Raw genomic sequence first — 56,853 nt, 5'->3', positions numbered from 1 at the left:
AATAGTGCAACCATGGTTATTCCTGCCGTGTTTTTTTTAAAGCGTCAACTCATTAACGTATTCCATGCTGCATGCATGGCACAGAATACAAATCGCTGCATGCGCGCAGTGTGGAACAACGCGTATAGCCGCTGAAAAAAGCCATTTTACAGAAGGGGGCAGTATGGCTTGCCCCCTTCTGTGAGGGCTACAACAAAACAGGCAATAGTTTTGTTCCTGGCCTCCAATGGTGTATTTCAACTATTTTCATATTCTATACAATTTCAGCAAATACAATTTTCTTTGCAACCTAAAAACTTTTTGCGGATTGCGCTGGGCAAAATGCCGCGTACGGATTCCAGCGTGGCCATGCGCCGCATGATGCCGAGCTGATCCTGAAGCGGTATCTTCTTGGGGCAGACATCTTCGCAGGCCAGCAGGCCCATGCAACCAAAAACGCCGGAATCGTCTCCAATCAGTTCATAAAAACTATCGCTTGTGCGCTCATCGCGTGGGTCTATATAAAACCGCGCCAGACGGTTGATACTTGTAGCCCCGATGAAGTCGCTGCGCATAAGGGCCGTACCGCATGCCGCCACGCAGCAGCCGCATTCAACGCAGCGGTCAAGCTCAAAGATTTCATTGGCGAGCGTGTTGGTCATGCGATCTTCCGGGGCATAAGGCTCAAAGGGTTTGCTGGTATGAACCCATGACTCGATCTTCTGCCCTACCTTTCTGAACCATGTGCCCGTGTCCACTGAAAGGTCGCCCAGCAATTTGAACACCGGCAGTGGGTGCAGGGTGATATGGTCCGGCAGGTCGGAAGTGCGCGTGTGGCAGGCAAGACCAGGCCGACCGTTAATGACCATGGCGCATGAGCCGCAAATGCCCGCCCGGCAGCAGAAATCAAACTGGAGCGTAGCGTCCATGGTTTCACGGATCTGCGAAAGTACCAGAAAGAGCGTCATGCTCGCGGTTTCTTCCAGCTCAAAGTGCTGCATGCGCGGCTTTGATTCCGGGTCAGAGGGATTATGCCGGAATATCTCCAGATGAAGGGTGCGTGCCATGCCTATGCTCCTTGCTTCTTGATCATGCTGGGAGAAATCTCGGCGGCAATGATTTTGCCACCGCCGTAACCGCGTTCACCCGGGGGAATTTCATACCACGGAGTTGCCGATTCATAGCTGAGTGTCGGCAAGGTATCGCCTTCTTTCCAGTGGGCCAGAGTGCGGTTGAGCCACTGCTGGTCATTACGCTCGGGGAAGTCTTCCCGCGTGTGCGCTCCGCGGCTTTCGGTGCGCATGAGCGCCCCATAGGCAGTGCACAGCGCAAGTTTGATCATGCCGGGCATGCGCAGGGCGGTGGAAATTTCAGGACTGAACGCACTGCCGGATGAACCGTTGAGCCCGATATTTTTACTGCGCTCAAGCAGAGCCTGGAGTTTTTCCACGCCTTCCTCCAGATCCGGGCCGTTACGGAAAATGCCCACATGCTCCATCATGACGTCCTGCATGGCATTGCGCAGCGTAAAGCAGTTTTCACTACCGCCACGGCACAGGGCCTCTATGCGGCTTTTGACCAGATTTTCCGCATCACGCATGGCGGCTGTGGAAAACAGGGAATCGTGTCCCTGAAGAAATTCCACAATTTTTGCGCCCACGACACGGCCCGCAACAATTGTTTCGGACAAGGAGTTGCCCCCCAGGCGGTTAAAGCCGTGCATGTCCCAACAGGCGGCCTCGCCCGCGGCGTAGAGGCCTTTCAGACCATAGGCCGCACCGTCCTTGTTGGTGCGTACGCCGCCCATGCTGTAGTGCTGGGTCGGGCGCACGGGAATGGGCTGGTGTATGGGATCCACGCCAAGGAAGTTGGTCGCGATTTCATACACTTCACGCAGATTGGTGGTGATGTGCTTTTCACCCAGATGACGGATATCCAGCCACAGGTGGTCGCCATACGGGCTTTTTACGCCAAGCCCCTTGCGCATATGCTCGGTCATGCGCCGGGAAACCACATCGCGGGAGGCCAGCTCTGCTTTTTCCGGCTCGTAGTCGGGCATGAAACGATAGCCGTTGACGTCAAGCAGGGTTCCGCCGTCACCCCGGCAGCCTTCGGTAACAAGGATGTCGGTGGGCACTGTGCCCGTGGGATGGAACTGCACGGCCTCCATGTTGCCCATGGGCACCAGTCCGGTTTCCAGAGCGGCTATCTGTCCTCCACCATCACAGATGACGGCATTGGTTGTGGCGCGATAAATGCGTCCATATCCGCCAGTGGCAATAAGCGTTGCGCGCGCCAGGTAGGCAACCAGCTCACCTGTGCGCAGGCAGCGGGCAACGCAACCCTGGCAGGTCTGCCCGTCATGGATGAGCGCTTCGGCCTGCATGCGGTCGTGCACGTCCACACCCAGTTGCAGCAGGCGGTTATCCAGGGTGAAGAGTACGGAATGCCCCGTACCGTCCGCGGTATAGCAGGTGCGCCATTTGGCTGTTCCGCCAAAGGCGCGGGCATGGATGAGGCCCTCGTTTTGGGCTTTTTCCTTGGCCTGAAAGGGCTTGCCCCCCTTAAAGTAGGTATGTTCGCCAGGTTCCACTCGATTCCAGGGCACACCAAGATAGGCCATCTCGCGCATGGCTATGGGCGCGGTGTCCGCAAAAATGCGGGCCACTTCCTGGTCGCAGCCCCAGTCGGAACCTTTTACGGTATCCATAAAATGCACGTCGGGGCTGTCGCCCTCGCCCATGATGGAGTTGCCGAGGGCCGCCTGCATGCCCCCCTGCGCCGCCGATGAATGCGAACGGCGTGGAGGAACAAGGGACAGACAAATAACGTCAAATCCGGCCTGGGCCGCTTCCACGGCAACGCGTTCGCCGGCGAGTCCGGCACCTATGCAGAGCAGATCAGTTTGAAAAACTCGCACGTAAGTCCTCCTATCCGGCCAGCAGCCAGAGGCGCAGCAGGGTCATAAGGCCAATGGCCACAAAACCGCCCATCATCATATACTCGCCGCGTTGCCAGCGGGAGCGCGTGCTTCTGGTTATAAAACCGTACTTCACGCCAAGGCGGTAAAAACCGATGCCCACATGGAGCTCGGCCAGAGGCAGCAGCAGCAGATAAAACGGCAGCCAGCCGCCGCGCACCCGCGCTGCGCTCGTGGCCGCGTCAATGGGCAAATGGGTGAGGATGGTGTACATGTGGATGCTGCCCATAATCAGAATAACCAGAGCCGTCGCAACCTGCACAATCCACATCCAGGTGTCCTTGTGCCGCAGTCGCACGGCATGGTTCCAGAAAAGACTCCATTCCCCGGCGGCGAAAGGCATCTTGCGGGCGGCGATCACAAAATGCGCCACCATGAGCATGAAGATGATTGGGCCGCCGATTTGGGCCATGCAGGTGGCTTCAAGAAACCAGCCAAGAGCATTCATGGCAGAAGGGCTTATGATAACGCTGCCCACCATAAGCAGATGCGCCCAAAGAAAGGCGATGAGCAGCACGCCTGATATCGCCTGAAAAAAATCCAGCCGCGATTCAGATCTGGTGTGCGGCGATTCCCCGGCATTGTACAAAGCCTGACTCATAATTTCTCCTGATATCCCTGTCTTGTACCGTGGTTACAGGAAGGTCATGACCAGGGCGTAGCTTACAAGCGTGCCCACGGTAATGCCTATGGCACCAGGGATAATGAAACTGTGATTGATGATGAACTTGCCGATGCACGTGGTGCCTGATCTGTCAAAATTGATGCAGGCCAGATCGCTGGGATAGGTGGGCAGGATAAAGTAGCCGTAACACATGGGCATGAAGGCCAGCAGCAGCTTGGGTTCAAGGCCGAGGCTGAGGCCAAGGGGAACAACCGCCGCCAGAGCGGCTGCCTGGCTGTTCACAAGCTTGGAGACAAACACAAGCACAAGAGCGTACGTCCAGGGATAGGATGTCACCACGCTTGCCAGTTCCGTCTTGATGAATACAAGGTGGGCATGGAAAAAGCTGTCAGTCATCCAGGCCACGCCAAAAACGGAAAAGATGGCGACCATGCCAGCCTTGAAGACCGCACTGCTCGATATGGCCTGCTGCTTGACCTTGCAGAACATAAGGATGCACGCGCCAGCAATGAGCATGATCATCTGAATGACAATGTTCATGGAAAGAGGCGCGAGCTTGTTCGGCGGGCCGAAAGAGGGGCGCAGGTCAGCAAAAGCGCCAAGTATCACCACGGCGGCTATTGCGGCAAAAAAGAACCACACGGCGCGGTATGCTTCTGGGGGAAATACCTTGTCCAGCAGGGTGCTGCCGCCGCCGTATATGTAGGACTTGGTTTCCGGGTCGGCCAGACGCTTCTGAAATTCCGGATCCTTGTCCAGGTCTTTGCCACGGTGCATGGACCACAAACCAGCGCACAGTACGCCCACGAAGGTGGACGGAATGGAAATGGCCAACAACGTGACAATGCTTATGGCAGTTCCCACACCGTGGGCTTGCCCGAGCATGGAAACCATTGAAACAACAGCAACAGAGACGGGTGATGCGCAGATGCCGATCTGCGCCGAAACAGAAGCGACAGCCATAGGCCTTTCAGGGCGGATGCCCTTGTTGATGGCGATGTCATAGATAATGGGAAACATGGTGTACGCCACGTGGCCGGTACCGCACAGCAGCGTAAGAAACCATGTGGTGATGGGAGCCAGCAGAGTGATGTGTTCCGGGTGTTTGCGAAGCAGGCGTTCAGCCACCCGCATGAGCACATCCAGTCCCCCCGCCGTTTGCAGTGTGGCCGCGCAACCGATAACGGCCAGAATCGTAAGAATGACATCAACGGGCGGTTTGCCCGGCTGCACGTTGAAGACAAAACAGAGAATGAACAAACCAATGCCGCTGATGAGGCCCAGCCCCATGCCGCCATATCGTGTTCCCAACAGCAGACAGGCCAGAATGACACAAAGTTGCAGTGTCAGCATGAAATCTCCCATTTTCGTTATTTTGTTTCATGATATGACTGCTCAGCCATACATGGCTGAACTGCACGATAGTGCTTTGGCACTACCGCCTTACATGCAGCGCGTGACAGATAACGGGAGAGAAAGCAGTTTTGATGCCAGAGTGATTGCCTCTATGTAATAGTTCAATATATAATGTTTTTTTATTTTTATCATCACACAATAAAAAGTCCTCCATAACAAAAGTTATGGAGGACTTGGAACGAATTGGGCTGAGCCCGCGATTTATGGAGATTGTGCCTTTTATAACAAGGCGCATTAAATCATTCTAAAAGTTATAAGTATGTAAAATCGGATAATTATAGTGAATTGACTGGGTAGCTCCTGTGTTCGGCGTTACACCTGTCACAGCCGTCAGTCCGCCTTGCGCGGATTGGCGGACAATCTGTCCAGCAGGCGGTCGTAATAGGGGTCGTCCTGCTCAATCTGCATGGGGCGCTGAAAGCGCATTTTGGCCCGGGTGACCATAAAGCGCACCCTTTGCATCTGGCGCACGCGTTCCTGCTCGTCTTCGCACCGTTCCAGCAGATCAACAAGCCTGTTCAATTCCTTGCGCTCCTCAAGCTCGGGCGGCAGGCAGCCAGCATTGCGCAATATTTTGTAGGCCATGCGCATGTCTTCCGGCACATGGCTCAGGTCTTCAATCTCAAGGGGTTTGCCAGCGCCGGGCAGATTGTCAAAGGCCCCTTGCGACAGGGCTTCCTCAATGCGGCGTTCCGCCACAAGCTGGATGACAGACCAGGGATTGGCGTCACTCATGACTATCCTCGTCCGGCGGCAGGGCGTCTGTTTGCGGGGCAGATTCCGGGCTGTCGCTCCACAGTTTTTTCCATTCCATGAGCAGCCGCAGGGCGTCCAGCGGGCTGAGTTCGTCAGGATTCAGCTCGCGCAGCAGCAGCACAAGCGGGTGTTCCGAGCGCGGCGGCGCAGCGGCAATTTCCGGCAGCTCCGGCTCTTTTTTTGCTGGCTCAGGCAGGCTCAGGCCCGGCAGGGATACCGCAGAAACCACGGTTTTTCTGGCGTTGTCGCGCCCGCGTTCAAGCCCCTGCAAGATGGCTCTGGCCCGCTGCACCACGGGGCTGGGCACACCCGCAAGGCGGGCCACCTCCACGCCGTAGCTGCGGTCTGAAGGGCCGGGGACAAGCTTGTGCAGAAAGAGAATATCGTTGTTGTATTCGCGGATGGCGATGTTCATGGTGAACACACCTGCAATGCGGCCTTCCAGGGCGGTCAGCTCGTGGTAGTGGGTGGCAAAGAGGGTGCGCAGGTCGCCGCCAGCCCGCTTAGCAAGGTCTTCCACCACAGCCCAGGCCAGGGCTACGCCGTCATAGGTGCTGGTGCCCCGGCCAATTTCGTCCAGAATCACAAGGCTGCGGCGGGTGGCCTGACGCAGAATGCGGGCCGTTTCCATCATTTCCACCATAAAGGTGCTCTGACCCTGCGCGAGATTGTCTGATGCGCCCACGCGCGAAAACAGGCGGTCTACCAGCCCGAGGCGGGCGGCGCTGGCAGGAACCATGGAACCCATCTGCGCCAGAAGGCTGATGATGGCAACTTGCCGCAGCACGGTGGATTTACCGGCCATGTTGGGGCCTGTGAGCAGGCATAGGCGGCGTCCGGCATCAAGGCGAAAATCGTTGGGTACAAAGTTGGCGCGGCCAAGCATGGCTTCAACCACAGGGTGCCGCCCCTCGCGGATGTCCAGATTGGCCTCCGCGTCAAGCTCCGGCCTGCACCAGTTGTTGGCGCGGCCCACCTGCGCGAGGCTCTGCCAGTAGTCGAGCTGGGCAACCATATCCGCCGCGTGAATGATGCGTTCGCGCTGGGCGGCCATGTGGGTGCGCAGATCCTGAAACAGCGAGTACTCCAGCGTCTTGCGCTTGTCTGCGGCAGACAGAAGCTCTTCTTCAAGCTCTTTCAGCTCCACAGTGGTGAAGCGCTCGGCATTGGCAAGGCTCTGGCGGCGAATAAAATGGAAGGGCGCAGGGCCGCTGTGAGCCGCGCGCGTGAGCTCGTAATAATAGCCGAACACACGGTTAAAGCCCAGCTTGAGCTTGCTGATGCCCGTTTTTTCCTGTTCCTCGGCCAGCATGTTCTGGAGCTTCTGTTCGCCGTGTTCCGCCAGATCAAGCAGGCGGTCAAGTTCCACATTATAGCCGGTTTTGAACAGGCCGCCCTCGGTAATGACCGCAGGAGGGCTGTCCACCAGGGCGCTTTGCAGCAGGGCCGCGCAGTCCTGCATGTTGTCCCACGACTTGACCACATCGGCAACGCTCTTGGGCATCTGACCCGCAGGAGCGGAAGTTGTGTCAGAATTCGCCCCGAAAGGCGTTCCAGCCCCTTGCAGGGCGGCATACACGTCCGGCAGGGCCGCAAGGCTGTTACGCAGGGCAATAAAATCGCGCGGCGCGCCCTGATTCAGGCTGATGCGCGTGGAGAGCCGCTCCAGGTCGTAGACATTTTTCAAAGCTTCGCGCAGTGCGGCGCGGCGGACATCGTCCGCATGAAAAAAGGCCACAGCGTCCTGAACGCGGGTGATGGGGCCAAGCTCTCGCCAGGGGTGGCGCAGCATGTCTTCAAGCAGCCTGCCGCCCATGGGAGTCATGGTGTCGTCCAGCACATGGCGCAGGGTGCCTTTGCCCTTGCGGCCATTGAGGCGGAAAAAAATTTCAAGGTTACGCTCGGTCACATCGTCAATGAGCAGGCGGCGGCCAAGATCAAGCGGAGCAAAGGGCATGAGGTGGTCGGGGTTGCGCATCTGCGTCTGGCTCAGATAGACCAGCAGCGCGCCGCAGGCACGCATGAGCTCCGGCTTGCCTTCCAGTCCAAGAGCGCCAGCCTCGCGCACGCCCTGAGCGGCCACAACGCGCTCTGTGGCGCGTTTGAGGTCAAACTGGGGCGCGGGCATGCGCACAAGCCTTATACCTTCCAGAATGCACCGTTGGGGCGGCTCGACCCCTTCCGGCACCAGCAGTTCGCGCGGGGCAAGTTTTTGCACCCACTGCCAGAGTTCGGCTTCGCGCTTGAACTCAACGCCAGACCACTGGCCCGTGGAAATATCCGCCCAGGCAAGGCCGCCAGCTCCACCGGAGGCGGAAGGGCACAGCGCCCCCAAAAAGTTATGGCTCTTGCTGGCGAGGTTGGCGTCTTCCAGCACGGTGCCGGGCGTGATAACACGCGTAACGGCCCGCTTGACCAGCCCCTTGGCGGCTTTTGGGTCTTCTGTCTGGTCGCAGATGGCAACGTGATAGCCCTTGTCGATGAGCTGGGCCACGTAGCCCTCCACCGCATGCCACGGTACGCCGCACATGGGGATGGGGTTTTCTGCATCCCTGCTGCGGCTGGTGAGGGCAATCTGAAGCTCGCGGGCCGCAACCTTGGCGTCTTCAAGAAACAGTTCATAAAAGTCGCCCATGCGGTAAAACAGCAGGGCATCGGGGTGTTCGGCCTTGATGCCCATGTACTGCTCAAACATGGGGGTCAGTTTTGCGGGGGCTTCAGACATAGTAATTCTTGGGGTGACGGTGACGGTTGCGGATTACCGCAACCATAAAAAAATTGTGGCGCTGCCCAGACCCTCAGCCGAACAGCGCCACAAAGCGGATTGCGAAACGTCTAGTGCTGCTTGTCAGGATCCGGAACCAGTGATTCTTCGGTGGCAGCAGCAGTTGCGGCAACGGGGGCCACAGGCGCGGGCTGGGCGTCGGCCTTGCCGTTCTTGCTGAAGAACTGCGCGCGGGCTGTGTCTGCGCCAAGCTTTTTCTTGGTTTTTTCAAGTTCGCGCTCAAGGCTGCTGATCTGCCATTTCTGCTTCATCAGGCGGGCGGTCAGATTGACCTTGTCCCACACCAGAAAGCCCAGAGTCATCAAGGCGCCACAGGCGAAGGCCGCGATGACCAGAAAGTAGAAGGGCAGGGCGATGGAAGACATGGCGGGAATAAAGAACAGGTTGAGCGTGAGCACCATGCTCTGGGAGAGCGCGCCCTGGTTCTGAAAAAAGAACACAAGAGCGAGGAAAAAGAGGATGGCGAGCAAAAATACTTTAATATACCGCATAGACATACTCCTCAGGCTAAATAAAGCTATCTCAAAAAAACTTCACGGGCTTTTTGAGAATGCCGCATCGCCCAAGAGGGCACAGCATCGCGCTCTCCAGCCGGTCTTTGTCGCCCCCTGCGAAAAAGACAATCCCCGCCACAAGGTCATGCAGCCCTTACGAGCCGCAACCTTCCTGCCCGGGCGTGGAAGCGGCGCGGTCTTGCTTGCCATTGGCCGCGCCATTCGTGAAATACGGTTTCAGTGCCGCATAGGTGCGGCTCAAGTGTTCGGGCATGGTGCGCACTTCGTCAAACACTGCCATGAATGAAGAGTCGCCCGTCCAGCGCGGCACCAGGTGAAAATGCAGATGTTCGCGAATGCCCGCGCCCGCTGCCTGCCCCTGGTTCAGGCCGATATTGATGCCTTCACAGTTAAAGTGCTGCTTTAAGATTACAGTACACTGCTGTAAAAGATCCATGATTTCATGGGTTTCTTCCGGCTTGAGGTCAGCCAGCAGCATAACGTGCCGATATGGGCACACCATGATATGCCCGTTATTATACGGGAATTTGTTCATGATGACAAAGGCCATCCGGCCTCTGTGCAGTACAAGGCGCTGCTCGTCATCCGCCGTATGCTCGGGGAGGCAGAACACGCAGGAGTCTGGCTTGGGGCCAAGAATGTACTCAATGCGCCATGGAGCCCATAGTTGTTTCATAGTTGGTTTCTATACACCTCTTATAAACGCTGGGCAAGTGAAGAATTCCGACTGGTTTGTTCTTCATTCCCATTGCCGGATTTTGCGGCGATACTGCACACGAGGCTGCGCGCCAGATCCATCTGCTGCTCTGGCGTTGCGGCCGTGCCGTCAAGCTTGGCTGCAAGCACGGCGTCCAGAATGCGCCCAAAGGCGGGGCCGGGTTCCAGCCCCATGATGCGCAGGTCTTCGCCGCTCACATCCGTCTTTTCTTTGCGCCACTGGGTAATGTAGCGCGAAAGGTTTTTTTGCAAGGCGGCATTGCTTGTGTCTGCCATGAGGTAGAGCAGGCATTCGAGCGAAAGGGGCCGCAGCAGGGCGCACAGGGTGCTGATGCTCTCCTTGCCTGCCTCATGGTCTTTTTGCCACGGCTCCAGCTTGCCGCGCACCACGCGCATGTGCTCGCGCTGGCGCAAAATGTCGGCCCGTCGGGGTTCGGGCAGGCCCATGCGCTGATAGTGATTTGCCGTATCGGCATAGCTCATGTTGTGGTTGAGGGCCAGAAAGAAGGCCAGCCATGGTTGGGCAGCCTCTTCAAAATACAGCAGCCTGTACCACGTGAGCGTCTCCTGAAGCCGCAGCAGCAGGTTTTTGCGCGTGGGATTGAGCGACAGCAGGGGAGAAACCGCCTCAAGTACGCCGAGCTGGTCAAGACGCGCAATGCAGGCCGAAGGGTCTTCCTCATCGCAGATATGCTGGAACTCGTGGAACAGCCGAAAGCCCGAGAGCTTGTCCATGAGCTTGAGCTTGAGGGCGTTCTTGATGAGCTTTTCCGTACCTGCCCCGATGTGGAAGTTATAGCGCTGCTCAAAGCGCACAGCTCTGAGGCAGCGGGTGGGGTCTTCCACAAAGCTCAGGGTGTGCAGCACCCTGATGACGCGCTCCTTGATGTCGCGCTGGCCGCCGAAAAAATCCACCAACTGGCCGAACGGCTCGCAATCAAGCCGTACAGCCAGAGCGTTGATGGAAAAATCGCGGCGGAACAGATCCATCTTGATGGACGAAAGCTCAACCGTGGGCAAGGCCGCAGGGTATTCATAATATTCAAGGCGCGCCGTGGCTACGTCGATGCGGGCTTCGGCCCCTGCGGCATCGGTGTAAATGACCACAGAGGTGAGGAATTTCTGGTGTTCGCGCACTCGCCCGTTGAGTTCTTTTGCCAGTGCCCGCGCAAGGGCTATGCCGTTGCCCTCCACCACCAGATCAATATCCTGGTTGGGGCGTTGGAGCAGAAGATCGCGCACAAAGCCGCCCACGGCATATACCGGCAGCCCTAGCTCCCTCCCCAGCCTGCCCGCAAGGTGCAGCATGTTGCGGCTGGCAAGGGGCAGTCTGTCCTGTATGAGCTTGCCAAGGTTGCGTTCCTTGCCGCTGGTGGTGCGCGGTTCCGGCATATGACCCGGCTCCTGCGCAAAAACATTGATAAGGTCTGTGCGCGTGACCACGCCGATAACCTTGTCGTCTTCCACAATGGGCACAAGGCGCTGGCGGCCTCCCACGATGGTGGTGGTCAGATCCTTGAGCGTTGCGTCTGGCGGCAGTGTGGTGATTCTGCGGCTCATGTAGTCTTCAACCGTGGATGCGCCAAGGCCGTGGGCGCTGGCCCGCGAGGCCGTGAGGGCATCCAGCAGGCCGATGCACTGGCGGGTATCGGGCATGAAGACCGGTACGGCCTTGAGCCCGAAGTGGAGCATGAGTTCATCTGCCTCATGAATGGTGGCAGTGGCCTCAATGCCCACGGCTGGCGAAGACATGTATTCGCGCGCTGTTTTATCTGGGTAGGCCTGAGCGTAGAGGTGGCGCAGAATCATATCGCGCACTTCATGCACCGTCATGGAGCGCACGGAGGCCGAAGCCGCGTAGGCATGGCCGCCGCCGCCAAGGGCCGCGCAGATGTCGCCTACGTTGATGGCCTCGTTGCGGCTGCGGGCCACCACCTGAATGCGGTCGTCCATAAGCCCGATGGCAAACAGCACCGGGAATCTTTCCATTTCCATGAGTCGGTGGGCCAGATAGGCGAAATCACCCAGATAATGTTCCATGGCGGCTTCTGAAAGCGTTACCTGAACATTGTTGATGTTGTACGTCTGGGTGGACTCCAGCAGGCTGTTCAGGGCCTGTATGTGCAGGCTTGTGAGTTCGTGGGCCGCCAGAGCATCAATGCGGTTCACATCCATGCCCTGCCCGAGCAGCCATGCCGCCGCCATAAAATCGGCCTGCGTGGTTGAAGAGTAGGTGAAAGAGCCGGTGTCGCCATAAATGCCAAGACCCAGCAGGGTGGCATCGTCCGCGCTGAGGCTGAGGCCACGCTCCGAAATGGCCTGCACAATGAGGCTTGTGACAGAGCCTATGTGTGCCATGTGCATATGCGGACTTGTGATGTCGTCCGTAGAATCCGGGTGGTGATCCCACAGTTCCACGGTCACGTCATCACGGTCGAGCAATTGGGCCACATGGCTAATGCGGCCACGCTGACGGGTATCCACAACCACAAGGCGGGTTATGAAATCCCACGGGATTGCCGAAGTTTCCACAATGCCCAGCGCCGCCGTGTCCAGCCCGGCAATGAGCTTTTGCAGGCCGCGCTCCTGCGTGCCGGGAAAGAGCAGCACATGCGGTGTGTAAAGGAATCGTGCCGCCAGCATGGCTGCAAAGGCGTCAAAATCCGCATTGGCGTGGCAGGTGATGAGCGTTGTCCCGGCTGTATGCTGCAACGCTGAGGCCGCGGAAGCGGACGCTGCCTGTACGGAGGCAGTCTGATCAGTTGCGGTTTGGGCGGATGCCGCCTGTGGGGTCGTTTCCGGCGCAGGGATCACTGGCGGCTCCGGGGGTGGAATTGATGGTGTATGCCGCGCAGGCGTTCGGCCTGCACATGGGTATAAATTTCTGTGGCGCTTATGTCGGCGTGCCCAAGCAGCATCTGCACGGCGCGCAGGTCTGCGCCGCCCTCGAGAAGGTGCGTGGCAAAGGAATGCCTGAACGTGTGCGGCGAAATGGCGCGTCGGATGCCCGCCTCAAGCGCATACTTTTTAACCATTTTCCACACGTACTGGCGCGTCAGGGCACGGCCCGAGCGGTTGACGAAAAGCTGGTTGCCCGTGGGCGCAAACAGGGGCCTGCATGCGCTGATATAGTCTGCCAGCATTTGCTGCATCAGGTCGTGCAGGGGCACCAGCCTTTCTTTGGAACCCTTGCCAAACACGCGCACAAGGCCGCGTTGCAGGTCAAGATCCGGCACGCACATGGTGCACAGCTCAGAAACGCGTAAGCCTGCGGCGTATAGAAGCTCAAGCATGCAACGGTCGCGCTTGCCGCTTTTGTCGCGCAGGTCTGGCTGGGCAAGCAGGGATTCCATTTCGTCCCTTGTCAGCACCTCCGGCAGGTGCTGGGGCAATTTGGGGTTTTCCAGCAATTCAGCGGGGTTTTTACGCAGCCTGCCTTCATCAACGGCAAAGGCGAAAAATGCCCGCAGGGCGGAAAGACGCCGTGCAAGGGTGCGCCCTGTGTTCTGCCGCGCGCGCAGCCAGGCAAGATACAGAAAAATCTCCTGCTCATCGGGGTCGGGCAGGGATTCTTCCGCCGCGCCCTGGGCCAGCTCCTGCCGGTACAGAAAAAAACTCTCAAGATCTTGCCCGTAGGCTTCAACCGTATTGGGCGAGAGGCCGCGCTGGGCCAGCAAAAAATCCCGCCACAGGGGTAAAATAGTTGCCAGGGCAGGGGCTTTGGTGCGTGGATGTGCCATGCGCCCATGCTAGCCGCCTTACTGCAACGGAGCAAGCCTTTTGCAATCAAAACCGCCCGGATGCGTTGCATGCGGTGGGCTTTATCCTTTCCGCAAAAAAAGATATGCTGCAAACCTTGCTAAAAAGCGGGCTGAACCTATCTGAAGGAAACCTGATGGCAGATCAAACAAAACTGCGGGCCTACGTGAGCCTTGGCTCCAACTGCGACATCGCGGCAGAAAAACTTGCAGCAGCCCTGGACGCCCTGGCCACACTGCCGGAAATGGGCATTAGCGCAGTATCCCCCGTCTACCGGACAGAACCGCAGGAATATACGGAGCAACCCTGGTTCCTCAATCAGGCGGTTGAGCTTTTTCCCGGCGATAACTGGCGGCCTTGCAGCCTTGTGGACGCTCTGCTGGAGATAGAGGCCAGGCTTGGGCGGGTGCGCAGCCCTGACCCGGTACTGCGTTTTGGGCCGCGCGTGATTGATATTGACCTTCTGCTTTTTGGGCAGGAGCGGAGCACCGATCCCCATTGCCTTGTGCCGCATCCACGCCTGACGGTGAGGGCTTTTGTCATGCGGCCGTTGCTTGATATTGCGCCTCTGATCGTTGTAGACGGTCTGCCCGTAAGGGATTGGCTGGCGCGTACAGTCTGCCGCGTGGAAGGGGACAGAATTTTTCAGTGACTGGTGCCGCCCTCTGTGATATTGTCTTCCACGGCTTTAATATGCCTGAAAGGGCTGCACTCCAGCCTTACGCGACCCGTGCCACGGGATTAAGGAGCATAACAAATGGTAAAGTGGCTCATTCTGATTTTGGCGGGCTACGCCCTGTATCGCCTTTTTGCCAATGATCTGAACAAGAAGCAGAAGGAAAGCAAGCAGGAAAGCGCTGCTGAAATGGAGCGTAAGGTTGCCGCGGGCGAGATGGTCAAAGACCCCGAATGCGGCGCGTATGTGGCCGTTGACGGTTCTATTTCCGTGCGCGACGGTGAAAAAGTTCACCGTTTCTGTAGCTATGAATGCCGTGACAAGTTCCTGCAACGCCTTGAAGAAGGCGGCAGGGAACTGCCCCCCCGCGAAGAATAGCCTTTTTCAGCGTAGCTGGAACAGGCATTTTGTTCCCTTATGCTTCAGATAATTTGCTGGGCATGATGTGATTTTGTGCAGATAATATAAAACCGCCCGCCGGGATGATTCCAGCGGGCGGTTTTTTTGCGGTTTATTGCTGCCAGTATGCTCTGTCGCTTCCCATTGTGCCCGCATAGGTGTGCCGGGCATGCCGGGCGGCTTCTTCCCTGTCCTTTTCCTTCTCTCTGGCGATAGCCATGAAAAGCCGTATGCGGTTGAGCTGATTGGCCTCGCTGCTGCCGGGGTCGTAATCAAGCGCCATGATGTTGGCCTCGGAGCGCTGACGGCGAACGGCCTTGAACGCGCCGCGCCCCACCACGTGGTTCGGCAGGCAGCCAAAGGGTTGCAGGCAGAGTATGTTGTTTGTGCCGTGTTCGAGAAACTCCAGCATTTCTGCAGGCAGCAGCCAGCCCTCGCCAGCGCTGTTGCCAAGGGACATGACGCTTTCGCCCAGCCGGGCCAGATCGTCAATATGCGCCACAGGCATGACGTGGGCGCTCAGGTGCGAGGTGTTGAGCGCGCCGCGCATGTAGCGGCGCACACCTTCAATGCGGCGCATCACAAGTCCATTGCCCAGCGCAGCCCAGGCGCTGCCGCCCTGATAACGCCAGTCGTACACGGCATCGCGCAGGCAGTAGAGCATGAAGTTGGCAAAGTCCGGCAAGAGGGGTTCGCCGCCTTCCTGCCTGATCTGCTCAACAATGTGATTGTTGGCGTCTGCATGATAGGTCAGCAGGATTTCGCCCACAACAGCCACCCGTGGCTTGGGGGACAGTGCTGTGCGGATGGAGGCAAAATCCTGCACGAGGCGGGGCAGCAGTTGCCGCAGAGCGGTTTCATCCCCCTTGCGCACCACAGGAATCAGAGTTTGCAGCCAGTGCTGCACCCTGTCTTCGGTTTGCCCTGCATGGCATTCGTAGGTGCCTGTAAATAATGAAAGCCTTTGCAGCATGTCGCCGGCAAGCATGCCAAGCAGCATGCGCCAGAGCAGGGCGCGGTCAGGCCGCAGGCCTGGCTGGCTCTCTGACCCCGAGGCATTGAGCGTGAGCACGGGCACCGGGTCGTAGCCGTATTCCATAAGCGCCCTGCGCAGCAGAGCCGGATAATTGCTGGCCCGGCAGGGGCCGCATGTCTGCGAAAGCAGCAGGGCCGTGCGGCGTGGATCAAGCCCGCCATCGCGCAGAGCCTGTAATAGCTGCCCAATAGCCACGATGGCCGGGTAGCAGGCATCGTTGTTTACATAAGCCTGCCCCAGACTCACGGCTTCTGCGTTCACCGTGGGCAGCAACTGGATGGTGTGTCCGCTGCCCGCGATGGCCTGGGTCATGAGCGGAAAATGCAGCGGGGCCATTTGCGGTACAAGAATGGTATGCGTGGCCGCATCACGTTTGTTGAACACCGGCGGCGCGTGGGAAACTGCGGTTGCTGTGCTGTCTCCAGCCCTGGTGCGGCTCACTGCCAGCAGCGAGCGGATACGAATACGCGCAGAGGCCAGGGCATTGCCCTCGTCCATCTTGATGAGGGTGTACAGCTTGCCATGGGCGCGCATGAGCTCCCGCATCTGGTCGGCAGTGATGGCGTCTATGCCGCAGCCAAAGGAAGTCAGTTGCACGAGTTCCACCCGCGCGGTGCCGTGGTCTGCCTCGCAGGCCCACAATCCCGCCCGGTAGAGACGGGCGGCGTATGTCCATTGATTGCGCGCCCGCAGGGGAAAGGACATTCGGTGGCCTGTCCAGCTGCGGGGCATGGCGTCCTCGCTGATGACCGCAGCGCCCAGCGAGGCGATGAAGTCGGGCAGACCGTGGTGCACCTGCGGGTCCGCATGGTAGGGGCGGCCGGCCAGAACCACCAGAACGCCCTTGTTGCGCAGGATTTCGGCATAGATGTGTTCCGCCTCGGCGCGCAGTTCACGCAGATAGTGCGCCTGCTCGTGCCGCGCCGCCCGCACTGCGGAGCGTACTTCACCCCTTGGCAGGTTGAATTCGCGGCAGAGGTTGCGCACCAGCGAGGCCGTGTGCGTGAGGTTTACAAAGGGCGAGTGCATGACGGCCCCGGCATCCTTGAGTTCCGGCAGATTCTCGCGCACCACCTGCGGATAGCCGCAGGCCACCGGGCAGGAGAAGGAATCGCACATTTCGGCAAATTCCTGCGCCTCGCGCGGTATGCAGGGGAAGAAAATGCTCTTGATGCCGCTTTCAATCAGGGCCAGCACATGACCATGCGCCAGCTTGGCTGGGTAGCATACGCTTTGGGAGGGCACGGACGACAGGCCCGCCGCAAACAGGGCGCGGCTGGTAGGCGGCGACACTTCAACCCGGAATCCCAGCGAAGTAAAGAGGGTGAACCAGAAAGGATAGTGCGCGTAGACGTTCAGAACTCTGGGGATGCCCAGCCTGCCGCGCGGCGCGGATTCAAGGGGCAGCGGTTCGTAGCGGAACAGGCGCTGGTTTTTCCAGGCTACAAGGTTGGGAGCCGTGACGGTTGCGCCACGGTGCGCCTCACTGAACCTGTCGCACCTGTTGCCCGCGATGTGACGCGAACCGTGCGAAAAGCGCGTTTCTGTGAGCAGGCAGTTGTTGCCGCAGTCGCGGCAGCGAAAGCTGCGCGTACGCATGGCCAAACCACGGATAAGCGGGGCAGTGATGGAAGAGCGGACGCTGACGCATTCCGCCTTTTCCAGAGATTCAAGGGCTGCCCCGTAAGCTCCCATGAGGCCGGAAGCCGCAGGGCGGTGCACATGCCGCCCCAAAGTGCGCTCCATGGCGCAGAGCAGGGCGTCGTTGAGGAAAGATCCGCCCTGCACAACCACATGTTCGCCCAGCTCTGCCACATTTTTGATGCGCAGCACCTTGTCCAGCGCATTGCGCACAACAGAATAGCAAAGCCCCGCCGCAATGTCGGCGATCTGCAAGCCGTCTTTCTGGGCCTGCGTGACGCGCGAATTCATAAAAACCGTGCAGCGCGAGCCAAGATCAGCCGGATGCGCGGCGTACAGGGAAATATCCACAAACTCCTGCATGCTCAGGCCAAGGCCTTTGGCAAAGCTCTCAAGAAAAGCCCCGCAGCCAGCGGAACAGGCCTCGTTGAGGCTCACGTCGCTGATAACGCCGTTATCCACCTTGAGGCATTTCATGTCCTGGCCGCCTATGTCTATGACATAGCTGACTTCTGGCACAAGGCGCGTGGCCGCCTTGAAATGTGCCAGGGTTTCCACCAGCACGGTATCCACGCCAAGGGCGGATTCTGCCAGATGCGCTCCGTAGCCCGTGGCCCCGGATGCGGCAAGCCATGCGCCGTCAGGGATGCGTTCAAGCATGTCTGCCAGCGGGGGCAGCAGGGTCTGTAACGGATTGCCGCCGTTGGAAGCGTAGCAGGAATCAAGAATGCGCTGTTTGTTGTCTACCAGCACGGCCTTGACCGTGGTTGAACCGAGATCCAGCCCCAGGAACAGTGGTCCCCGGGCCTGCCGGATATCTGCGGAGGGCAGCACATTGGCTGTTGCGTGGCGCTGGCAGAAGCGCGCGTATTCCGCGCTGTCGGCAAACATGGCAGGGAGAATTTTTTCTGCGGCGACCTTGGGCGCGTGCGAAAGGCTGCTGGTGCTCCGGGCAAGATCGGCCAGATCGAGCGGTTTGGCATCTGTTTCGTGTTCTTCAAGCGACATGGCGCAACGCGCAGCGCCAATGGCGGCTGTGCACTGGGCATGGGGCAGGTGCGCAATGTGCGCCTCCGCAAGATCAAGATTCTGGATGAACAGATTTTTGAGTTCGGGCAGAAAGTGCAACGGCCCGCCCAAAAAGGCAACCTTGCCGGTAATGGGCCTGCCGCAGGCCAGCCCGCCGATGGTTTGCTCCACCACCGCCTGAAAGATGGAGGCCGCGATATCTTCACGCGGTACGCCGCCGTTGAGCAGGGGCACAATATCCGTTTTGGCGAACACGCCGCAGCGCGAGGCGATGGGGTAGAGCGTGGAATGCCTTGCCGCCAGATCATTGAGGCCGCCCGCATCCGTGCTGAGCAGACGGGCCATCTGGTCGATGAAGGCCCCGGTGCCGCCCGCGCACGATTCGTTCATGCGCAGTTCCACATCCTGCCCCAGATAGAGCAGCTTGGCGTCTTCGCCGCCCAGTTCCACAGCCACGGAAGTATCCGGCGCAGCATAGGAAATGGCGCGGGCTGTTGCCAACAGCTCCTGAACAAAGGGGATGGAGAGCTGATTGCTGAGATCAAGAGCGCCGGAGCCTGTCATGGCGCAGCGCACGGTGGCTAAGGGGTAGAGCCGGGAGACTTCGGTAAGCAGGGCTGCCATGGTGGCGCGAACTGCCGTGCCGTGACGGCTGTAGCGGGTTTCGGCAACAGATCCGTCGCCGTTCAGCAGCGCCAGTTTTACTGTGGTGGAACCAATATCAAGACCGAGATAAAATAGTGGTGGAGACACGAACAAGTCCTCACATGAAACAGGTTTATGTGATTTGGGCCTGATGTCTTCAGGAAAGCTGAAGTAGAACTTATTTACTTTCTTTCATAAATTCAGGCTACACTTGAACGTGAAAAGAATTCAAGCCCCTTTGCATAAAAAAATTACGGCCTGCTGATTTTAAACCATCCACTCTTGGAACGGTTCAAAATCTACAGGCCGTAATTTTATCAGCGGGAGTAAAAAGGGATATTGAAACGCTAAACTATACTTTGCTGCGGCAACTACTGTTGCGTCATGGAAGCATCAATGCGACCTGTGACGTTGTCCTTGATCCACTTGGGGTCAAGCCACTCAAGAGGGGTCACTTCCACGCCGCCCACCAGGATGCCAAAGTGCAGGTGATCGCCAAAGGCAAGGCCTGTGCTGCCTGTATGGCCAATGATCTGGCCTCGCTGCACCACATCGCTCACTTTAACCAGCTGATCGTTGAGGTGGGAGTAAATGGACATGAGGCCCAGGCCGTGGTCAATGACAATGAGGTTGCCGTAGATGCCAAGATTGCCGCAGAAGACCACGCGGCCGCTGTTGGCGGCGGGTACCTCGGCATTGCGCACCGAAGCAAGGTCAAATCCCAGGTGATAGGATTCGCCCACGGGCTTGCCCTGATAGTTGAAGAAACGGTGGTCGCCAAATCCGGCACGCGGGGCAGAGCGCGGCAAACGCTCAAAAACGCCGCTCCACAGCATGGCCGCGGCAGTGTCCCGTCCAATTTCGCGCAGGGTCTGCACATTGGCGGCGCGCACCTGATTGTTGATATACAGGTAGCACTCCAGCGGGTTTGTGGCATCGGGGGCCAAGTCGCGCAGCTTGCTCTCAACCGCCATCAGAAAGTTGTCCGTCACTTCAATGCTGTCGCTCTTGAACGTTCTTTCAAAGGACATGACCGTGAGGTGGCTTTTGGTGACGTTGCCCGCAAGGTCTGTGGCCGTGATCTCAACGCTGTTCTTGTAGTCTCTGGCGGTCATTGTGTACGGGAAAGGGAAAAAGCAGATATAGCTGCCGTCTTTTTGCATGTAGCCGGGCACAAAGTAGCCAGCAACAAGCACGCCACTATTGCTCACTTCTTTATCAACAGTATAACGCACCACGGCGGTGCCGCCCCTGCGCACGTTGGGGGGCAGAGTTTTGACGGAAATGCGCGGCGGCTGCGTATCAAAGCGCATAGGCAACTGGACGGTGCGCGTATTGCCCTGACCAAAACCGGCAAGTGACCCGTCCGTGGCGCGGATTTCAAGCTCAAAAGCACCTTCACGCAGGTTGGCATCCTTCATGGGGACATCCACTTCGCGTTCAGGAATATACTGGTCAAAGTGCTTGCTGTAGATGACATTGAGGACGTTGTTCTTTCGCACGCCAACTGTAATGGAGCGGATGCCTGACGGATCCTTCATACGGACCTTGAGGACGCTTGCGGCTGAAACCCTGCCTGTATTTGGTGTAATATCAACAGTAGGGCCTTCAAGATCTTTAAAAAAAGTATAGCCGCCTAAAACCAGAATGGCGACCACTATAATACCTAGTACCGATGAAAACAAACTTCTTTTACGCATTGCCGACTCCTCATTCTCGCTTCCCGAAGGGTTGCATAAAGAATGGCAAGTTTCAAGGGAAAGTCTGGAACTTGTCTTGATATCTCTGCAAGCCATCCCCGATGGCGCATTGACTTGGCAGGAAAAATCTGTTTTCACTTCCGCAGTATGCAGTACAGCAAATATTCTGCGGCTGGGGGTACGCCCCGCGAGCCTTCTCCGTCCGTGGACCCAAAACGTCTGCGGCGCAGGATGGTGCGCGAGCAGCTTGAAGCGCGCGGAATCAGCGATCCGGCGGTGCTGGGGGCCATGTTTGCTGTGCCGCGCCATCTTTTTGTGCAGGAAGCGCTGCGCTCCCAGGCCTACGAAGACACTCCCTTGCCCATTGGCTACGGGCAGACCATTTCTCAGCCCTATATTGTTGCCTTGATGACCCAGCTGCTTGAAGTGCAGCGGGGGATGCGCGTGCTTGAGGTTGGCACCGGCTCCGGCTATCAGGCCGCAGTGCTTGCCACCATTGGCTGCACGGTCTTTACCGTTGAGCGCATGCGCGAGCTGTATCAAATTACTTCAGGGCTCTTGCGGCAACTGGGACTTAGGGGTATCCACATGCAGCGGCGTGACGGCACGCTTGGCATGCCTGAAGCCGCGCCATTTGACCGTATCATCGTTACTGCCGGCGGGCCGGAAGTGCCGCGTCCTCTTGTTGATCAGCTTGACGAGGGCGGCATCATGCTTATCCCAGTAGGGTCAAAGCCCCGTACGCAGCGCCTTGTGCGCGTGCGCAAAGAGCAGGGGCGCGTTAGCTCCGAAGACCTGGGGCCGGTAGTTTTTGTAGATCTGGTGGGCGATCACGGCTGGTAGATACGCCGTCGTAAGCGTCCGCTACAATTGAAGGAGATGTCATGGGATCCTGTTCATCCTGTTCTTCTGCATCCTCTTGCTCCAGTGCAAAGAGCAATGGCGGCAATGGAGAGTGTAATGACCCTATGGCCAAGCAGGACCGCGTAATCGCTGACCGCTTGGGCCATATACGCCACAAGATATTTGTCATGAGCGGCAAGGGCGGGGTGGGCAAAAGCTCCGTGACCGTCAACACCGCAGCGGCGCTGGCGCGGCGCGGGTTCAAAGTCGGCATTCTTGATGTGGACATGCACGGCCCGAGCGTGCCCAACCTGCTCGGCCTTACCAGCACTGTCGAGATTGACGAAGCCACCCAGCTGATGATTCCTGCCGCCTATGACGAAAATCTTTCCGTCATTTCAATGGATACGTTCCTGCAAGACAAGGATCAGGCCATTCTGTGGCGCGGCCCCAAAAAAACTTCGGCTATCCGGCAGTTTATTGCGGACGTGAAGTGGGGTGACCTTGATTTTCTGCTCATTGACTCCCCTCCAGGAACGGGCGATGAGCACATGACCGTCATGCAGTCCATTCCCGATGCCCTGTGCGTGGTTGTGACCACCCCGCAGGAAATTTCGCTGGCAGACGTGCGCAAGGCCATCAACTTTTTGCAGTACACCAACTCCAACGTGCTTGGCGTGGTGGAAAACATGAGCGGCCTCGTGTGCCCGCACTGCCATCAGGAAATCGACCTGTTCAAGAAGGGCGGCGGCGAAGATCTGGCCAAACGCTACGGGCTCAAGTTCCTCGGCGCTGTGCCGCTGGATCCCACAACTGTGGTTGCGGCTGACAAAGGTATTCCTGTGGTGTACCTTGAAGCGGAAAGCGCAGCCAAGGAAGCCTTTCTTAGCCTGGCAGATTCAATTGCCGCTGCCGCCGACGGTAGCTTGGAAGCCCTTGCCGGTTCGCGCAGCTAGTTGCGCCCCTGCAGGTTTGCCCCGATAGAATGCAGGCTTCCCTGGCGGCTGGTGCACGGTCGCCGGGGGAGCTTTTTTCTCCTTTTCTCCCGTGTTCTTTTGTGGTAACGCTTTAAAAAATTCGCACGGAGCGCCTGAGAGGAAGAATGCTTAATCTTGCTAATAAAATTACACTGTTACGCATTTTAATGACCCCTCTGGTTGTTTTGCTGCTCTATTTTGAAGGCCCGATGACCTGCATTTTGGCTACTCTGGCCTTTATTTTTGCCTCCCTTACCGACTGGGCAGACGGTTATATTGCCCGCCGCTCCAATATGGTCACCAGCATGGGCAAGTTTTTGGACCCGCTGGCCGACAAAGTGCTGATTTGCTCGGTGCTGATCATGTTTGTGAAGCTGGACTGGGCGCCCGCCTGGGTGGTTATCATTATTGTATGCCGCGAGCTTGTGGTCACAGGCCTGCGCGCCATTGCCATTGACGAGGGCATCGTGCTTGCCGCCGACAAGTTCGGTAAGGCCAAGACTGTGCTCCAGATTTTTGCCATTGTGCCTCTTGCCCTGCATTATCCATTGTGGGGCATGGATCTGCGGTTGCTTGGCCTTGTGCTGCTCTATATAGCGCTGGTGCTGGCCGTGGTTTCAGGGGCCAACTATTGCTATGATTTTTACCGCAACACGCGTAAACAGGCAGGCTAACGGGAACAACGCATGAGTACGTTGCAGATCCGCCTGAAAAACTGCATCCAGACCATTCTGGAGCTGGAGCCCGACATGCGCGCCGGGGTCTGGGGCCGTCACTTTGATCAGGAACTGAACACCCTCAAGGATTATCTGCATCAGGTAGACCAGATGAACCTTGCGGAAGAAGACGTTACGCGGCTTGAAAAGGCCACGGCCACTTTTTTGGCTGAACTGCGTCTTTCAGCGGGTAACGGTTCTCAACCTCAACGGCTGCTGCAGTAATGTTTTGGCGTACCTTTATTCTGGTTGTGCTGGGCCTTGTTAATGTGGTGTTTTTTGCCCGCATGGTCTGGGGGCCCACCGGCCTTATTGAATACCGAGAGCTCAAGCACCAGTACGCCGAGCTTGAAAAGCAGATTGCAAGCCTCGATGCGGAGAACCTCTCTCTGAGCCGTGAAATTCGCCTTTTGCAGTCCGACAGCCAGTATATGGAAAAAGTCATTCGTCAGCGCCTCCACTATATTCGCGATAATGAGGTGCTCTATCTTTTTGGCGAGGTGGCGAAAACGGGGCGGGAGCAGAAACCATGACGGAAAAAATTGAATGGTATAAAGAAGTCCTGGAGCTTGAGCCCAATTCCAAGGTCTTTTTCCCTCTGGCGCGTCTGCTTTCCGAGGCTGGACGCACAGATGAAGCCGTTGAAATTCTGGAGCAGGGGCTTGCCCGGCACGAGGAATTTCTTGAAGCCAGGCTTTTTCTCATAGAGCTGCTGCACACCGCCAATCGGCTCGAAGCCTGCGAAAAGCAGGTGGGCAGGCTGACAAAAATGTTTTCTACCTATGCAGGCTTTTGGCAGGCATGGGCCGCATGCATCAATGCTGCTGGCGATGCGCCTGATACTGCTGCCGTGCTGCGGTTTCTGGCCCTCAATTTTTCAAAGGGCCCGGTATCATTGCACGAAGTCATCAACCAGGGGCTGGCCTCCCTGTCTGGAGCTGGAGTCGCTGCTGGCGCTGGGGCCAATTTGCAGGCGCGTTCCGAGGCCGCCATCCCTGCTGCTGGCCCATCCGCACATGAGGCGGCATTTGCAGCGACATCAACGGCTGCAAATCCGGCAGTAACTGGGGCTGCAGCGACCGTGGCAGAAGCGGCTGAGCAATTTGTTGCCGCTCCCGTTCTGGCAACTGCTCCCGGCTTGGTAACCGCCATGCATGACGCGGATGCCCCGCTTGATGCTGATGCTCACATTGATGACGTTGACGCTCACGATCCTATTGATTTTGATCCTGATCTTGCCATGGCGGACGATGAGGCCCTGCCAGCAGAATCGGAAGACACTCCTTCCATGCTGGCTCGCGGCGCAGATGCGTATGCCGCATATGCTGCCCCGGTCACCCAGTCCGAAGCTGTTGTTGTAGACGATGCAGATGAAGGGGAGGAGCGTTTTTCGCTGCGTACCCGCTCTATGGCCGAAGTGCTGGCAGAACAGGGTGACATCAAGGGCGCACTTGATATTTACCATGAGCTTGCTGCCGCAGCGGTACATCCGGAAGAAAGCGCTGATTTGCGTCAGCGCATTACTACGTTGACTGCGCGACTGGGCAACGCCCAGACGGTAGATCTTGTCCAACCCGCTGCTACGGCAGAACATGCCAGCGGCAAGGACAAGCTGATAAGCATGCTTGAAGCTTTGGCTGAACGTGTCGAAGCCAGGGCGCACAGTTAATGAGGGAGAACACTGTGTTGAAATCATATGTGCGTTATTTCTTTTTGCTGGCATTTGCTGCATCTCTTGTAACGGGTTGCAGTTCATACCAGCCCACCAAGAACGTCTGGAAATCCACAAAGTCGTTGTGGAACAGCTATGTGAGCCCCCCGGCCACCGTGGATTTTGAAGAAAAGGGCAATCTTTCGCCCCAGGCGCTTTCCCTCACGCACAGCATGATGGGTATTGACGTTGAGCTGAGCCGCCTTGAACGGACGATGCTCAATGCCGATAAGCCGCCGACGCGCGAGTGGCTTGCTTCCTTCCTTACCTCCTTTCCCTGGGTCAGTGGTTTTGCAGGGGTAAAGTACGATGGCACCATTTTGGGTCAGGAACCTGCCAATCCCATGAAGCCGCTGGATTTCATTCCGCTGCTTTACGAAGACAAAAAGCAGAGCACACGCGCCCTGCGCGCCGATGTGCAGAACTCGTCCTTTGGGCCTGAAATTCTGCTTGCTTCTCCGCTCTATGACGGAACGGAATTCCTCGGTGTTGTTGTTGTCAACTTCGATATGCGTTCGCTCATGCAATACTCCCAAACGCCGCAGGACGTGGTCATTCTTTCACCGCAGGCATTGCTCTGGCCTGGAAAGTATGATTTCGCCTCGACCCCGCTTGCTGGCGTGAACTGGGACGAAGTGAGCGCAAAGAGTACTTCTGGCACCTGCACCAACGTGAACGGCTCCTTCTATTATAATGTGCGCTTCCTGGGTAATGTGCCTCTGGTCTTTGCCGTGGCCGAGTCGGGCAATTTCCCGCAGGGCAATGGCAGTGTGGAGCAGGGGCTCGCATTCTTCCCGAAGGATCGCCCCAAGCTTACCCCACCGCCTCACGAAGTGCGCAAGAACAAGAACCGCTTTGAAGAAGGCCTGAACGTGGACGTTACGCCTGAACAGGCCACAGCCACAGCTGATCAGCCTTCTGCCAAGCCTGCTGGCGGGGCGGACATTCAGCCCGGCAGCAAGGACAGCATGCTGCTCAAGCGTAAAAATGCCGAACGCCGCAAAGTGCAGGAACGTCAGCTTGCAGGTGAAAATGCCTCTGTTGACCGCGCCCCTCGCGCTTCTGCACCCAAGAGCAAGGAAAAGCCGCCTGTCGGCCTTGGCATAGCGCCTGATGACGATGCCACTACCTTGCCTGGTGGACGTCCCAGCCCCTTTGGCCCCAAGGACGGCGATGACGCTGCAAAGCCTGCCGACACCGGCAGCGCAGGCAGCGGCAAGACCGATGCCCCGGCTGCGGCACCAGCTGCTGCCCCGGCAGCTGCCAAGCCTGATTCCGCAGCTCCGGCTGGCGAAGAGCCAGCGGCACTGCCTGGTGGGCGGCCAAGCCCCTTCGGGCCACGGAACTGACGCATTCTGGATTAAACTTGCGCCGCCCCGAGGCGGCGCAAGTATTTTGGAAGATGTGCAACCTGAAAAGTCCGCACGCTGGCAACCAGTTTTGTCATGCAATTTTGTTGCGGCGGAAGATTCGTAAAGTTTTTTGCTAACTTGGCGGTTTTCCTTTTCAGGGGTAAAGGCTCAATTGTTCCTCTCAATTTTCTGGATGTTGTAAGGAGCCCCCAATGGCTGACATCACGGTTACGGAACACCTGCTGCTGCATCAAAAGCGTAGCCCCCAGGCAACGGGCCAGTTTACTGGTCTTCTGTACGACCTGATCCTTTCGGGAAAAAGCATTTCCCGTCGTATCGCCAAAGCTGGCCTGCTTGATATCCTCGGCGGCACGGGCGAAGTGAACGTTCAGGGTGAAGATGTGCAGAAGATGGATTCCATCGCCAACCGCATCCTGCTTTATCGCATGGAGCGTTGCGGCGCTCTCTGCGCGATGGGGTCGGAAGAAGAAGCTGAACTTGTACGCGTAAGCAAGGATTTTCCGCGCGGGGACTATATTCTTATTTTTGATCCTCTTGACGGGTCGACAAATATTGACGTGAACATCAATGTCGGCACCATATTCTCTATTTTGCGCAGGCCCGAAGGCCATACCGGCGAGGTAACGCTGGATGAAGTGCTGCAACCCGGCATCAAGCAGGTAGCGGCTGGGTATATTCTGTATGGCCCTTCTACCATGCTGGTTCTCAGCACAGGGCAGGGCGTGCACGGCTTTACCCTTGATCCCGGTGTGGGCGAATTTTTGCTGTCTCACCCTGACATGCGCATTCCAGAGCAGGGGCACATTTACTCGGTCAACGAAGGCAACTGGAAAAAATGGGATGCGCCAGCCCGCGATGCCGTCAACTGGTTCCACGGTTGCGAAACTTCGGACGGCAAACCCTATTCTTCGCGCTACGTGGGCGCGCTGGTGGCCGACTTTCACCGTACGCTCATCAACGGCGGTATCTACATGTATCCGCCCGATGCCAACAAGCCCAATGGCAAACTGCGCCTGATGTGCGAGGCCAACCCATTGGCTTTTCTCGCAGAACAGGCTGGCGGCAAGGCGAGCGACGGGCATGGGCGCATTCTTGAAAGGGTGCCGGACAAGCTCCATGCGCGCACGCCTCTGTATATAGGCTCGAAGCTGGATGTTGAGGCAGTGGAAAAAATCTACGCCCGTCACGCGGGCAGATAGCTTTTGCGGCAGCCCCCGCGGGGTTGCGGTGGCTGCCTTATTGTACCGGCCTTTGACCGTAAATGGCGAACCGCATGTTGTGTTTGGGAATTGAAAGTTCTTGCGACGAAACCGCATTGGCGCTGGTTGAAGACGGGCGGCTTGTGGATGCCGTGCTTGCAAGCCAGGCCGATGTGCATGCCCTGTTTGGCGGAGTGGTGCCGGAACTTGCCTCGCGCGAGCATTACCGCTTTGTGGGCGCGCTGTTTGACGAACTGATGCGGCGCAGCGGCAAGGCCAATTCTGATATTGATCTTGTGGCAGCGGCGCGTGGCCCAGGCCTGCTTGGCAGCCTGCTGGTGGGCGTTGCCTTTGCCAAAGGGCTGGCCCTTGGCCTTGGCAAACCCTTTCTTGGGGTCAACCACTTGCATGCGCACCTTCTGGCAGTAGGGCTGGAGCAGAAATTGCATTTTCCAGCCCTTGGTTTGCTGGTGTCGGGCGGGCACACGCACATCTACCGGCTTGAATCGCCTTGGGATTGCCGCCTCCTTGGGCGCACTCTTGATGACGCGGCTGGTGAAGCTTTTGACAAGGTTGGCAAATTCCTGGGTCTGGCTTATCCTGGCGGCAAGCTTATGGATGCTCTGGCCAGGGCAGGGCATGCCACGCCAACCATGTTTCCCCGGCCTTATCTTGATAATGACAATCTGGATTTCAGCTTCAGCGGCCTCAAGACCGCCGCAACGGGCCTTGCCGCGCATCAGTTGGCGGGGCAGGAATGGCCTCGTCCGCTGACAGATATTGCCCATGCGCCGCAAGCGCTTAAAGATTATTGCGCTTCATTCAATCTGGCTGTTGTGGATACCTTGTGCGCCAAGATGGCTCGGGCGCTTGACCGCAACCCCGGTGTTACAACACTGCTGATGGCGGGCGGGGTAGCCTGCAACTCACTCTTGCGTGAACGGATTGAACAGCTCATGCAAGGCAGGGGAGGCCAGGCTTATATCCCCGGCCCCCTGTTATGTACCGATAATGCCGCAATGGTTGCCCATGCTGGATGGCTCTTGGGCGCACGGGGTTTCAGTCATGATTTGCGTATGGAAACCATACCCCGTGGCAAAATCATACCCGATGACATGTTGTGTAGCTTGTGCTGAAAGTGTCAAGAGACCATGCAAAACAAGAGATTGTCTTGACAGAGAGCACATTGGTATCTACTCTTAGTCAATACAGAAGCATACACTTTAAATGCGCTTCTGTTCGCGTCACAGGCCAATAGTGGCCGTGGAGCGATACAAAGCAACGTAAGGAGATAGTTATGGCTGAACAGGTCACTGACGCCACCTTTGAAAGCGTTGTGCTCAAGTCCGATCTTCCGGTTCTGCTCGATTTTTGGGCTCCCTGGTGCGGTCCTTGCCGCGCTGTTGGCCCCATTATTGACGAACTGGCCACTGAGTATGATGGCAAGGTGCGTGTCGTAAAAATGAACGTGGACGAAAATCCGGCCACGCCCACCAAGTTTGGCATCCGCGCTATCCCGACTCTTGTCCTTTTCAAAAAGGGTGAAACGGTAGAGCAGATCACCGGAGCTGTCACCAAGGCTGCCCTGAAAGACCTTATTGATACAAAGGCTCTGGCATGAAAGAATATGATGCCGTAGTCATAGGCAGCGGCCCCGCTGGCATTACGGCAGCAATGTATCTGGCCCGCTCTGGTTGCTCGGTGCTTATGCCCGAGCAACTGGCAGCGGGTGGCCAGATTTTGCAGACTGAGGCCATGGAAAACTATCCCGGTTTTCCCAAGGGCATTAAGGGTTATGAGCTAGCGGATCTTTTTGAAGCGCATTTGACCGGCCTTGATGTTGACCGGCCAGCTGCAGCTGTTGAATCCGTAACCGGTTCGGCTGGACGTTTTGCTGTTCGCGCCGGAGGCGTGGATTATATCGGCAAGACGGTCATTGTTTGTTCCGGAGCGCACCACAAGCCGCTCGGACTTGAGGGCGAAGACCGGCTGCGCGGTCATGGCGTTTCCTATTGCGCCATCTGCGACGGCAATTTTTTTCGCAATCAGACCGTGGCGGTTGTAGGCGGTGGTAATTCGGCGTTGGAAGAGTCGCTTTATCTTGCAAAGATTGTGGGAAAGCTCTATCTTATCCATCGCCGCGATGAATTCCGCGGGCACAAGATTTATCAGGATAAGCTTGACGCCTATGGCGACAAGATCGAGATCCTGCGCAGCAGCGTTGTGAGCCGTTTGCACGGCGAAAACGAGCTGACAGGTCTGACGGTTAAGGAACTGAAGACCGGAGAGGAACGTCATTTGCCCGTAGACGGGCTTTTCGTCTACGTGGGATATGAACCCTCCACCGGCTTTTTGCCCGCAGAGGTCGTACGTGACGCGCAAGGTTTCATTATCACCGATACGGAAATGCGCACCAGCATTCCGGGCGTTTTCGCAGCCGGTGATATTCGCTCCAAGCTTTGTCGTCAGGTAATCACTGCCGCCGGTGACGGCGCAACAGCCGCGCAGGCGGCGTTTGTATTTTTGGAACAGCTCCATGCATAAAAAACTGCTTCGCTCCATTTTGCTTGTCATAAGCATGTTTGCGGTTTCCGGTTGCGGCATCATTGATATGATCTACCTGCCGCCGGCGGAAGACACCGCCCAGGAGGTTTTTGAAGCCGCCAATGACGCCATGAGTGAGAAAAACTACGTGCGCGCCGTGGAGCTGTACAACAAACTTCGCGATACGTATCCCTTCAGCCCGTACACGGTTGATGCGGAACTGTCGCTTGCAGATGCCTACTTCCTTGACGAGGAATATGAGCTTGCTGCCGAAACCTACAAAGATTTCGAGTCGCTGCATCCTCGCCATGAAGCTATTCCCTATGTTCTGTACCAGACTGGCATGTCGCTCATGAAGCAGTTCCGCTCCATCGACAGGGCCACCACAGAACTCAAGGAAGCTTACGACTACTTTGACCGCTTGCGCCAGACCTTCCCCGACTCTCCGTATTCCAAGAGCGCGGAAGAACACATGCGCACGTGCCGTCAGCTCATGGCCGAACACGAACTGTATATTGCCGATGTGTTCTGGCACATGAAAAAGTACGGTCCGGCCTGGCATCGTTACGAATACATTATGAAAAACTTCAAGGATGTGCCTGAAGTTGCCGATCATGCCAAGGAAAAGAGCCTCGCTGCCTATCACAACTATCGTGAGGCGCAGTCGCAGGAAGTTCGCGAAAAGCGTGAAGGCAGCTGGAAGCGGTGGTTTACCTGGCTGTAACAATCCGTAACGGTTATTTCTGAAGGTTGTCAGATTAATACAAACCGGCTGTTTTGCAAAAAACAGCCGGTTTGTGTCACATTGCCCCTTAGCAATATTCTGAATACGCTTGCGGTTGACGCGCAACACGCGCCAACGGCGCAAATTCTGCATAGTAATCTTTCTGTAGGAAACTCGCCATGAACGTTATGGATAACGGTGCCAGCGAAAAAAGCCGCGCAGCCATGTTGTCGCTGCTCGCGGCACTGGGGCTTACCAGCATCAAGCTTGCGGTCGGCTTGTATACCAACAGCCTTGGCATATTGTCTGAAGCCTTGCACAGCGGGCTTGATCTGCTGGCGGCTGCCCTTACCCTTGCTGCGGTGAGAATTTCAGCCAAGCCTGCTGATTCACGGCACCCTTACGGGCATGGAAAGGCCGAAAACCTCTCGGCTCTTGCGCAGACGGTGCTTTTATTCGCCACCTGCGTATGGGTGGTCTACGAGGGCGTTCAGCGCCTCACTTCAGGTTCAAGCCCTGTTGTGCCTTCGCTTTGGGGTGTTGGCGTCATGGCGATTTCCATGGCTGTTGACATCAACCGGGTACGTGTTTTGCGGCGGGTTGCCAAAAACTTCAACAGCCAGGCTCTAGAAGCTGATGCCCTGCATTTTTCCACAGATATTCTTTCTTCTGCCGTCGTGCTTGTGGGGGTGCTGGCCGTGTGGCTTGCACAGGCCCTGCAACTGCCTGAGCCCATAAGCCGCGTCCTTTCGCAGGCAGATACGGTGGCGGCTCTGCTTGTGGCTGCAATTATTTTTCGGGCAAGCATGCATATGGCCTCGGATGCTGTGAATATGCTGATGGATTCTGCTTCATCACAGGCGAGCGAAGCCATTGTGGTCGCCGTGCGAAAGATCGCGGGCATTTCCGAGGTCAGGCGTGTGCGTGTGCGCACCAGCGGGCCGCAGAGCTTTGTGGATTTGACTGTTGGCGTTGCACCGGGCCTGAAGGTAAGTGATGGGCACCGCCTCGCGCATGAGGCTGAAGAAGCTGTGTCCGGCGTTCTACCTGGTGCGGACGTGACCGTGCACGTGGAGCCTCGCAAATCGTGCCGCATTGATGAAAACAATCCCTTTGCCCTGGTGCAGGTTGCCGCATCTGAGCATGGCCTTGCGGTTCATGATGTGCATGTTTTGAGCGCAGACAGCGCCTGCCATATTGAGCTGCACGTTGAACTGCCGGGCCAGATGCCCTTTGACCGGGCGTACGCGCGGGTCAAGGCCTTTGAGGACACACTGCGGGATGCATTGCCGGGTGTTGAGATCGTCAGCCACATGGAGCCCAAGGCTCCAAGCGCTGCGCTGGAACCGGGCGCTTCGGTTTCCGTGCCTTTTTCCGAGATGGCATGGCGTGAAATCAAGGCAGCAGTGGAAAATGAGCCTCTGGCGGCCATGCCGCACAAGTTTTCTACTTATGTGCTGCCGGAGCAGGGAGTCTGCATTTCATTCCACTGCAATGTGAGTGTGGGGCTGTCCGTGGAAGAGGCGCACAACGTCTGTACGCGCCTTGAAAAGCGCATTCGTGCCGCAGTGCCCCAGCTGGGCCGCTTGAGCATCCACATGGAACCGGCAGTTGTGTCAAATACCCCTGCGGCATAACAGTCCAAGTGCATCTGGCGGGCATGTGGCTTAATAAAATCACCGCGCCGCCGCGCTCTTTCAGCGCAACAGCCTGCCGATTTCAGCCTTGATTACGGCGCTGTTGTGACCAGCGCCGTAATCCTTTTGCTTTTTGGAGATTCCGCTCTGTACGCGGCCTTTGGCAAAAGTGGAGCAGGCAGATTTTTTGCTGTGAATCAATTCTGATTTTCAGCCTGTTCCTGCGGCTCCTGCTCAGCAATAGCGCCATCATGCGGCTCAGCTTCCGCGTCTGCGGCATTGAGTGCGCCGGGGGCCAGACGCTGGGGAACCGCTGTTTCAACGAGCGCGCGCCAGAGGTTATCAATGCCGTAACGGTTGCTGGAAGACGTGACGATGGGGCGGGTGCCGAGCAGCTCCTGCCATTCATTTTGGCGGTTGGCGCGCTCCCGCTGGCTGCACTTGTCTGCCTTGGTCAGCACGGGCACAATATTCAGGCCGTTGGTGCGGGCAAAGGACGCCAGATTTTTGTCGAGCTTCTGAGGTTCAAGACGGCTGTCGAGCAGCAGGGCCAAGGCCTTGAGGCTTGTGCATTCCACCAGATACCGCTCAAGCAGGCGCGCCCATTTTTCCCGTTCCGTATGGCTTGCGCGGGCATAGCCGTAACCCGGCAGGTCAACGAGATAAAAGTCATGGGGTGTCACATGGTAATAATTTACCGAGCGGGTTTTGCCGGGCGTGGAGCTGACTTTTGCCAGTTTTTTGCGGCCAGCCAGGGCGTTGATAAGCGATGATTTACCCACATTGGAGCGCCCCGCAAGGGCTATCTGCGCCACGGGCAGAGATATGAGCTGCTCAAGAGTATAGGCTGTAGTTTCAAGGGTAAGAACGGGATTCATAATAAACCTCATGTGATACTTTAACTTTGTGTCTTGACAAGCAAGCATCTTTCAGCAAATATTTTCAATTCAGGGCTGATATTTTCAGCTAACTTCCGTATAAGGTAGCCGCTCTTGCCGCAGTTGGCAAATGATCGGCCTTACGCCCGTTTGCGCCATTTTTGCGGCGACATGTTTAGGAGGACAAATGTATTCTACCACAGACTTTCGCAAGGGTCTGAAGATCGAAGTCGAAGGCACCCCTTACGAAATCGTTGATTTTCAGCATTTCAAGCCCGGCAAGGGTGGCGCTATGGTTCGTACCAAGCTGCGCAACATCCTTACTGGCCGCATGCAGGATATAACCTTCCGTTCCGGCGAAAAAGTCAACAAGCCCGACCTGGAAACCCGCGACATGCAGTTTCTGTATCGTCAGGATGATGACCTTATCTTCATGGATATGACCACCTACGAACAGCTCCAGATGCACATCACCACCACTGATGGCAAGGAAGGCTTTCTCAAGGACGGTCAGGAATGCCGCGTGCTGCTGTACAAGGGCAGCCCCCTTGATATCGACATCCCGCTGAGCCTTGTGCTTGCGGTTGTTGAAACCGAGCCCGGCGCCAAGGGCGACACTGTCAGCAACGTCACCAAGGCTGCCAAGCTTGAAACCGGTATTTCGGTTCAGGTGCCCATTTTTGTCAACGAAGGCGATCGCATCAAGGTTGACACGCGCACCAAGGAATACCTGGGCCGGGAATGATGACCGGTTCGGGAGGGTAGCCCTACGGACGCCCATAAATTCAGCCGCGAGCTTCTTGGCCTTTTTCTTATCTTCTGGGCGCTGTTGCTTTTGCTCAGCCTGCTCAGTTTTGACGCCAACGACCCCAGCCTTAACCATGTGGTCAGCGGTGTTGTCAAGGTAAAGAACAAGGCTGGCCTTTTCGGCGCGTACACTGCAGGTTTTCTTAACGATGTGTTTGGCGTGGCCGCCTATCTCTGCCCACTGGTTTTCGGTGCGCTGGGGGCGGCCTACGTTTCTCCTTCGTACAGTCTGCACTGGTCGCGCTGGCTTGGCTTCTTTTTGCTTACCGTCTGCCTGCTTGTCATTGGCTCCGCCTCGGATATCACCCTTGGTGACATGTGGGGCGGAGGCATGGTGGGCAATGCCCTGCATCTCAATGCCAGCCGATATCTGAGCCCTGGCGGGTCTGCCCTGGTTTGGATATTTGTGGCGCTTGTGGGCATGCAGCTTGCGGGCAATATCTCTTGGTTCAATGTGGCGGCGCGTGTGCTGCACTGGGCGCAGGCGCGGCTTGCCGCCCGTGCAGGCAACGCAACCGGGCCTGTTGTTGCAGAAAGCCCCGCAGAAGGCGAAGACGGCAAACGACGTTGGTCGTTGCTTGATCTGCGTCTGCCTTCCATGGAATTCTGGAAGCGCTGGCGCGACCGCCTTGGCAACATTCAGCCCACGGCTGACTCGCTGCCTGATGTCTTTGAAGAACAAAAGACCAAAGCGGCCCGAGCGCAGGCAAATGAGGCAGCGGCACCACGCCCGGCAGCACAAATGGATGCTGACGATCCCTTTGCCGTGGCGGTAGACATCAACGGCATGCCCATTTCGCCTGCGGTTTCTGCTGGTGTGGCCTATGCTGACGAACAGGGGGGTAATGCCCCGGCCCATGATCCTGTGCACGATGGTGCGCATGATCTGGCTCAGGATGACGCGGCGCATGCTGCCTCGCCTGCCGCTTCTGCCCCGAATACTGGCGGCAAAGCAGCAAGTGCTGCCGCCCCTGCTGCCGAAGCCCCCAAAAAGCAGGGTGGCCTGACCGGGCTGCTTTCTGGCATGACAGGCCGCAAGGCCGCCATTCCGCTGCCGGGGCTTGAGCTGTTGGCCCCTCCTGTCAAAATGCCGGGCAACAACAATAAGGAAGACCGCGAGGCGCGGGGCAAGGCCCTTATTGCCTGCCTCAAGGATTTTGACATCCAGAGCGAGCTTGTGCATGTCACGCCCGGGCCTGTGGTCACCATGTACGAGGTGCGCCCTGCCCCCGGCATCCGCGTGAGCCGCATCGCCAACCTCAGCGATGACCTGGCGTTGGCCCTCAAGGCCGTTGCCGTGCGTATTCAGGCGCCCATTCCCGGTACGGATACGGTGGGTATTGAAATACCCAACGACAACCGCGAAACCGTCAATTTCAGGGAACTTGCTGCTTCTGAGCCTTTCCGCAAAGGGTGCGGCCCCCTGACCATGATTCTGGGCAAGGACATTGCGGGCAAGCCCGTAATGGCCGACCTCGCGCGCATGCCGCATCTGCTTGTGGCTGGCGCCACGGGCGCGGGCAAGAGCGTATGCCTCAACGGCATTCTTATCAGCCTGCTGTACCGCACCCAGCCCAAAGATATGCAGTTGTTGCTGGTTGACCCCAAGCGCATTGAAATGGCCGTGTATGCGGATGAACCGCACCTGGTGCATCCTGTGGTCACAGAAATGAACGAGGCCAAGAACGCCCTTGATTGGGCCGTGCACGAAATGGATCGCCGTTACGAAGCAATGGCGCGTCTTGGTGTGCGCAACGTGGCCGGGTTCAACCAGAAGCTGGCCGCTTGCAAGAATGATCTGCCGCCGGATTTTGCCGACCTTGAGCCTCTGCCATATCTTGTTGTCGTTATTGACGAACTGGCAGACCTCATGATGACCGCCGCCCGCGAGGTGGAAACCAGCATCGTGCGTCTTGCGCAGTTGGCCCGCGCCGCCGGTATTCATATGATCCTTGCTACTCAGCGCCCCAGTGTGGACGTGGTGACAGGGCTTATCAAGGCGAACTTTCCGTGCCGTATATCCTTTCAGGTTACGTCCAAGCACGATTCGCGCACCATCCTTGATCAGGTGGGCGCAGAACATCTGCTTGGCCGTGGCGACATGCTCTTCAAGCCCAGCGGCGGGCGCTTGCAGCGTCTGCACGGCCCCTTCCTCAGCGATGAAGAGGTGCAGGCAGTGGTGGGCTACTGGAAGCGGCAGCTCAGCCCCTCCTACAAGGTGGACTTTGCCCAGTGGGGGCTGGACTCTGTGAGTGGCGGCGGCAGCGGCGGAGGCGGCGATGCCGCGCAGGATCCTCTGTACGGCGAAGTGCAGGCCTTTGTGAGCGAGCAGGGGCGCGCATCCATATCGCTGGTGCAGCGCCGCTTCAAGATTGGTTTCAACCGCGCTGCGCGCCTGGTTGAACAGCTTGAGCACGACGGCATCATCGGCCCGGCAGACGGCAGCAAGCCGCGCGCTGTGGTCAAATAAATCAAACAGCACAACTGGCGGCTTATGCCGTGGAGGTGTTATGCGCATAAATGGCATGCTAGCCCTGGCAGCCGGGCTTGTTCTTCTTGTGGCTTCAGCCGCGCAGGCTGCGGATATAGCGGCGACCATCCAGGCGCGGTATGAAAAGCTGCGCACGTTTTCCGCCACGTTTGAGCAAACGCTGACCCATAAGGAAAGCGGCTCGGTGGAGAAACGGCAGGGCAGCCTGCTGTTCCAGAAGCCCCTGCTCATCCGCTGGCAGACAGATAAACCCCATGAAGAAACCCTTGTGGTAACGCATAAGGAAATTTGGGATTATCTTGCGGATGAAGAAATTGCCTACCGCTACCCCCTGGAGCTTGTGCGCGATTCACGCACCATCATTCAGGTCATCACCGGGCAGGCCGCGCTGACCAAGGATTTTGACGTCAAGGAAGCCGGGCAGGAAAACGGCCTCGCCAAGCTGCACCTTTACCCCAAGGAACCCGCCCCGCAGATGGTTGAGGCGCTTTTGTGGGTTGAGCCTTCCACCGGCTACATCCGCAGGGCCAGCATCATTGACTTTTACGGCAATTCCAACGACGTGCGCTTTACGCAGTTCAAGCCCGACACTTCACTGAAAGAATCAGACTTCACCTTTACCGCGCCCAAAGGCGTGGAAGTTGAAGACCGCATTGACCGCAAGGTGCAGGAAAAGGAACTCTTTAAATAATCTGAATACGACACAACAAAAGGCCGTGGGGTTCGCAAACTCCACGGCCTTTTGTTGTGTTTATGGGCAATGTTATACGCACATGCGCCGGAATACGCCCGGCGCATCTTCGTCTACTATGGGAAAAGACTCCTGTAGCTCGCCCGGCACACTGACAGGCTTGCCGCTGGCCATATCAATGAAAACCCACTGGGTTTCCGCCTCGGCAAGCAGGGCTTTTTCCTTTGCGTTCCAAAAAACATAGCGGCGCAGGCTGCGGCGCGAAGCGTAGGATGCAATCCATGTGGCGGCTGTAATCACATCACCCAGAAAGGCCGGGCGCTTGTAAGTGATGGTGTGCTGCCGCACCACCCAGCCCTGGCCAATACTTTCGTACCGCTCCATAGGCCAGCCGCAAACCGCGGAATGCGCAACAGCCACATCCTGCATCCAGGCCACATAGCGCAGGTTGCTGACGCGGCGCTGCATGTCGATATCATCCTGCCCAACCGTGATCTGCTGCGTGTATATGTTGATCCGAGCCATATGTCCTCCGCATTTGTGATGGCGCAGACCATACGCCTTGCAGGTAAAAAATAAAAGACACGCGGGCTTGCGTTAATTAGCCCGCGTGTCTTCTGGTTGATAGAACAGATTGTTACAAATTTGTAAGAGGACTGCCCTTGCAGGGCAGCCAGGCAAGACGTTTGTTACGCCCATGCTGCCTCTCAGCCCTGCTGCTTTATGCGCCTTACACGCAGCCCTGAACAAGGCTGTCGAGAACTGCAGCGGAAAGGTGGCGTGGTTGCGCCCGCAACTGAGGGTCAATGCCCCATTGCCGCAGCACATCCAGCGCCATGTTTTGCGCTGCTTCAAAACTTTCGCTGACCGGAGTGGACAGAGGTGCTGCCAGGGTCATGGCCGCCGGTTGCACGCCAATGAGGGCACAGTGCTCAGGAGCTGTGCCGCGCAGGGCGGCAAGGCCCATCACTTCCGAAAAGCTGTTCTGGTGCGGGCCGATTTTTTGCGCTGTCAGGTATGCCGGTACGTTGTCGCGCAGCACGAGTTCGCCCGGTTCCAGCCCAAAATCAACCGCATCCAGCACCAGCAGTTTGTCAGCCCTTTCCACAAAGGTCAGCAGGGTCTGCCCCTGGGTGCCGCCGTCCACAACTTCCACGTTTTCAGGAAAATCCCAATGGGCGTAAAGCCGTTGCGCCAAAAGTACGCCAAAGCCTTCATCGCCGTACAGAATATTGCCAAGACCAAGAATGACGATCTGTTCCATGAGATTTCCGTGCACCTTTGCGGCAGTAGTGCCGCTTTTGGCGGCAACAAACCACGCTGGCTTGATTTGTTATCTGTTTGGCGGCCCAGTTGGGCCGCCAAACATTACTCTCAGTTTACATCAGGTTGCTACTGCTTGCGCCGTTCGCGGAAGCCGCTGAACATGGACGAAACCAGGGTGGTCTTGCCCATGATTTCTTCGCGTATGACCATGTACAGGTGCACGGTCACAAAGGTAATGAGCAGCAGCATGCCCAGTCTGTGCAAGCTGCGGGTCATCTGCCCATTGCCGCCAAACCAGTTGTTTATCCAGTCCTGCACAAAGGTGAAAAAGCGGATAAACGGCACGTGGCTGTCCTGGGCGTACATGCCAAGGCCCGTGAGCATGATGACAAGCATGAAGATCATGCCCGTGCCCATGCCCAGCTGCGCCAGCGGGTTATGCCCCACATGCGCGGCGCATTCCTTGTTCAGGAACAGATACCAGCGCACGTCCTGCCACAGGTCGTTCCACCAGTCCTTGCTCCACACCGGCACAATGATAAGCTCGCGCGAATAGCGGTTGCCCCACACAAGGCCGTATATGTAGCGCAGCACTGTTGAAATAATCAGCACAAATCCCGCAATAAAGTGGGCCATGCGGGTGTAGCCCATGTAAAAGGTTTCGTACGGCTCACCAGTGACGGAAAGCCAGGGTTTACCGATAATGTAGCCAGTGACAATAAGCACAATGACACAGGCAACCATGACCCAATGCCAGATGCGAATGGGCAGTTGATAGACGTATATGCTTTTGCCCATTGGCAGTTGCGGCAGAAGATGTTGTTCGCTCATGACGTTCTCCCGGCGGAAGGCTTGTATTCCGCGTCTCGGCTTGCCCGAACGCTAGAAGCAGTTGTCTGTCCGCACCGATATAAGCTCTGATCCATCCGGCCCGATGATATGCGTGGAGCAGGCCAGGCAGGGGTCAAAGCTGTGCAGGGTGCGCAGGATTTCAAGGGGCTGGTTGGGAACCGCCATCTTGGTACCCATGAGCGATGCCTCGTAGGCGCTGAGCTGCCCATCGGGGCTGCGGGGCGCACCGTTCCAGGTAGTGGGAACAACGCACTGGTAGTTCTCGATCTTTCTGTCCTTGATGGTGACCCAGTGCCCCAACGCACCGCGGGGAGCTTCTGTAAAGCCAACGCCGCGCAGGGTGCCGGTGGGCCAGCTTTCGGGCTTCCACAGCTTGGTGTTGGCCGTTGCGCGGTTGCCGTTTTTGAGGTTGGCCACAAGCTTGTCATAGAAGTAGCGCATCTTGTCGGCAGACCATGCCAGCTCCAGCGAGCGGGCTGCAATGCGTCCAAGGGTGGATTGGAGCACAGAAACTGGGGCCTTTGCCTGACCAAGGAATTCGTCAATGAGGCCCTTGATCTCGGTGTCCTTTTTGGCATAGCCCACCAGCAGGCGGGCCAGCGGCCCCACTTCCATCTGGTGCCCGCGCCAGAGCGGCGTTTTGATCCACGAATATCTGTCGCGCTCGTCCACCTGCTTGAGGTCAGTGGGCGTGCCCTTGATATTGGGGCCGGGGGCGTAGTTGGGTTCGGTCATGCCGTCAAAGGGGTGCAGACCGGTTTTGCCGCCGGGGTAGGGCTTGTACCAGGAGTGGGCCACGCATTCCTGAATTTCTTCAGGATTGCGCAGGTCAACGGGCAGCACTTCGTTGAAGTTGCCGTTGATGATGGCGCCACGGGGCAACAGCAGGCTTTTGTCCGAGTAGTCGTTGGCAATGTCGGGGATTGCGCCGTAAGCAAGCACGGAAAGCTTGGAAAGCCCACCACCTATGTTCAGCCAGTCTTTGTAGAAGGCGGCCAGCGCAAGGGTGTCGGGTATGACAACCTGTTGCGCGAAATCACGGCAACGCTCAATAAGTTGCAGCACCAGTTCCAGGCGTTCCTGATTGATAACGTCGGCTGCGCCGTGCGCATCAAGGTTCAGCGAGCAGGGTACGCCGCCCACCAGCCAGTTGGGGTGCGGGTTTTTGCCGCCAAAGATGGTGTGTATCTGCACCATGTCTTTCTGGAAATCCAGGGCTTCCAGATAGTGGGCCACCACCAGCAGATTGGCTTCGGGCGGCAGTTTGTAGGCAGGGTGCCCCCAGTAGCCGTTGGTGAAAATGCCCAGCTGGCCGGACTCGATAACGCGGGTGAGGCGATCCTTGATGGATTTGAAGTAGCCCGGCGACGAATTTGGCCAGGGAGTCAGCTTTTGCGAAAGCTCTGAAGTGGCCTTTGGGTCAGCCTTGGCGGCGGACACAACGTCCACCCAGTCAAGACCCGCAAGGTGGTACAGATGCACCAGATGGTCGTGGTACATGAGGCACAGGTGCATGATATTGCGGATAATATTGGCGTTGTCCGGTATTTCTATGCCAAGCGCATCCTCCACCGCGTGCACGGAGCAAAGGGCATGCGTGCCCGTGCAGACACCGCAGATGCGTTCAACAAAGGCCCATGCATCGCGCGGATCGCGGCCTTTGAGGATAATTTCAATACCTCTGAAAATGGTGCCGCACGAAACCGCATTGGTGATGACGTTGCTGTCGTCAAGGTTCACCTCGCAACGAAGGTGTCCTTCAATACGGGTAACGGGGTCTACAACCACGCGGCGGCCCGAGTCCTTAACGGCATAACCCTGAGAAGTAGTGTATTCGTATGCCATGGGGTATTTCCTCAGTTGTTGGAGTCGGTGTCGGAGGAGTTCTTGGTGTTCTTGCTACCTGCGTGGCGCACCATACTGGCAACGCCGTGCACGGCAACACCCGCGGCCACGCCCGCCACAGCGGCTACGCCCACGGTTTCAGCCGTTGCGTTGGTGCCGAGATGCGGAATGGTGGTGATGCGGTCATAAAACGAGCCCTGATCCCAGAAGTTCTGTTCCGAGCAGCCGATGCAGCCATGCCCGGACTGAATGGGAAATGAGACACCGTTGTTCCATCGTGTGGAAGGGCAGGCGTTGTAGGTGGTGGGGCCTTTGCAGCCCATCTTGTACAGGCACAGGCCAGCGCGCGCGCCCGCATCGTCCCACGATTCCACATATTCGCCCGCGTCAAAATGGGCCCTGCGGTAGCAGTGGTCGTGTACGCGCTTGCCGTAAAACATTTCCGGCCTGCCCTGCGAGTCAAGGGTGGGAAGGCGGTCGTATGTGATAATGTAGGTCAGGATTGAACTCATGACCTCAGGGATGGCCGGGCAGCCGGGAACCTTTAGCTGCGGCTTGTTGGGAAAGAGCTTGTGCAGCGGGGTAGCGCCCGTTGGATTGGGGTGAGCCGCCTGCACGCAGCCCCACGAGGCGCAGGTTCCCCAGGCCACAAGGGCCTTGGCATGCTCCACGCCTTCCTTGAGTTTTTCATAGAAGGGTTTGCCAGCATCAATGCAGTACATGCCCTGACCGTTGAGCGGCACGTTGCCTTCAACAGCGAGAATATACTGGCCCTTGTACTTCTTGATGGCCTCTTCATACGCCTCATTGGCCTGATCTCCAGCGGCGGCCATGATGGTGTCCTGATAGTCCATTGTGATCATCGAGAGCACAATGTCGGTCGCCAGCGGGTGGGCTGTGCGCAAAAATGATTCGGTGCAACAGGAACAGGAAAGACCGTTAATCCAGAGCACCGGGACGCGCGGTTTGGTAGAGAGAGCCTGCGCGATTGCTAGATCCGCCCCGGGGCCAAGGCCCATGGCAACGGCTGTGAGCGCACAGAACTTCATGAAATCTCGACGGCTGACACCACGATTACGCAAGGCTTGTTCAGTAGTTTCGAGATGAGCCATAAGTACCTCGAGAAGAACATGGTTGCAGGTTGATTGATAGATAACCGACGCAATTAATAAATATCAGTACTCCTTGCGCTTGTATACTGTTGTAAGTACAAGATTTTAGATGTACGCTGTCTGACCTCCTTACCTCAAAACAGATTTCTTGATGCCGGTATTGTTTAAATCCGCCATAACACCGACCAGAATGTCAGTCTGTGTGCGCAACTCGTTGAGAACTGAGGTCGCCTGGTCCATGGCGTTTGCGGTATTAAGGGCAAGCTGATTGATATCTTCAAGGCTGCTGTGGATGGTTTCGCTGGCGGCTGACTGCTCTTCGGAAGCTGTGGCAATGGACTGGGCCTGGATGGTGGAAGCGTTTGCCAGCTGCACAAGCGCCTGCAATGTTTCGCCAGACTGCCGGGCCAGAACCGTGACCTGCTCAATGGTTGCAGCGGACTGCTCCACATGCGAGATATGTTTGCGTGTTCCACCCTGAACCGCATGGATGGCTTCTCCCACCTCCTTGGTCGCTGTCATGGTTTTTTCGGCAAGTTTGCGCACTTCATCGGCAACCACGGCAAACCCCCGGCCTGCATCGCCAGCGCGCGCAGCTTCAATGGCCGCGTTGAGAGCCAAAAGGTTGGTCTGGTCGGCAATATCGCTGATGACATCCAGAACTTGTCCAATGCCTTCAGCCTGTTGACCGAGCAGGCCCATATCGACCTTCATTTTATTGGACTGCTCTTGCACCTGAGCGATTGCAGAAATGACATTTTCAACAACTGTGGAGCCTTCGCTTGCCTTGGTATGCGAATTTTCTGCCGTTTGGGCGGCATCCGCAGCATTTTTGGCAACTTCAATGACTGTAGTACTCATTTCCTGCATGGCGCTGGTTGTAGTATCAAGCCTGTTGGACTGGCTTGTTGCGCCTTGTGTAGAAATACTCACCTGATCCTCAAGGTTATTGAGGGCGAGATTGAGCGATTCCACAACGCCGTGAATTTTGTCTACAGCCGTTGCAAGGGTGCTGGCTCTTGTATTTGCTTCCTTCTCAGACTGCTCGGCTGTTATTCTGCATTGTTCTGCCAATTTGCCGCATTCATCAGCAAGGGCATGCTGCTTTTGGGCCGCCTGGATCTGTTCTTTCAGGCGGGCGACCATTTCGCGCAGTACATCGGCAAGGCCGCCAATTTCGTCATTTTGTTTGACTGTAAGAACCGAATCAAAATCCCCCTGCGTTATGCCTTGGGCGTAACGCAAGGTGCTGCGTACAGGCCTGCCGATGGTGATGCAGATTCTCCAGCCCAGCAGAACAGTGAAAAAAGCCACCAGAAGCGCGCCTGAAACAGCAATGGCGAGTTCCTTTTGGGCTGAACGCACTTCATCGCGGGCATTTCCAAGCAGTTGCTCGCCCCAGGCTTTTTCCACTTCCATCAGCTTGTCAATGCGGCGGGTGGACGCGGCAAACCACTGCTGCGGGTCAGCCTCAAGGCTGGATTTTTCCAGGTTGGCATAGGCAGTATCGCGGAATTTCGTCACCTCTTCATCGACAGATTGCATTTTGCCTTGCAGCAGGTTCAGCGCCGCCTTGCCGCCCAGCTCCGCAAACGAACGCAGGTAGGTGTTCTGTGCGCTGACCCTGTAGAGCCAGTCGCGGTAAAGCTGCTTGCTGAAGGTTCCGGCAGAAAAGGCGGCGTTGAGCGTGGCACGCTCCTGCCCGGCAATCTCCTTGCCGTGCAAAAGCTGAATGATTGATGTAAAGGCAAGGTCGGCGCGGGCGTTCAGTTCAGAAATCGCAGTGATCAGTTCATTGATGCTTGTATTGTACGCCGCGATGGCCTGAAGGGCATCAATGCGGGCATCTTTGGCTGCGTTTCTGGTTGTAGAAAGGTCTGTAAAATTTTGGGTTGATGCAGCAAATATTCTGGCAAGAGAGCCATTTTCCAGGCCATCCGCACCAGCAAGCACGGCAGTAAAGTTCTTGTAGGCAGAATTTGATTTATCTGTCTGTTCCGTCAGTTCGGAAGCAAACCTTTTCCCCTTGCTGCCCAGAAAGCCAGCAGTATAGCCGCGTTCTTTTTGCAGTTCATGGATCAAGTCACCCGCAGACAAGCTGACAACCAGAGAACGTTCGTCAGATTTGAGACGGTCTATGGCCTTCCAGCGTTGAATATTTTCTGCCGAAACAACAAAGAGAAAAGTCGCCATAGGCAGTACGAGCAGAAGACTGAGTTTGCGGGCAATCTTGAGGTCGGCAAGCATGGTGGCTTCCTCCTTAAAAACGGTTGTCTTATTCCATTTGCTGGGGTTGCGTTTGCGTTCTCATGTATTTATGTAGTAAGCTAATAATTGCATGTAATAAATGCGTTGCGATTATTCCAAAGGATTTAACGTTTGAAGTAGCATAATTAAGGTAAAAGACAATAACGTTATTGAGAGAATATTGATCAACTTACTGTTTGTATTAAATATTTTAATGTAAATTGAATATATTATTATATTTTAGTTAGTTATGATTATTTATTTCGCATTTGTTTAGTCAGTTAATGACAATAGATAGCAGTGCAATAATAAGTAAGGTATAGTGTTTATAGCTAGCAATTAGTTTTTAATGCATTTAACACTCTTATTTTTAAGTATAAAAAATTATAAGTTTCGAATAGCCCGGACTGGTTTGGATTGGGGGGTATAGCGCACGGAGTTGTAGTGGCATATTTATTTTTTTTGTACTACCACGCATCGTGTTATGATTTAAAAGTTCGTGTTCACAAATTGGGCCAGAATTGCAGTCTGGTTTCATATATTCCTGACATGTAGAGTTCTGGTGGCTCCTGTACTGTCCTTTGAATATGCGTTGCCTAGGTGCGGTCACGTTCTGAGCGCTCAGGCGTTGAGCGGCAACTGGAAACCGTCAGCGAGGAGAGTGGCGTGGCGCAGCACCTAAATAATGACTGGTGGAATCAAGGCGGAATAAGTGGAAAAGTCCGGCAGGGAAGCTGCTGGATCAGCCTCCCTGCCGGACTCAGTGGAATATGCTTGGCGCGTGGCCTCTAGAATTTGTAGATAAAGCTCATGTTGACGTTCCATGCGTCCTGGGTGGTGACGCCGCCCATGCGTGCGCCGCTTGGGGTGGTGTACCCGCCCCAGACATCCTTGGACTGGTCAAGCCACAGGGCAATATAGTTGGCTTCCACCACAATCTTGAAGTTGTCGTATAAACGGACTGCGGCGCATTGGAGTTACCCCAATGCGCCTTTTTATATGTAGCCTCACGAGGGCTGGAGATATTTTTTATCTGCACTGGAACCTCGGTCTCTCAGTTGCCCGCAGGCGCAAGCCGCTGCTCAACAGAGTTCATTTTTTGCTGCGGCAACAGCCTGATCGCCATTCAGTCCTCTGTAATAAACGGTAGTTTTTATGAATTTTTGTGCTATTTTTATTAAAAAAATAGCACAGAGCTAAAATAGTAAATAATTTCAAATTGTTTAAAAGTTCTGAATGAACCACTTACAATCAGTGATTAAAATAAAATTGTTTTTTTCACTTTTTGTGACTGCACGCAATTTCAGATAAGTGATTAATGTGCTAATATGATTGAACAAAAAATTCCTTTAATTGTACTTTTTTGAACAGAAGCATGTATTTTTTTTAACAATTATTGACACAAACTTTCTGGAGGAGTAGTATTTAACTTAATTTATAAATTCACAAGCAACTGTTGTTTTAATTGTTTGTGGATTGATCAAGTATATCTTTTCGTAAATTTTATTCCTATTACAAGGAAAAATTTATGTCTAGCAGCGAACTTGTTGACATTGTCTACATAATGGCATTCTGCCTTGGCGGTATGAGCTTTGCTCTGGGGCCTTTTGTAATAGTTTTTTTTCTTGCCCCTCGCATCACTCGCAACACTGTGGGCAAAACCCGCCAGATTGTTGAGTGCGGCATTGACCCCATTGGCGATGCATGGATCAAATTCGGCGCGGTATACTATATGTACTCGCTGCTGTTCCTCGCATTTGCCGTTGATATTCTCTTTCTCTTCCCTGTTGCGGTTATCTACAACAAGGCTTCTCCCATCAGCGATTTCCTGACGTTCGCGGAAGTTTTTCTGTTCGTGGGCATTTTGTCCCTCGTCATTCTGTACGCGTGGAAAAAGGGAGTGTTCCAGTGGCAACGGAAAATATATTCGGATCGGTAGTCCACTTTTCGCGGCTGGATTCGCTGCTGGACATGTGCCGGGCCAATTCGCTCTGGCCCATGACATTCGGCCTTGCCTGCTGCGCCATTGAAATGATGGCGACCGGCGCATCCCGCTTTGATCTGGCGCGCTTTGGGGCCGAGGTGTTCAGGCCATCGCCCCGGCAGAGCGATGTGATGATCGTTTCTGGAACCATCAATAAAAAGATGGCCCCGGCTGTGCAGATCCTTTACGACCAGATGCCCGAGCCAAAGTGGGTCATCGCCATGGGCAATTGCGCCATTTCCGGCGGGCCTTTTGTGTATGAAGGGCAGTACGCCGTGGTGGAAGGGGTGGGCAAGCTTTTTCCTGTTGATGTGTTCATTCCGGGGTGCCCGCCAAGGCCGGAAGCCCTGATTGAAGGCATCCTGAAGCTGGAAGAAAAGCTCACAGGCACCCGGCGCTGGCCCGTGGTGACGCCCCCCGGGCTTCCCGGCCCTGCGGCGGCGCAGGCGGCCAGAATGCAGGCAGAGGCGCAAGCGCCCCCGGCACCTGCCGAGGATGCTGTGGGTGTCCCTGTGGGAGCCTCCGGGGATGCCAAGGCGGGCAACGAAGCAGGAGGGCATACGTCATGAACGCAGAAACCCTTGGCGCACAGTTGGCGGCCCTGCCCAGAGCCAGGGTTCGCGCCGCAGATCATGCCGCTGTGGGCTATGATCTTGATGTGGCGCTGCCAGAAAGCTCCCTGCTTGCCGCAGTGGGCATTATGGACGGAGCGGGGTACTTTCTTGAAGGAATGACAGGGGTAGACTGGCTTGGCGAATGCGAGGCCCTGCGCAAGGAGGCCGAAGCCATGGCCAAAAAGGCTGCCGAAGCCGCCGCTGTCAGTGCAGCGGACGCGACGGATACCAGCCAGGCCGCCCCACCTGAAGCCCCTGTGCAGGATCCCATATCAATGGAAGACGAGCTTGAAGTGGTGTACGACTTCAACCTCTATGCCGCCCGCCACAGGGTGTGCTTGCGGGTGCGCACGCCGCGCTCCAACCCGCAGATCCACACCATCGCCGAAATTTATCCCATAGCCCACTGGCACGAGCGCGAGATTCACGAGTTCTTTGGCATCGTCTTTATCGGGCATCCCTACCTTATCCCCCTGTTGTTGCCCGAAGACGCGGAATACCACCCCTTGCTCAAGGACTACAGCGCATGAACTATCTTGCCCAAAGTCCCACAGACGAGCGCTTTGTTCTGAACCTTGGCCCGCAGCACCCTGCTACGCACGGCGTTTTGCGCGTCAAGATGGTCATGGACGGCGAGTACATAGTGGAGGCCGAGCCTGTGCTTGGCTACATCCACCGCATGCACGAAAAAATGGCCGAAAACCGCACCTGGGCGCAGTTTATGCCCAATACGGGCCGCATGGATTACCTGCATGCCCTTGCCTACAACCACGGCTATGCCTGCCTGGTCGAGCGCGCCGCTTCCATTGAAGTGCCGGAACGCGCCGAGTACATCCGCGTCATCACCAACGAGCTGAACCGGGTTTCAAGCCATTTGCTCTGGTTTGGAGCTTTTGTGCTTGATCTTGGCGGGTTCTCGCCCCTTTTGTACGCTTTTGACGACCGCGAGCAGATTCTGGATCTGCTGGAATCCGTTACCGGGTCGCGCCTCACGTACTGTTACTTCCGCTTTGGCGGCGTGTACAACGATATTGACGATGCTTTTGTAACAGGTACGCGGGCATTTATTACGCGTATGCGCAAGCGTCTGCCCATGTATGATTCTCTTGTTTCCAAAAACCTCATTATCCAGCAACGCCTTGTGGATGTGGGGGTTGTGTCTGCCGAGATGTGCCGCAAATACGGCGCGACCGGGCCTGTGGCGCGTGGCGCGGGCATTGCCTACGACGTGCGCAAGCACGAGCCCTACGGCGTTTATGACCGCTTTACCTTTGACGTGCCTGTGTATGCCGAGGGTGATTCCATGGCCCGCTACAAGGTGCGCATGGACGAAATTGAACAGAGCTTGCGCATCATCGAGCAGGCCCTCGACCAGTTGCCGCAAGGCCCGGTTATGGCGGCCAAGGTTCCCAAAACCATCAAACCGCCCAAGGGCGACTATTACCATGCTGTTGAAACGGCGCGCGGTCTTCTGGGTATCCGCGCCGTCAGCGATGGCAGCGGCACCCCCTGGCGGCTCAAGTGGCGCACCCCCTGTTTTTCAAACCTGCTTGTTTTTGGCGAGGCGGGCAGGGGAATGCTGCTGCCCGATGCCCTGGCGCTGCTCGGCAGCCTTGACCTGGTGATTCCGGATATTGACCGCTAAGGAACACAGCCATGACGTTTTATTCCGAAATGCTGCGTCTTCTGGGGTATCTTGTAGGATTCCTTGTCTTTGTGGCGCTTAACGCGGCCTATCTGGTGTGGGTTGAGCGCAAGGTGGCAGGGCATATACAGCGACGCATCGGGCCCAAGGAAGTTGGTCCCTATGGCCTGCTGCAGCCGCTGGCGGACGGCTTCAAGCTCATGACCAAGCAGGTATTTATTCCCACGGATGCCGACGGCGTACTGTTCTGCCTTGGCCCCGTGCTGGTCATGACCCCGGCCTTCATGAGCTTTGTGACCATTCCCTACACCGAAGGGCTGGTGGCGCGTAACCTTAACCTGGGGCTGCTGGCCATTTACGCCTTTGCTTCGGTAAACGTGCTGGGCCTGCTGCTTGGCGCGTGGGGCTCGCGCAACAAATACGCCGTTATCTCTGCCGCGCGTGTGGTTTCGCAAAACGTGGCCTACGAAATCCCCATGCTGCTGGTTGTGGTGAGCCTTGTTATGGTTATGGGCACGCTCAACCTCAACGAAATTGTGGGCACGCAATCGGGCGGATTCTGGCACTGGAATGTGTTTCGCCTTTCGGCAAGCCCGCTCATGCCTGTTTCGTGCATCATCTTTTTCATCTGCATGCTGGCGGAGACAAATCGCGCCCCCTTTGACATGGCCGAGGCCGAAAGTGAGCTGATCGCCGGCGCGTTTACGGAATATTCGGGCATGGGTTTTGGCGTGTACTTTATGGGTGAATACGCAAACGTGGTAGTGGGTGCCAGCCTGCTGACTTTGTTGTTTCTTGGCGGATGGGATTGCCCGCTGGGGCTTTGGCCGGGGGCGCACTGGTTTGCCATTAAGCTCTACGCGGTCATTTTTACCGTAATCTGGGTGCGCTGGACATTCCCGCGCACAACCTTCTACGGCCTGCTGAACCTCTCATGGAAGGTGCTTATCCCCATTGCGCTCGTCAACCTCATCATTACCAGCGCGTTGCTCAAGGTGCTGTAGCATGAACGCATACTTTAAAAATATCTTTTCAGGCGGGTGGAGCCTCGTTGTGGGCATGGGCATAACGCTGCGCTATTTTTTCAAGCCGGTGGTTACATCATCCTACCCGCGCGAGGTGCTGCCCATAACGCCGCGTTACAGAGGCCATATCGACCTTGTATACGACCCGGAAACCGGCACGGACAGGTGCATTGTGTGCGGATCGTGCCAGAAAGCCTGCCCCTCGGGCTGCATAGAGCTTGCGGGCGAAAAACTGGATGGGGCCAAAAAGAAGACCCTCACGAGCTACAAACTGAATTTTACCAAGTGCAGCCTGTGCGGTATGTGCGTGGAATCGTGCCCCACAGACGCGCTGACGTTTTCTCATGACTACAATCTGGCCGGGTTTGACGAGGCGGAGTATCACTTTGACCTTGTACGGCGGCTCAAGGAGCGTCCCTGATGTCCAGTCATGAAACTATGCAAACGCTGGCTGAGGGCATTTTCTGGTTCTTTGTGCTGGTGACGTTTAGCGGCGCGGTGCTGGCGGTTTCGGCGCGCACTCTCATACGCCGCGTGGCAGGACTTGCCCTGTGCTTCACTGGCGTGGCGGGGATTTATTACTACCTTTCCAGCCCCTTTGTGGCCTTTATGCAGATGCTTGTGTACGTGGGCGCGCTGTGCGTCACCATTACATTCGCCATCATGCTGGCCGAAACATCGGACGCAAACCGCGCCCCGCGCCGCAACAAGCTGAGTCTTTTTCTGGGTGCTGCGGCCAGTTGCGCCATCACAGCGGCGCTTGTGGTGCAATCCATCGTGGCTCCCTGGCCGGAGACGCCCCCGGCCCAGATTGAGGGAACCATCGAGCGCATCGGGCAAGCCTTGCTGAGCACCTATTCCATGAGCTTTGAACTTATTTCCGTGGTTCTGGTGGTAGCCATGGTGGGGGCGCTCGCACTGGCCCGCCACGGGAGGGACAAGTGATGCACTACGCAAGCTTGAGTCAGTCTCTTGAAACCTATCTGGTCATCGGCGCGGTTCTGTTCGGTCTGGGGCTGTTCGGCATGGCCATGCGCCGCACGTTCATAGGCATGCTCATTGCGTCCGAGCTTATCCTCTGCGGGGCATCGGTCAACTTTATGGCCTTTGGGCGGTTTTGCGCGCCAGACACGGCAACCGGGCAGATCGCGGCGCTGTTTGTCATGGCCATCGCAGCGGCGGAAGCGGTAATTGTGCTTTCCATCATCATTGCGGTGTACCGGCTGTACAGATCTGTTGAAACGGACGCTCCGTCAGACCTCAAAGGTTAAGGGGAACACATATGGATATTGTTGAATCCGTCAGACCCCTGGCCGCCATACTTACAGCGTTGATCGGCGCATGCCTGATCATGCTGACGGGGCGTTGGCCCAACGTGCGCGAAACAGTTTCGTTTGTAACAGCGGTGGTCATGTTCTGCATCATCGCTTCCATGATCGGCGATGTTGCACCCGCGCCTATGGGGCTCGGTCACACGTTGCATCTTACGCTTTTTCCGATCCTGCCGGGGCTTTCGGTAAGCTTTCGGGCAGATGCGTTTTCCATGATATTTGCCCTTGTGGGCTCATTTTTGTGGATTATTACTGTTTTTTACGCGGCAGGGTACATGCGCGGCTTGAACGAGCATGCCCAGACGCGCTTCAGCGCCTGTTTTGCCCTGACGCTTTTTGGGGCCATGGGCGTGGCCTTTGCCGACAACCTGTTTACGCTCTACCTGTTCTATGAGGTGGTGAGCGTGTGCACCTATCCGCTTGTGGCCCACCATCAGGATGCCGAGGGCTATGACGGCGCGCGCAAGTATATTGTGTACCTGACCACCACGGCAAAAGGGCTGGTGCTGCCAGCCATGATCGTAATTTACGTGATCACGGGCAATCTGGACTTTGCCCACAACAGCCACACGGGCATTTTGTCTGCCGGGGCCAGCGATGCGCTGGCAACCGTGCTGTATGTCTGCTGCATTCTGGGTTTTGCCAAGAACGGAATCATGCCGTTCCACCACTGGCTGCCGGGCGCGATGGTGGCTCCCACGCCTGTTTCGGCCTTGCTGCATGCGGTGGCGGTGGTCAAGGTGGGCGTGTTCTGCACCACGCGCGTCATGCTCTTTGTGTTTGGCACTGATTTGATGAAAAGCCTGAACCTCGGCGTGCCCACGGCCTACTTTGTATCGTTCACCATTCTTGCGGCCTCCATCATTGCCCTGACCAAGGACAACCTCAAGGCACGGCTGGCCTATTCAACCGTGAGCCAGCTTTCCTACATCGTGCTTGGCGTGGCGCTCCTGACCGTAGACGGCATACAGGGCGGCATAGTGCATATCGCCAACCACGCATTCTCAAAGATAACGCTCTTTTTCTGCGCGGGCGCGATCTATGTGGCAACGCACAAAAAATGCATTTCTGAAATGAGCGGCCTTGGGCGCTCCATGCCCTTTACCTTTGCGGCCTTTGCCGTGGCCTCGCTTTCCATGATCGGCGCGCCGCCTGTGGCAGGGTTTGTGACCAAGTGGAAGCTGCTGGTGGGCGCTATGGAAATGCCCACGCATTCCATGGGCATATTGCTGGTGCTGCTGGCAAGTACGCTCCTGAACGTGGCCTACTTTGCGCCTGTGACCTACAAGGCATTTTTCGGCAAAAGGCCGGAAGGTGAAGAAACGGGCATTCGTGAAGCTCCGCTGAGCATGGTTGTGCCCATTCTCATAGCGGCTGGCGTTTCCGTGTTCATCGGCATTTACCCCGATGCCATCATGTCCTTCGTGAAGGTGGTGACAGGATGATAGTGAACATCATCGAATTTTTCCGCGCCCGGCTCAAGGCCACCATCCGTGTGTGTCTGGCAGTGCTGGCCGCGCTGGTGGTGTGGGACGCCCTGTTTGTTTCAAAAGAGCATGTGCACACCTTTGTGGAGCGCATACCCGGGTTCTGGGCCGCGTTCGGCTTTGTCGCCTGCGTTGTGATTATCATCGTTTCCAAGTGGTTCGGCCATTTGGGCATTATGACCCGCGAGGATTATTACGATGACTGAGCCATGGATTCACCCCTCCGCAGTTCTGTTGCTGGGCGCGGTAATTCTGCCGCTGCTGCCCAAGGCCCTGCGCCGGATCTGTATTGTGCTTGTGCCGGTGCTGGCCTTTTGCGCCGTGCTGCTCATGCAGGGGCACAATGGCGTATATGGCGTGCTGCCCTTCATGAAATGGCAACTCATATTCGGCAAGGTCGATGCGCTTAGTATGGTTTTTGCCTACATCATGACCCTCATGTGCGTGATCGGCTCCATCTACGGCCTGCATGTGGAAGAAGCTGCGCAGCATTCCGTCGCCTGGACCTATGTGGCGGGATCGCTGGGCGTCATCTTTTGCGGGGATTACCTGACGCTCTTCCTCTTTTGGGAGCTGATGGCCTTCTCCTCCGTATTCCTGGTGTGGTTCAGGCGGCGCAAGGAATCGCTGGACTCTGGTTATCGCTATCTGCTGGTGCACACTGCGGGCGGTCTGCTGTTGCTGGCAGGGCTTGTGCTGCGCTATCGGGCCACGGGCGATCTGACCTTCGGCCCCATCGGCGTGGCTGATCCGCAGCTCTACACCTATCTGATCATGGCCGGGTTTATCCTCAACGCGGCTGTGCCGCCCCTGCATGCATGGCTGCCCGATGCCTACGGCGAAGCCACGGTGACAGGCGCGGTGTTCATGTGCGCCTTTACCACCAAAACCGCCGTGTATGTGTTGGCGCGCAGCTTTGCGGGCATGGAAATTCTGGTGCCGCTTGGCGTGTGCATGGCCCTGTACGGCGTTGTGTACGCAGTGCTTGAAAACGACGCCCGCCGCCTGCTGGCCTACCACATCATCAGTCAGGTGGGGTACATGGTGGCAGCCGTGGGCATCGGTACGCCGCTGGCCATCAACGGTGCCTGCGCTCACGCTTTTGCCCACATTCTTTACAAGGGACTGCTGTTCATGGGCTGCGGCTCGGTGTTGCATATGACGGGCGTGAGCAAGTTCACCCAGCTGGGCGGACTGTACAAAAAGATGCCCAAAACCTTTGTGTTCACGCTGGTGGGCGGGCTTTCCATCTCGGCCTTTCCGCTGTTCAGCGGCTTTGTGACCAAGGCCATGATCGTAGCCGCCGGATTTGAGGCGCACAATTACTGGGCGGGATTTCTGCTCACCCTGGCCTCTGCGGGCACCTTCCTGCACACGGGCCTGAAGGTTCCGTACTTCATCTGGTTCGGCAAAAACAACTGCTCCAAGGAAACATGGGAGCGCGCGGGCGATCCGCCGCTCAACATGCAGGCGGCCATGGCTGTGGCGGCGTTTTTGTGCATCTTTATCGGCTGCTACACGCCGTACCTGTACGACATGCTTCCCTTCCCCGATGTGGCGGCGCAGTACCACCCGTACAGCGCGGCGCATATTTCTGAAACCTTGCAGATACTGTTGTTTACGGCCCTGGGATTCTTTTTGCTGCTCAAAAAGCTCACGCCCGAACCCACCATCAGTCTGGATCTGGACTGGTTTTACCGCATGGGCGGCAGGCTGTTCTACTGGTTTGCGCGCAAGCCCGTGCAGTCTGTGGACAATACCGTGGGCGAGGCCTGGAACCGGCAGGGCATAGTGCCGCTCATGCGCACGGCGCGCTTTTGGTCATGGTTTGACTGGCACTGCATTGATACGGTGGTTGACGGCACGGCCCGCAGCGTGCGCGCTCTTGGCGGCGTGCTGCGGCAGGTGCAGAGCGGCAGCCTGCAAATAAACATTATTTCCATGGCCGCAGTGGTGGCCCTGGTGCTCACGCTGCTGGCTCTTGTCTGAGCCGGGGTGAAAGGAGATCGCCACAATGGATTTTCTGAGCATGAACACCTTGGGGTATCCCATCCTCAGCATCCTTGTTTTTCTGCCGCTGGCAGGGGCTGTCATTGTGCCTCTGCTTCCGGGAGAAAACGGGGTGCGGGTGTGGACGCTGCTGGTCACTCTGGCAAACGCCGTCATTTCACTGCCGCTGTTTACGCGGTTCAACCCCACATCCGCCCTGTACCAGTTTGCGGAGCACCACCAGTGGATTGCGAGCTTTAACGTCAACTACACCCTTGGCGTGGACGGTATTTCGCTGCTGCTGGTGATGATGACAACGCTCATCATGCCGCTGTGCGTGCTCGGCTCGTGGAAGTACATTCAGAAACGCGTAAAGGAATTCATGATCTGCCTGCTGGTGATGGAAACATCCATGCTTGGCGTGTTCATGGCGCTGGATCTGGTATTGTTCTATGTGCTGTGGGAAGCCATGCTTATTCCCATGTATCTGCTCATCGCCGTGTGGGGTGGGCCGCGCAAGAGCTACGCCTCCATCAAGTTCTTTTTGTACACCCTGGCAGGCTCGGTATTTCTGCTGGTGGCCATTGTGGCCCTGTACATCAATCAGGGTACGTTCAGCATTCCCGCGCTCATGGGACAGCAGTATTCCGAGCGCTTCCAGTTATTGGTATTTCTGGCTTTTTTCATCGCTTTTGCCATCAAGGTGCCCATGTTTCCCTTCCACACATGGCTGCCTGCGGCCCATGTGGAAGCCCCGACAGCAGGCTCGGTGATTCTGGCCTCGGTGCTGCTTAAAATGGGTACATACGGATTTTTGCGCTTTTGCCTGCCCATCACGCCCGGCGCGGCTATCGGCCTGCTGCCTGCCTTGCAGTGGCTCTCGGTGGCGGGAATCCTTTACGGCGGCCTGACCGCCCTTGCGCAGCAGGACATGAAGAAGCTCATTGCCTACTCAAGCGTTGGGCACATGGGTTTTGTGACTCTGGGCATCTTTGCCCTTAACCAGCGTGGGCTTGAAGGTGCGCTGTTACAGATGATCAATCACGGCGTCACCACAGGGGCATTGTTTCTCTGCGTGGGCATGGTGTACGAGCGTTCGCACAGCCGCGAGCTCTCGGATGCGGCGGGGCTTGGCAAGTTCATGCCCATCTATGTGACGTACCTGACGTTTTTCTCGCTGTCGTCGCTGGCCTTTCCCGGCACAAACAGTTTTGTGGGCGAGTTTCTTATTCTTGCCGGGGCATTTTTCAACAACAAGATCGTGGCTGTCTGCGCCATTCCCGGCGCCGTACTGGCGGCTGCCTACATGCTGCGTATGTTGCAGCGGGTGATCTGGGGCGGCACCAACAACCCCGACCAGTCGCGCATGTACGATCTTGGCTGGCGCGAGGCCGTGACCCTGGCCCCGCTGCTGGTGTTTGTTTTCTGGATTGGGCTGGCCCCGGAACCGTTTTTGCGCGTCATGAGGCCCAGCCTTGACCATCTGCTGGCGCAGACCGGCTACCATGCCCCGAGCGCATTGGCCCTTGCTGAACTTATTGCGCGTTGATGAACCCCAAGCACAGACATAAGGCCTACGCATGAACGCACATCTTTTTGCACCGGAACTGGTTCTTCTTGCAGGGTGTCTGCTGGCATTTTGCATGACTCTGACGGAAGCCCGGACGCAAACCCTGCGCCTGCTGGTTCTTTGCGTTGGGGCAGCCTTTGCCGCCACATCTGTTCTTTGCCTTTTTGCCAAGGGAACCCTGTTTTACGGAGCCTACAGGGTAGACCTGTTTTCGCAGCTGGTAAAATGCGTGATGTCCATCGGTTTCACCCTGATGCTGCTTTTTGGGGCGGACACCAAGGGGATTTCTGTGCGTATGCGCCCGGAGTATTATTTCTTTCTGCTTACAAGCCTGCTGGGCCTGACTCTGCTTTCAAGCAGTGTGGAGCTGATCACCCTGTTCATCGCCCTTGAACTGTCTTCGTATTCGCTCTATCTGCTGGTGCCCATGCGCACCCCCTCGGACAGCATGCGCGCGCCCATGGAGGCGGCCATCAAGTATCTGCTCTTTGGCGTGACGGCATCGGGCATCATGCTCTTTGGCATGAGCTGGATTTTTGGCATCGCGGGCAGCACCTATCTTGACCAGATATTGCCCGCCATGAGGACAGCCGGATCACATGCCGCCCCGCTGGTGGGGCTGCTGATGCTCTTTTGC

General features: G+C 56.7%; 52 protein-coding genes and 1 pseudogene (2 of these 53 running past the window's edge). 32 read left to right on the top strand and 21 right to left on the bottom strand.

The genetic code is table 11. The annotated features are described in order from the left end of the window. The 5 genes from RDK48_RS09470 to RDK48_RS09450 all read right to left on the bottom strand — a co-directional run. On the bottom strand, positions 1 to 14 hold the start of the coding sequence (locus RDK48_RS09470) for a transporter substrate-binding domain-containing protein (protein ID WP_298997311.1). Its footprint begins 1,726 nt before the window's first position; the window shows 14 of its 1,740 coding nt (coding positions 1-14); its start codon is at positions 12 to 14; its stop codon lies off the left edge, out of view. 249 nt (positions 15 to 263) lie between these two features. Continuing rightward, positions 264 to 1,046 carry a fumarate reductase iron-sulfur subunit gene (locus RDK48_RS09465; RefSeq protein ID WP_298997314.1) on the bottom strand — a complete coding sequence of 261 codons (783 nt, stop codon included), beginning with the start codon at positions 1,044 to 1,046 and terminating at the stop codon, positions 264 to 266. Positions 1,047 to 1,048: 2 nt separating this feature from the next. Beyond that, positions 1,049 to 2,899, bottom strand: coding sequence for a fumarate reductase flavoprotein subunit (locus tag RDK48_RS09460; RefSeq protein ID WP_298997317.1), 1,851 nt, complete (start codon positions 2,897 to 2,899; stop codon positions 1,049 to 1,051). Between the two features lie 10 nt (positions 2,900 to 2,909). Beyond that, the gene (locus RDK48_RS09455; RefSeq protein ID WP_298997320.1) at positions 2,910 to 3,560 is read right to left on the bottom strand and encodes a succinate dehydrogenase/fumarate reductase cytochrome b subunit; all 651 of its coding nucleotides are present in this window, start codon (positions 3,558 to 3,560) and stop codon (positions 2,910 to 2,912) included. A 33-nt stretch (positions 3,561 to 3,593) separates the two neighbouring features. Next, on the bottom strand, positions 3,594 to 4,937 hold the full coding sequence (locus tag RDK48_RS09450; RefSeq protein WP_298997323.1) for an anaerobic C4-dicarboxylate transporter: 1,344 nt from the start codon (positions 4,935 to 4,937) through the stop codon (positions 3,594 to 3,596). Here RDK48_RS09450 and RDK48_RS09445 point away from each other — a divergent pair. Then, a complete protein-coding gene (locus RDK48_RS09445) occupies positions 4,936 to 5,097 on the top strand; it encodes a hypothetical protein (RefSeq protein ID WP_298997326.1) in 162 nt (53 codons plus the stop codon). The genes RDK48_RS09450 and RDK48_RS09445 overlap by 2 nt on opposite strands. A 233-nt stretch (positions 5,098 to 5,330) precedes the next feature. Here RDK48_RS09445 and RDK48_RS09440 read toward each other — a convergent pair whose 3' ends face one another. The 6 genes from RDK48_RS09440 to xerD all read right to left on the bottom strand — a co-directional run bounded on the left by RDK48_RS09440 (position 5,331) and on the right by xerD (position 13,513). Beyond that, positions 5,331 to 5,735 (bottom strand): DnaJ family domain-containing protein, encoded by a 405-nt coding sequence (locus tag RDK48_RS09440; RefSeq protein ID WP_298997329.1) that lies wholly within the window; start codon positions 5,733 to 5,735, stop codon positions 5,331 to 5,333. After that, positions 5,728 to 8,481 (bottom strand): DNA mismatch repair protein MutS, encoded by a 2,754-nt coding sequence (mutS, locus tag RDK48_RS09435; RefSeq protein WP_298997332.1) that lies wholly within the window; start codon positions 8,479 to 8,481, stop codon positions 5,728 to 5,730. The genes RDK48_RS09440 and mutS overlap by 8 nt, the downstream gene beginning before the upstream one ends. A gap of 110 nt (positions 8,482 to 8,591) precedes the next feature. After that, the gene (locus tag RDK48_RS09430; protein ID WP_298997335.1) at positions 8,592 to 9,032 is read right to left on the bottom strand and encodes a LapA family protein; all 441 of its coding nucleotides are present in this window, start codon (positions 9,030 to 9,032) and stop codon (positions 8,592 to 8,594) included. Between the two features lie 157 nt (positions 9,033 to 9,189). Then, positions 9,190 to 9,732 (bottom strand): HIT domain-containing protein, encoded by a 543-nt coding sequence (locus tag RDK48_RS09425; RefSeq protein WP_192111865.1) that lies wholly within the window; start codon positions 9,730 to 9,732, stop codon positions 9,190 to 9,192. 20 nt (positions 9,733 to 9,752) lie between these two features. Next, entirely contained in the window at positions 9,753 to 12,485 is a 2,733-nt protein-coding gene (locus tag RDK48_RS09420) for a CBS domain-containing protein (protein WP_298997546.1), read from the bottom strand. Between the two features lie 98 nt (positions 12,486 to 12,583). Continuing rightward, entirely contained in the window at positions 12,584 to 13,513 is a 930-nt protein-coding gene (gene xerD, locus RDK48_RS09415; RefSeq protein ID WP_298997338.1) for a site-specific tyrosine recombinase XerD, read from the bottom strand. A gap of 155 nt (positions 13,514 to 13,668) precedes the next feature. Here xerD and folK point away from each other — a divergent pair, with 155 nt between their 5' ends. Both folK and RDK48_RS09405 read left to right on the top strand, forming a co-directional pair. Further along, the gene (gene folK / locus RDK48_RS09410; RefSeq protein WP_298997341.1) at positions 13,669 to 14,184 is read left to right on the top strand and encodes a 2-amino-4-hydroxy-6-hydroxymethyldihydropteridine diphosphokinase; all 516 of its coding nucleotides are present in this window, start codon (positions 13,669 to 13,671) and stop codon (positions 14,182 to 14,184) included. A gap of 105 nt (positions 14,185 to 14,289) precedes the next feature. Further along, the gene (locus RDK48_RS09405; protein WP_298997344.1) at positions 14,290 to 14,586 is read left to right on the top strand and encodes a transcriptional regulator; all 297 of its coding nucleotides are present in this window, start codon (positions 14,290 to 14,292) and stop codon (positions 14,584 to 14,586) included. Positions 14,587 to 14,719: 133 nt separating this feature from the next. Here the strand turns inward: RDK48_RS09405 and RDK48_RS09400 are convergent, their stop codons facing one another. Continuing rightward, positions 14,720 to 19,066: an acyl-CoA dehydratase activase gene (locus tag RDK48_RS09400; protein WP_298997346.1), complete on the bottom strand. Its 4,347-nt coding sequence runs from the start codon at positions 19,064 to 19,066 to the stop codon at positions 14,720 to 14,722. Between the two features lie 263 nt (positions 19,067 to 19,329). Then, positions 19,330 to 20,658 carry a M23 family metallopeptidase gene (locus RDK48_RS09395; RefSeq protein WP_298997348.1) on the bottom strand — a complete coding sequence of 443 codons (1,329 nt, stop codon included), beginning with the start codon at positions 20,656 to 20,658 and terminating at the stop codon, positions 19,330 to 19,332. A gap of 231 nt (positions 20,659 to 20,889) precedes the next feature. Between RDK48_RS09395 and RDK48_RS09390 the strand changes: the two genes are divergently transcribed. The 13 genes from RDK48_RS09390 to RDK48_RS09330 all read left to right on the top strand — a co-directional run bounded on the left by RDK48_RS09390 (position 20,890) and on the right by RDK48_RS09330 (position 32,382). Next, positions 20,890 to 21,501, top strand: a complete 612-nt coding sequence (locus tag RDK48_RS09390) for a protein-L-isoaspartate(D-aspartate) O-methyltransferase (RefSeq protein ID WP_298997549.1) — start codon at positions 20,890 to 20,892, stop codon at positions 21,499 to 21,501. 41 nt (positions 21,502 to 21,542) lie between these two features. Continuing rightward, positions 21,543 to 22,457 (top strand): Mrp/NBP35 family ATP-binding protein, encoded by a 915-nt coding sequence (locus RDK48_RS09385; RefSeq protein WP_298997350.1) that lies wholly within the window; start codon positions 21,543 to 21,545, stop codon positions 22,455 to 22,457. 146 nt (positions 22,458 to 22,603) lie between these two features. Next, entirely contained in the window at positions 22,604 to 23,152 is a 549-nt protein-coding gene (gene pgsA, locus RDK48_RS09380) for a CDP-diacylglycerol--glycerol-3-phosphate 3-phosphatidyltransferase (RefSeq protein WP_192111859.1), read from the top strand. A gap of 12 nt (positions 23,153 to 23,164) precedes the next feature. Next, positions 23,165 to 23,419, top strand: a complete 255-nt coding sequence (locus RDK48_RS09375) for a hypothetical protein (RefSeq protein ID WP_022658717.1) — start codon at positions 23,165 to 23,167, stop codon at positions 23,417 to 23,419. Beyond that, the gene (locus tag RDK48_RS09370; RefSeq protein WP_240824406.1) at positions 23,419 to 23,727 is read left to right on the top strand and encodes a septum formation initiator family protein; all 309 of its coding nucleotides are present in this window, start codon (positions 23,419 to 23,421) and stop codon (positions 23,725 to 23,727) included. Before RDK48_RS09375 ends, RDK48_RS09370 begins: the two co-directional genes overlap by 1 nt. After that, positions 23,724 to 24,863, top strand: a complete 1,140-nt coding sequence (locus tag RDK48_RS09365) for a M48 family metallopeptidase (RefSeq protein ID WP_298997355.1) — start codon at positions 23,724 to 23,726, stop codon at positions 24,861 to 24,863. Before RDK48_RS09370 ends, RDK48_RS09365 begins: the two co-directional genes overlap by 4 nt. A gap of 14 nt (positions 24,864 to 24,877) precedes the next feature. Further along, a complete protein-coding gene (locus tag RDK48_RS09360; RefSeq protein WP_298997358.1) occupies positions 24,878 to 26,254 on the top strand; it encodes a hypothetical protein in 1,377 nt (458 codons plus the stop codon). Positions 26,255 to 26,469: 215 nt separating this feature from the next. Next, a complete protein-coding gene (fbp, locus tag RDK48_RS09355) occupies positions 26,470 to 27,477 on the top strand; it encodes a class 1 fructose-bisphosphatase (protein ID WP_192111856.1) in 1,008 nt (335 codons plus the stop codon). 74 nt (positions 27,478 to 27,551) lie between these two features. Further along, positions 27,552 to 28,613 (top strand): tRNA (adenosine(37)-N6)-threonylcarbamoyltransferase complex transferase subunit TsaD, encoded by a 1,062-nt coding sequence (gene tsaD, locus RDK48_RS09350; RefSeq protein ID WP_298997362.1) that lies wholly within the window; start codon positions 27,552 to 27,554, stop codon positions 28,611 to 28,613. 161 nt (positions 28,614 to 28,774) lie between these two features. Then, positions 28,775 to 29,098 (top strand): thioredoxin, encoded by a 324-nt coding sequence (trxA, locus tag RDK48_RS09345; RefSeq protein WP_192111854.1) that lies wholly within the window; start codon positions 28,775 to 28,777, stop codon positions 29,096 to 29,098. Continuing rightward, positions 29,095 to 30,021 carry a thioredoxin-disulfide reductase gene (gene trxB / locus RDK48_RS09340; protein ID WP_240824401.1) on the top strand — a complete coding sequence of 309 codons (927 nt, stop codon included), beginning with the start codon at positions 29,095 to 29,097 and terminating at the stop codon, positions 30,019 to 30,021. The genes trxA and trxB overlap by 4 nt, the downstream gene beginning before the upstream one ends. Continuing rightward, a complete protein-coding gene (locus tag RDK48_RS09335; protein WP_192111853.1) occupies positions 30,014 to 30,745 on the top strand; it encodes an outer membrane protein assembly factor BamD in 732 nt (243 codons plus the stop codon). The genes trxB and RDK48_RS09335 overlap by 8 nt, the downstream gene beginning before the upstream one ends. A gap of 179 nt (positions 30,746 to 30,924) precedes the next feature. Further along, the gene (locus RDK48_RS09330; RefSeq protein WP_298997366.1) at positions 30,925 to 32,382 is read left to right on the top strand and encodes a cation diffusion facilitator family transporter; all 1,458 of its coding nucleotides are present in this window, start codon (positions 30,925 to 30,927) and stop codon (positions 32,380 to 32,382) included. Positions 32,383 to 32,579: 197 nt separating this feature from the next. Here the strand turns inward: RDK48_RS09330 and yihA are convergent, their stop codons facing one another. Further along, on the bottom strand, positions 32,580 to 33,260 hold the full coding sequence (yihA, locus tag RDK48_RS09325; protein WP_298997368.1) for a ribosome biogenesis GTP-binding protein YihA/YsxC: 681 nt from the start codon (positions 33,258 to 33,260) through the stop codon (positions 32,580 to 32,582). Positions 33,261 to 33,447: 187 nt separating this feature from the next. Here yihA and efp point away from each other — a divergent pair, with 187 nt between their 5' ends. The 3 genes from efp to lolA all read left to right on the top strand — a co-directional run bounded on the left by efp (position 33,448) and on the right by lolA (position 37,249). Further along, positions 33,448 to 34,005 (top strand): elongation factor P, encoded by a 558-nt coding sequence (gene efp / locus RDK48_RS09320; RefSeq protein WP_022658729.1) that lies wholly within the window; start codon positions 33,448 to 33,450, stop codon positions 34,003 to 34,005. Positions 34,006 to 34,095: 90 nt separating this feature from the next. Next, entirely contained in the window at positions 34,096 to 36,537 is a 2,442-nt protein-coding gene (locus tag RDK48_RS09315; protein ID WP_374042258.1) for a DNA translocase FtsK, read from the top strand. A gap of 40 nt (positions 36,538 to 36,577) precedes the next feature. Further along, positions 36,578 to 37,249, top strand: a complete 672-nt coding sequence (lolA, locus tag RDK48_RS09310; protein WP_298997371.1) for an outer membrane lipoprotein chaperone LolA — start codon at positions 36,578 to 36,580, stop codon at positions 37,247 to 37,249. A 72-nt stretch (positions 37,250 to 37,321) separates the two neighbouring features. Here the strand turns inward: lolA and RDK48_RS09305 are convergent, their stop codons facing one another. From RDK48_RS09305 to RDK48_RS09275, 7 genes are all read right to left on the bottom strand, one after another. Further along, a complete protein-coding gene (locus RDK48_RS09305) occupies positions 37,322 to 37,774 on the bottom strand; it encodes a thioesterase family protein (protein WP_298997373.1) in 453 nt (150 codons plus the stop codon). 205 nt (positions 37,775 to 37,979) lie between these two features. Further along, positions 37,980 to 38,513 carry a HyaD/HybD family hydrogenase maturation endopeptidase gene (gene hybD, locus RDK48_RS09300; protein ID WP_298997375.1) on the bottom strand — a complete coding sequence of 178 codons (534 nt, stop codon included), beginning with the start codon at positions 38,511 to 38,513 and terminating at the stop codon, positions 37,980 to 37,982. A gap of 128 nt (positions 38,514 to 38,641) precedes the next feature. Then, positions 38,642 to 39,346: a Ni/Fe-hydrogenase, b-type cytochrome subunit gene (gene cybH / locus RDK48_RS09295; RefSeq protein ID WP_298997377.1), complete on the bottom strand. Its 705-nt coding sequence runs from the start codon at positions 39,344 to 39,346 to the stop codon at positions 38,642 to 38,644. A gap of 51 nt (positions 39,347 to 39,397) precedes the next feature. Beyond that, positions 39,398 to 41,212 carry a nickel-dependent hydrogenase large subunit gene (locus tag RDK48_RS09290; RefSeq protein WP_298997379.1) on the bottom strand — a complete coding sequence of 605 codons (1,815 nt, stop codon included), beginning with the start codon at positions 41,210 to 41,212 and terminating at the stop codon, positions 39,398 to 39,400. Between the two features lie 11 nt (positions 41,213 to 41,223). Then, complete coding sequence (locus RDK48_RS09285; protein ID WP_298997381.1) at positions 41,224 to 42,324, bottom strand: hydrogenase small subunit; 1,101 nt, start codon at positions 42,322 to 42,324, stop codon at positions 41,224 to 41,226. 129 nt (positions 42,325 to 42,453) lie between these two features. After that, positions 42,454 to 44,571 (bottom strand): methyl-accepting chemotaxis protein, encoded by a 2,118-nt coding sequence (locus RDK48_RS09280; RefSeq protein ID WP_298997383.1) that lies wholly within the window; start codon positions 44,569 to 44,571, stop codon positions 42,454 to 42,456. A gap of 788 nt (positions 44,572 to 45,359) precedes the next feature. Then, complete coding sequence (locus RDK48_RS09275) at positions 45,360 to 45,503, bottom strand: hypothetical protein (protein WP_298997387.1); 144 nt, start codon at positions 45,501 to 45,503, stop codon at positions 45,360 to 45,362. A gap of 596 nt (positions 45,504 to 46,099) precedes the next feature. Between RDK48_RS09275 and RDK48_RS09270 the strand changes: the two genes are divergently transcribed. From RDK48_RS09270 to RDK48_RS09210, 13 genes and pseudogenes are all read left to right on the top strand, one after another. Continuing rightward, positions 46,100 to 46,510 carry an NADH-quinone oxidoreductase subunit A gene (locus tag RDK48_RS09270; protein WP_022658757.1) on the top strand — a complete coding sequence of 137 codons (411 nt, stop codon included), beginning with the start codon at positions 46,100 to 46,102 and terminating at the stop codon, positions 46,508 to 46,510. Further along, positions 46,495 to 46,962, top strand: a pseudogene (locus RDK48_RS09265) (NADH-quinone oxidoreductase subunit B); the annotation flags it as partial. The gene RDK48_RS09270 and the pseudogene RDK48_RS09265, both read left to right, overlap by 16 nt. Positions 46,963 to 47,120: 158 nt before the next feature. Continuing rightward, positions 47,121 to 47,699 (top strand): NADH-quinone oxidoreductase subunit C, encoded by a 579-nt coding sequence (locus RDK48_RS09260; protein WP_298997393.1) that lies wholly within the window; start codon positions 47,121 to 47,123, stop codon positions 47,697 to 47,699. Beyond that, positions 47,696 to 48,814, top strand: a complete 1,119-nt coding sequence (locus RDK48_RS09255; RefSeq protein WP_298997396.1) for an NADH-quinone oxidoreductase subunit D — start codon at positions 47,696 to 47,698, stop codon at positions 48,812 to 48,814. Before RDK48_RS09260 ends, RDK48_RS09255 begins: the two co-directional genes overlap by 4 nt. An 11-nt stretch (positions 48,815 to 48,825) precedes the next feature. Then, the gene (gene nuoH, locus RDK48_RS09250; RefSeq protein ID WP_022658761.1) at positions 48,826 to 49,818 is read left to right on the top strand and encodes an NADH-quinone oxidoreductase subunit NuoH; all 993 of its coding nucleotides are present in this window, start codon (positions 48,826 to 48,828) and stop codon (positions 49,816 to 49,818) included. 1 nt (position 49,819) lies between these two features. Beyond that, positions 49,820 to 50,260, top strand: coding sequence for an NADH-quinone oxidoreductase subunit I (locus RDK48_RS09245; RefSeq protein WP_298997407.1), 441 nt, complete (start codon positions 49,820 to 49,822; stop codon positions 50,258 to 50,260). Then, complete coding sequence (locus RDK48_RS09240) at positions 50,260 to 50,784, top strand: NADH-quinone oxidoreductase subunit J (RefSeq protein ID WP_022658763.1); 525 nt, start codon at positions 50,260 to 50,262, stop codon at positions 50,782 to 50,784. The genes RDK48_RS09245 and RDK48_RS09240 overlap by 1 nt, the downstream gene beginning before the upstream one ends. After that, the gene (nuoK, locus tag RDK48_RS09235; protein ID WP_022658764.1) at positions 50,784 to 51,110 is read left to right on the top strand and encodes an NADH-quinone oxidoreductase subunit NuoK; all 327 of its coding nucleotides are present in this window, start codon (positions 50,784 to 50,786) and stop codon (positions 51,108 to 51,110) included. Before RDK48_RS09240 ends, nuoK begins: the two co-directional genes overlap by 1 nt. 11 nt (positions 51,111 to 51,121) lie before the next feature. Further along, the gene (locus RDK48_RS09230) at positions 51,122 to 52,615 is read left to right on the top strand and encodes a monovalent cation/H+ antiporter subunit D family protein (RefSeq protein ID WP_298997411.1); all 1,494 of its coding nucleotides are present in this window, start codon (positions 51,122 to 51,124) and stop codon (positions 52,613 to 52,615) included. After that, complete coding sequence (locus RDK48_RS09225) at positions 52,612 to 52,863, top strand: hypothetical protein (RefSeq protein WP_298997413.1); 252 nt, start codon at positions 52,612 to 52,614, stop codon at positions 52,861 to 52,863. Before RDK48_RS09230 ends, RDK48_RS09225 begins: the two co-directional genes overlap by 4 nt. Next, a complete protein-coding gene (locus tag RDK48_RS09220; RefSeq protein ID WP_298997415.1) occupies positions 52,856 to 54,646 on the top strand; it encodes a Na(+)/H(+) antiporter subunit D in 1,791 nt (596 codons plus the stop codon). The genes RDK48_RS09225 and RDK48_RS09220 overlap by 8 nt, the downstream gene beginning before the upstream one ends. Before the next feature lie 25 nt (positions 54,647 to 54,671). Beyond that, positions 54,672 to 56,195, top strand: coding sequence for an NADH-quinone oxidoreductase subunit M (locus RDK48_RS09215; RefSeq protein ID WP_022658768.1), 1,524 nt, complete (start codon positions 54,672 to 54,674; stop codon positions 56,193 to 56,195). Positions 56,196 to 56,226: 31 nt separating this feature from the next. Next, positions 56,227 to 56,853: the start of an NADH-quinone oxidoreductase subunit N gene (locus tag RDK48_RS09210; RefSeq protein WP_298997416.1), read on the top strand. It continues 798 nt past the right edge of the window; 627 of the gene's 1,425 nt are visible here — the first part of the coding sequence; its start codon is at positions 56,227 to 56,229; its stop codon lies off the right edge, out of view.

The sequence above is a fragment of the uncultured Desulfovibrio sp. genome (assembly GCF_902477725.1).
Lineage (GTDB): Bacteria > Desulfobacterota > Desulfovibrionia > Desulfovibrionales > Desulfovibrionaceae > Desulfovibrio.
The sequence above is the reverse complement of the archived record's forward strand: the minus strand, read 5'-3'. Positions and strand labels throughout refer to the sequence as shown.

What these genes read in the sequence shown, in the direction of transcription:
- RDK48_RS09445 (WP_298997326.1), top strand. Translation starts at nt 4,936, where the DNA reads ATGAAATCTCCCATTTTCGTTATTTTGTTTCATGATATGACTGCTCAG.
- RDK48_RS09330 (WP_298997366.1), top strand. Translation starts at nt 30,925, where the DNA reads ATGAACGTTATGGATAACGGTGCCAGCGAAAAAAGCCGCGCAGCCATG.
- hybD (WP_298997375.1), bottom strand. Translation starts at nt 38,513, where the DNA reads ATGGAACAGATCGTCATTCTTGGTCTTGGCAATATTCTGTACGGCGAT.
- RDK48_RS09240 (WP_022658763.1), top strand. Translation starts at nt 50,260, where the DNA reads ATGTCCAGTCATGAAACTATGCAAACGCTGGCTGAGGGCATTTTCTGG.
- RDK48_RS09270 (WP_022658757.1), top strand. Translation starts at nt 46,100, where the DNA reads ATGTCTAGCAGCGAACTTGTTGACATTGTCTACATAATGGCATTCTGC.
- RDK48_RS09215 (WP_022658768.1), top strand. Translation starts at nt 54,672, where the DNA reads ATGGATTTTCTGAGCATGAACACCTTGGGGTATCCCATCCTCAGCATC.
- lolA (WP_298997371.1), top strand. Translation starts at nt 36,578, where the DNA reads ATGCGCATAAATGGCATGCTAGCCCTGGCAGCCGGGCTTGTTCTTCTT.
- RDK48_RS09225 (WP_298997413.1), top strand. Translation starts at nt 52,612, where the DNA reads ATGATAGTGAACATCATCGAATTTTTCCGCGCCCGGCTCAAGGCCACC.
- RDK48_RS09465 (WP_298997314.1), bottom strand. Translation starts at nt 1,046, where the DNA reads ATGGCACGCACCCTTCATCTGGAGATATTCCGGCATAATCCCTCTGAC.
- RDK48_RS09285 (WP_298997381.1), bottom strand. Translation starts at nt 42,324, where the DNA reads ATGGCTCATCTCGAAACTACTGAACAAGCCTTGCGTAATCGTGGTGTC.
- RDK48_RS09405 (WP_298997344.1), top strand. Translation starts at nt 14,290, where the DNA reads ATGGTAAAGTGGCTCATTCTGATTTTGGCGGGCTACGCCCTGTATCGC.
- trxB (WP_240824401.1), top strand. Translation starts at nt 29,095, where the DNA reads ATGAAAGAATATGATGCCGTAGTCATAGGCAGCGGCCCCGCTGGCATT.
- xerD (WP_298997338.1), bottom strand. Translation starts at nt 13,513, where the DNA reads ATGGCACATCCACGCACCAAAGCCCCTGCCCTGGCAACTATTTTACCC.
- RDK48_RS09375 (WP_022658717.1), top strand. Translation starts at nt 23,165, where the DNA reads ATGAGTACGTTGCAGATCCGCCTGAAAAACTGCATCCAGACCATTCTG.
- RDK48_RS09370 (WP_240824406.1), top strand. Translation starts at nt 23,419, where the DNA reads ATGTTTTGGCGTACCTTTATTCTGGTTGTGCTGGGCCTTGTTAATGTG.
- pgsA (WP_192111859.1), top strand. Translation starts at nt 22,604, where the DNA reads ATGCTTAATCTTGCTAATAAAATTACACTGTTACGCATTTTAATGACC.
- RDK48_RS09230 (WP_298997411.1), top strand. Translation starts at nt 51,122, where the DNA reads ATGGATATTGTTGAATCCGTCAGACCCCTGGCCGCCATACTTACAGCG.
- RDK48_RS09440 (WP_298997329.1), bottom strand. Translation starts at nt 5,735, where the DNA reads ATGAGTGACGCCAATCCCTGGTCTGTCATCCAGCTTGTGGCGGAACGC.
- RDK48_RS09395 (WP_298997348.1), bottom strand. Translation starts at nt 20,658, where the DNA reads ATGCGTAAAAGAAGTTTGTTTTCATCGGTACTAGGTATTATAGTGGTC.
- fbp (WP_192111856.1), top strand. Translation starts at nt 26,470, where the DNA reads ATGGCTGACATCACGGTTACGGAACACCTGCTGCTGCATCAAAAGCGT.
- yihA (WP_298997368.1), bottom strand. Translation starts at nt 33,260, where the DNA reads ATGAATCCCGTTCTTACCCTTGAAACTACAGCCTATACTCTTGAGCAG.
- RDK48_RS09255 (WP_298997396.1), top strand. Translation starts at nt 47,696, where the DNA reads ATGAACTATCTTGCCCAAAGTCCCACAGACGAGCGCTTTGTTCTGAAC.
- RDK48_RS09305 (WP_298997373.1), bottom strand. Translation starts at nt 37,774, where the DNA reads ATGGCTCGGATCAACATATACACGCAGCAGATCACGGTTGGGCAGGAT.
- RDK48_RS09450 (WP_298997323.1), bottom strand. Translation starts at nt 4,937, where the DNA reads ATGCTGACACTGCAACTTTGTGTCATTCTGGCCTGTCTGCTGTTGGGA.
- RDK48_RS09290 (WP_298997379.1), bottom strand. Translation starts at nt 41,212, where the DNA reads ATGGCATACGAATACACTACTTCTCAGGGTTATGCCGTTAAGGACTCG.
- RDK48_RS09385 (WP_298997350.1), top strand. Translation starts at nt 21,543, where the DNA reads ATGGGATCCTGTTCATCCTGTTCTTCTGCATCCTCTTGCTCCAGTGCA.
- trxA (WP_192111854.1), top strand. Translation starts at nt 28,775, where the DNA reads ATGGCTGAACAGGTCACTGACGCCACCTTTGAAAGCGTTGTGCTCAAG.
- efp (WP_022658729.1), top strand. Translation starts at nt 33,448, where the DNA reads ATGTATTCTACCACAGACTTTCGCAAGGGTCTGAAGATCGAAGTCGAA.
- RDK48_RS09365 (WP_298997355.1), top strand. Translation starts at nt 23,724, where the DNA reads ATGACGGAAAAAATTGAATGGTATAAAGAAGTCCTGGAGCTTGAGCCC.
- RDK48_RS09245 (WP_298997407.1), top strand. Translation starts at nt 49,820, where the DNA reads ATGAACGCATACTTTAAAAATATCTTTTCAGGCGGGTGGAGCCTCGTT.
- RDK48_RS09280 (WP_298997383.1), bottom strand. Translation starts at nt 44,571, where the DNA reads ATGCTTGCCGACCTCAAGATTGCCCGCAAACTCAGTCTTCTGCTCGTA.
- folK (WP_298997341.1), top strand. Translation starts at nt 13,669, where the DNA reads ATGGCAGATCAAACAAAACTGCGGGCCTACGTGAGCCTTGGCTCCAAC.
- mutS (WP_298997332.1), bottom strand. Translation starts at nt 8,481, where the DNA reads ATGTCTGAAGCCCCCGCAAAACTGACCCCCATGTTTGAGCAGTACATG.
- RDK48_RS09260 (WP_298997393.1), top strand. Translation starts at nt 47,121, where the DNA reads ATGAACGCAGAAACCCTTGGCGCACAGTTGGCGGCCCTGCCCAGAGCC.
- tsaD (WP_298997362.1), top strand. Translation starts at nt 27,552, where the DNA reads ATGTTGTGTTTGGGAATTGAAAGTTCTTGCGACGAAACCGCATTGGCG.
- nuoH (WP_022658761.1), top strand. Translation starts at nt 48,826, where the DNA reads ATGACGTTTTATTCCGAAATGCTGCGTCTTCTGGGGTATCTTGTAGGA.
- RDK48_RS09335 (WP_192111853.1), top strand. Translation starts at nt 30,014, where the DNA reads ATGCATAAAAAACTGCTTCGCTCCATTTTGCTTGTCATAAGCATGTTT.
- RDK48_RS09430 (WP_298997335.1), bottom strand. Translation starts at nt 9,032, where the DNA reads ATGCGGTATATTAAAGTATTTTTGCTCGCCATCCTCTTTTTCCTCGCT.
- RDK48_RS09425 (WP_192111865.1), bottom strand. Translation starts at nt 9,732, where the DNA reads ATGAAACAACTATGGGCTCCATGGCGCATTGAGTACATTCTTGGCCCC.
- RDK48_RS09220 (WP_298997415.1), top strand. Translation starts at nt 52,856, where the DNA reads ATGACTGAGCCATGGATTCACCCCTCCGCAGTTCTGTTGCTGGGCGCG.
- cybH (WP_298997377.1), bottom strand. Translation starts at nt 39,346, where the DNA reads ATGAGCGAACAACATCTTCTGCCGCAACTGCCAATGGGCAAAAGCATA.
- nuoK (WP_022658764.1), top strand. Translation starts at nt 50,784, where the DNA reads ATGCACTACGCAAGCTTGAGTCAGTCTCTTGAAACCTATCTGGTCATC.
- RDK48_RS09390 (WP_298997549.1), top strand. Translation starts at nt 20,890, where the DNA reads ATGGTGCGCGAGCAGCTTGAAGCGCGCGGAATCAGCGATCCGGCGGTG.
- RDK48_RS09455 (WP_298997320.1), bottom strand. Translation starts at nt 3,560, where the DNA reads ATGAGTCAGGCTTTGTACAATGCCGGGGAATCGCCGCACACCAGATCT.